This is a genomic window from Rhodopseudomonas sp. AAP120, from assembly GCF_001295845.1.
Lineage (GTDB): Bacteria > Pseudomonadota > Alphaproteobacteria > Rhizobiales > Xanthobacteraceae > Rhodopseudomonas.
Window position 1 is genome coordinate 1 of record NZ_LJIC01000053.1, and the last position, 46,733, is coordinate 46,733.

The window sequence follows — 46,733 nt, forward strand, 5'->3', positions numbered from 1 at the left end:
CTTCCACAAGGCAAAGAGTCAGCGACTCGCGTCGCCCTCACCCCAGCCCTCTCCCGCAAGCGGGAGAGGGAGCGCGCGGTGCTCGGGGTGGCGCCGAATTTCGATACTAACGTGCTGCTACGCGCCGCCGATCAGAATCCCCACCGCCAGCACGATGACGCCGCCGAGCACGATCTGGAAGACGGCGTGCAGGAATGGCGTGTCCATGTACTTGGCGCGGATGTAGGCGATGGCCCAGAGCTCGATGAACACCACGAATGCCGCGATGCCGGTGGCGATCCAGAAGGCGTTGGCCCAGTGGTCGGGGACCAGATAGGGCAGCGTGTGCCCGAGGCCGCCGAGCGTCGTCATCAGGCCGCAGATGCCGCCGCGCAGCCAGGGCGAGCCGCGGCCGGTCATCGAGCCATCGTCGGACAGCGCTTCGGCAAAGCCCATCGAGATGCCGGCGCCGATCGACGCCGCAAGCCCGACCAGAAACGTCGGCCAGTTCTGATGCGTGGCGAACGCCGCGGCGAACAGCGGCGCCAGCGTCGATACCGAGCCGTCCATCAGCCCGGCGAGGCCGGGCTGGACGTATTGCAGCACGAACATGCGCCGCGCGGTGTGATCCTCGGCGCTGCGAGCGTCGGCGGTGAGGATGCGGTCGGTCAGCTGGGTGGCGCGCTGTTCGTGGCGCTTCTCGAACTCGGCGAGATCGGTCAGCAGCTTGCGGATATGGACATCGGTGGCGCGTTCGGCGGCGCGCTCGTAGAAGCGCTGCGCCTCGAACTCCATGGTCTCGGCTTCCTTGCGGATGCGGTCGAGCGGCAGATTGCGGGTCAGCCAGATCGGGCGGCGGCGGATGAAGCCCTTGACGTCCTCGCGGCGGATCGGCGGCAGGTCCGGCCCGAACCGCTCCTCGTACATCCGCAGCAGCATATGGCGGTGGCCCTTCTCCTGCTGGGCCATCTCGGTGAACACCCGGGCGGAATCGGGATAGCGCTCGGCGAGGTCCTCGGCGAAGGCGAGATAGATCCGGCTGTCCTCTTCCTCCCCGGAAATCGCCACGGCCAGGATTTCGCGCTCGCTCAGCTCGGAAAACGCCTTCATCTGCAGCCGTCCAGGGTAAATTAGAACTGTTCTAATCTCTACGCTCGCCGCCCGGCCGAGTCAAAGCCGCCTGCCCGGCCGGCATTTCGCCGCAGGGACGGTCATCAGCCCTTCACCGAACCGTCAGCCGCGTGTGATCCGGCGCCGCCACAAGTCCGCCATCGAACAAACAGGAGGCTTCCCATGCGAAAATTGCTGCTCGGTTCCGTCGCGGTGCTGGCGCTGGCGTCGTCCGGCGCGCTGGCGCAATCCGAAGGTGAATTCCCGGCGACGCTGGCCGGCCACGCCGTGCTGCCCGCCGCCAGCTTCGTCGACGCCCCGGCGGATGCGCCGGCCGACCTCAAGACCTCCGGCAAGTACACCACCGGCAAGCGCGTCACCGAGATCGGCAGCGTCGAGGGCAAGTCCAACGGCCGTCCGACCGGCCTGTCGACCCCGTTCAAGGGCCAGCCGCTGCAGGGCCATTCCGGCATCAAGACGATGCCCGACGGCAGCTTCTGGGTGCTGACCGACAACGGCTTCGGCTCGCGCTACAACTCGGCCGACTCGATGCTGTATCTCGACAACTACAAGATCGACTGGCAGAGCGGCGCGGTCGACCGCAAGCAGACCGTGTTTCTGCACGACCCGGACAAGAAGGTGCCGTTCCGCATCGTTCACGAGGACACCGACAAGCGCTACCTGACCGGTGCCGACTTCGACACCGAAGGCTTCCAGATCATCGGCGACAATTTCTGGATCGGCGATGAATTCGGTCCCTACATCCTGAAGACCGACCTCGACGGCAAGGTGCTGGCGGTTTTCGAATCGCAGGCCGATGGCAAGCCGATCAAGTCGCCCGACCATTGGTCGGTGCAGTCGCCGGGTGCGCCGGGCGCGAGCTACACCGGCGTCAACCTCAAGCGGTCCAAGGGCTATGAGGGCTTCGCCGCCTCCAAGGATGGCAAATTCCTGTACGGCCTGCTCGAAGGCCCGCTGTGGGATGCCGACAAGAAGGACTGGGAGAAGGTCGACGGCAAGGAAGCCTCGCGCATCCTCGAATTCGACGTCAAGGCCGAGAAGTTCACCGGCCGCTCCTGGAAATACGTGTTCGAGCAGAACGGCAACGCGATCGGCGACTTCAACATGATCGACGACCGCTTCGGCCTGGTGATCGAGCGCGACAACGGCGAAGGCACCAAGGACAAGGCCTGCCCCGAGGGCAAGACCGGCACCGATTGCTTCGGCGACCTCGCCAAGTTCAAGCGGGTGGTCAAGATCGAGCTCAGCGACGCCAATGTCGGCCAGCCGGTCCGCAAGGTCGGCTATATCGACCTGATGAAGATCCGCGATCCGAACAAGAAGGCCCGCAAGCCGCTGACCGACGGCGCGCTGGCGTTCCCGTTCTTCACCATCGAGAACGTCGACAAGGTCGACGATACGCACATCATCGTCGGCAACGACAACAACCTGCCGTTCTCGTCGAGCCGCGATCCGAACAAGGCCGACGACAACGAGTTCGTGCTGCTCGAAGTCGCGGACTTCCTGAAGGCGAAGTAAGCGGCGACAAAATCAGCTCCGTCATTGCGAGCACCCGGATCGGCGCTTTGCGCCGTCCGGGCACAGGCTCCGCGAAGCAATCCAGAGGCTCAGTGCACCGAGCTGGATTGCTTCGTCGCTTCGCTCCTCGCAATGACGGGTTCGCTCAAACCGCCGGCGACATCCAGCGGGACAGACGGGCGAACATGCCCGGCTGGACGAGGGGCGGCACATCGTCGGACGCGTCGCCGATGTGGCCGAGGAACTGTTCGAGGAAACGCTGGTCGCCGGTTTCGGTGACGGCGAAGTCGTCGCCACCGCTGAAAACGACGTAGTCGTAAGCCATCGGCCCGATGAACGGCAGCGTCGGCGCGCTGGCGATGTCCTTGCTGATCACGAACTCATCGGGATCGAGCCCGCGCGCGATCATCGTGCGGGTCAGCATGTTCAGGTTGCCGACGAACTCCGGTTCGAACGCAACGGTCCCTTGCAGCGATATCGGCATGCACTCCCTCTCGCTTGGCAGGCACGCCCCCAACATCGAATAGTCGCTCGGTTACCACCTCAGGTTCAAGTGTGCGCGCCTGCACGCAGGGTCACGTCTGCGCGAAGTCGGCAATGCTGCGTCGCAGCACTGCCGATCACACGCGGTTCAGGCCGCACGGACTTTCTGCAGAAACTCGTCGACCGCGGATTGCAGCGCACCCGATTGGCTGTCCAGCGCGCCGGCATGCGCCAGCAGCTGCGAGGCGGCGTCCCCGGTCGCCGAGGCGGCGGCGCTGACGCCGCTGATGTGGCCGCTGATCTCGCTCGACCCCGCCGCGACCGACTGGATGTTGCGGGCGATATCGCGCGTCGCCGCGCCCTGCTGTTCGACCGCCGACGAGATCGCCATGGTGATCTCGCTCATCTGCCCGATGGTCGAGGTGATGCCGCTGATCGATTGCACCGCGTTGGAGGTCGACGACTGCATCGCCGAGACCTGCGCCGAGATCTCCTCGGTTGCCTTGGCGGTCTGGCTGGCCAGCGCCTTCACTTCGCTCGCCACCACGGCGAAGCCGCGGCCCGACTCCCCTGCCCGCGCCGCCTCGATGGTGGCGTTGAGCGCCAGCAGATTGGTCTGCGACGCGATCGAATGGATCAGCTGCACGACCTCGCCGATCTTCTCGGCGCTGACCGACAGCTGCCGCACGGTGTCGTTGGTATGCTCGGCATCGCTGACCGCCTTGCCGGCGATGGCGCGGGACTGTTCGACCTGGCGGGAAATCTCCTGCACCGAGGCTGATAGTTCTTCCGACGCCGACGCCACGGTGCCGACCATGCCGGCCGAGGCATCCGAGGCGGCGCCGACCGCCGACGCGCGCGAACTGGCGTCCGACGCGGTCGTGGTCATCGACTGCGCGGTCGCCTGCAGCTGGTGCGTCGCGTCGGCGACGCTGTGCACCACGCCCTTGACGCTGCGCTCGAAATCGTCGGCGATGCTCTGCATCAGCGCCCGCCGCTCCGCCGCCGTGCGCTGCTGGAGCTCATGCTCCTGCTGCTCGAGGCCGCGGATGCGCAGTGCATTGTCCTTGAACACCTGGACGGTCTTGGCCATTTCGCCGACTTCGTCGCCGCGTTCGATGCCGGGAATCGGCTCGTCGAGCTGGCCGCCGGCGAGCGACTGCATCCGGGCGCCGAGCCGGCCGAGCGGACGAGTGATGCTGCGCGAGATCAGCAGCGCGAACAGGCCGGCGATCAGTGCGATCGCCAGCACCGAGACGCCGAGCGTCCAGAAGATCGGCCGCAGCTTGGCGTCGATATCGTCGAGGTAAGCGCCGGTGCCGACGAACATGTTCCAGCCCGGGATCGCCACGCCGTAGGAGATCTTGCGGATGTTCTCGTCGGTGCCGGGTCGGCGGAAGTCGTAATGCAGCGTCACGTCGCCCTTGGCGGCGACGCCGTCGCGCAGCTCGCGCACCAGATAGCGGTCGCCGGTCGGCGTGTTCATGCGGTTGGTGCCGATCGCCTTCTTGTCCGGCGTCGCGATGGTCAGGCCGTCCATGGTATAGGCGAACAGATAGCCCTGGCCGTTGTCGTAGGTCAGCATGCTGGCGTCGCGCGCGAACTGGGCGAGCGCCGCCTCCCTGGTAAGCTCTCCCGCATCGACCTGCTTCTGCAGCCCGAGCGCCAGATTGCGGCCCATCTCGGCGATCGCCTTGGTCTGCTCGAACCGCGCGGTCAGCATTTCGCGCTTCATCATGTAGCCGGCGAACAGGCCGGCGATGCATAGGCCGAGCAGCGTCCCGCCGATCAGCAGGCCGAGCTTGGGGGTGATGCGGAGATTGGAGAATTTCAACGAAGCCTCCCGAAGGTACCAGCATGCGCCACAGACCGGGGCGCGAATTGAGCGCTCTGTACAACTACGGGGAAAATGTTCCCGGACCGTTACTGCAGCGCAGCGACCTGTCGGGACATGACCGGACAGACGGCACAAAAAAATCCCTCCCCGGATGGGGAGGGATCTGGACGTTCGGTGGCACGGCTGCTGTGGAAGCAGGTCGCCGGCGCAGATTAGAATACCAGCGCCTTGGCCTGCTTCACCTGCGGCAGCGCCTGGACCTTGGCGATGACGTCGTCCGGAGCCGGACCGTCGATCTCGACCAGCGCGATGGCGTCGCCGCCCTGGCTGTGACGACCGAGGTTGAAGGTCGCGATGTTGACCTTGGCGTCGCCGAGCAGGCTGGCGAACTTGCCGATGAAGCCCGGCTTGTCCTCGTTGGTGACGTAGATCATCGACTTGCCGAACTCGGCGTCGACGCGGATGCCCTTGATGTCGACCAGGCGCGGCTTGCCGTCGGCATAGACGGTGCCGGAGACCGAGCGTTCCTGCTTCTCGGTGGTCACCGTCAGGGTGATCAGGCTCTCGTAGTCGCTCTCGGCGGCGCGGACGACTTCGTCCACCACCATGCCGCGCTCCTTGGCGATCACCGGCGCCGACACGACGTTGATGTCGCCCAGCATCGGACGCAGCAGACCCGACAGCACCGCCGAGGTCAGCGCCTTGATCTTCATCTCGGCGACCTGGCCCTCGTAGGTAATCGTGACCTTGGTGATGCCGGTCTCGGTGAGCTGGCCGGCGAAGGAGCCGAGCTTCTCGGCGAGCTCGATGAACGGCTTCAGCTTCGGCGCTTCCTCGGCGGTGATCGACGGGAAGTTGACGGCGTTGGTGATGGCGCCGCTGAGTAGGTAGTCGCTCATCTGCTCGGCGACCTGCAGCGCGACATTCTCCTGCGCTTCGGTGGTCGAGGCGCCGAGATGCGGGGTGCAGATCACGTTGGGCAGGCCGAACAGCACGTTCGAGGTCGCCGGCTCCTCGGAGAACACGTCGAACGCCGCGCCGGCAACCTGGCCGGACTTCAGGGCCTCAGCGAGCGCATTCTCGTCGACCAGACCGCCGCGGGCGCAATTGATGATGCGCACGCCCTTCTTCATCTTGGCGATCGCGGCCGCGTCGATGATGTTCTTGGTCTTGTCGGTGAGCGGGGTGTGCAGCGTGATGAAGTCGGCGCGCTTGAAGATGTCCTCGAGCTCGACCTTCTCGACGCCGATGTCCTTGGCGCGCTCCGGCGACAGGAACGGATCGAACGCGATCACCTTCATCTTCAGGCCGAGGGCGCGGTCGGCGACGATCGAGCCGATGTTGCCGCAGCCGATCACGCCGAGCGTCTTGGCGGTGATCTCGACGCCCATGAAGCGGTTCTTCTCCCACTTGCCGGCCTGGGTCGAGGCGTCGGCGGCGGGGATCTCGCGGGCCAGCGACAGCATCATGGTGATGGCGTGCTCGGCGGTGGTGATCGAATTGCCGAACGGCGTGTTCATCACGATGATGCCCTTGGCGGTCGCCGCGGGAATCTCGACGTTGTCGACGCCGATGCCGGCACGGCCGATCACCTTGAGCTTGGCGGCCTTCTCGAGAATCTTCGCGGTCGCCTTGGTGGCGGAGCGGATCGCGAGGCCGTCGTAATTGCCGATGATCTCGGCGAGCTTCTCTTTGTCTTTGCCCAGCGCCGGCTGGAAATCGACGTCGATGCCGCGATCCTTGAAGATCTGCACGGCGGCTTCCGACAGCGCGTCGGAAATGAGGACTTTGGGAGCGGTCATGGGATGTGATCCTGATGATCTTGGAAAAGGGAAAGCGGTCCAACGAGTCGCGGCGCGCTCCCTCGCCGCGCTCTTGCGGGGAGAGGGTTGGGGTGAGGGGCTGCTGAGTCCGCGTTGTGCGGAAGCGCCCCCTCACCCGACCCAGCTACGCTGCGCTCCGCCGGGTCGACCTCTCCCCGCAAGCGGGGAGAGGTTGGGAGGCGATCAAGCCGCCTGAGACAGCGAGGCCTTGGTGGTCTCGAACGCGTAGTCCAGCCACTGCGTCAGGGTGGCGACGTCGGCGGCTTCGACCGTGGCGCCGCACCAGATGCGCAGGCCAGCGGGGGCGTCGCGATAAGCGCCGAGGTCGTAGCCGGCGCCTTCCTTCTCGACCACCGCGACCAGCTTCTTGGCGAAGTCGGCCTGGGCTTCGGCGGAGAGCGACGTAATCGCCGGATCGACCACCTTGAGGCAGACCGAGGTGTTCGAGCGGATCGCCGGATCGGCGGCCAGGAAGTCGGCCCACTTGGCCTTCGCCTGCCAGTCGCTCAGCACCTTGGTGTTGGCGTCGGCACGGGCGATCAGGCCCTTGAGGCCGCCCACCGACTTCGCCCAGTTCAGCGCGTCGATGTAGTCCTCGACGCACAGCATCGACGGGGTGTTGATGGTCTCGCCTTGGAAAATGCCCTCGATCAGCTTGCCGCCCTTGGTGAGGCGGAAGATTTTTGGCATCGGCCAGGTCGGCGTGTAGCTCTCGAGGCGAGCAACGGCGCGCGGGCTGAGGATCAGCATGCCGTGTGCGGCTTCGCCGCCGAGCGCCTTCTGCCAGGAGAAGGTGACGACATCGAGCTTCGGCCAGTCGAGCGGCTGCGCGAAGGCGGCCGAGGTGGCGTCGCAGATGGTCAGACCTTCACGGTCGGCCGCGATCCAGTCGGCGTTCGGAACGCGCACGCCGGAGGTGGTGCCGTTCCAGGTGAACACGACGTCGGTGTTGCAATCGACCTTGGAGAGGTCGGGAATTTCGCCGTAACCAGCCTTGAGCTTGGTGACGTTGGGGAGCTTCAGCTCCTTGGTGACGTCGCCGACCCAGCCGTCGCCGAACGATTCCCAGGCGAGCGTGGTGACGGGACGCGGCCCGAGCAGCGACCACAGCGCCATCTCGACGGCGCCGGTATCTGAAGCGGGGACAATGCCGATCTTGTAGTCGGCGGGGACCTCAAGCACTTCGCGGGTCAGATCGATCGCGAGCTTGAGCTTGGCCTTGCCGACCTTCGCGCGATGCGAGCGGCCGAGCGGGGCGTCCTTGAGATTTTCGGGGGACCAGCCGGGGCGCTTCGCGCAGGGGCCGGAGGAGAATTGCGGCGCATTCGGCCGCGAAGCGGGCTTCGCTACAGTCATAGTCTATCCTTCCAGATAGCTGCCTCTCGGTGGGGAGAGGTTTCCCGCCGCTGGGGATAGTCCTTTGGGCTCGAAAGTCAAGGAGATCGAACTCCGGAAGATGCCGGACACGGGCATGCCTCGCCCTAGCCGATTGCTGGATCCGGATCGCCCTCTTCCGGGCTGAGAAGCGCGGGCGGACTGTGACAAATACGTGGCAGCCAATTGCTCAGCAGCACCACCCGCATGACCTCATCACTCAAGATCGCGACGCGTCATGCAAAACGGGCGGTGATTTCTCACCGCCCGTTTTGCCGCGTTGTTAGTTGTTACCGGCTAGAGCCGGTTCCGCTCGGGGCGCCGGCGGCACCCGAGCCGGTGGTCGCGCCCGAGGCGGCGCCGCCGCTGGCAGACGATCCGGGGGGTGCCGTAACCGAGCCGGCGTTCGATGCGCCGCCGGGCGTCGCGCCTTGCGACGCGGACTCGCCGCCCGCCTTGCTGGGTGAATTCAACGTCGACGTGCCGTTGCTGTTTTGCGCCGATGCGACGGCGGTGGAAGCCAGTAGCGCGGCTGCGATGACGGCGGACATTCCGAGCTTGGATGACATTCGATACTCCTTCGAGTTGCATGCGATACTAATCCGGCAGCAAGAGCACCGTTCCGTACGGGGAGGCGGCAATGCGTCACGCAGCGAGACTTGAATTATTGCGCCGCAACGCGCGCAGCAAAACGGCCGCTCAGGCGGCCGTCTGCTTATTAGTTCCGACGAGCTTGTTACTTGCCGACCGGCCCCGGAAAGCCGGGTGAAGCCGGATTATCTCCGGGCAGCCCGCTCGGCGACGCACCGGTGCCGATGCTGCCTGGCGATGTGGTGTTCGGAACGCCGGGCTGATTGATGCCGGGGCTGTTGAGGTTAGAACCCGTGGTGGTTCCGGTGACGCCGGTTCCGGTCGCGGTGGTGCTGGAGCCGCCGGGCGCGGCGCTGATCCCGGCGCTGCCGGGGCTTTGCGCGCCGGTGGTCGGATCGACCGCGACTCCCGATGAGCCGGGGGTCGCCGTCTGTGCGTGAGCCGCGGACGCCGCGAGCAGCGTCGCGGCAATCAACGTCGTGCTGGATAGCAGGCGCATGGTGCATCTCTCGTGTGTTGCACGGGACCAACCAAAGCCCGTCGCAGCCGTTCCGCTCGGCAGCGTCACGGAATGTCGCGGCGCGCAGCCAGCGCGGCGCGCCACGCCGGGGCCGGGCCGATCACGCGACCTTGGCGATGAACTGCCGGACTTCGCTGCGGAGGGTCTCGACCTCGTGAGCGATCTTGCCCGACGCGTCGTTGACGCGCGAGGCGATGCGGCCGGTGTCGTCCGCGGCCTGGCTGATCCCGGAGATGTTGCTCGACACCTCACTGGTTCCGCTCGACGCCTGCTGGACGTTGCGGGCGATCTCCCGCGTCGCAGCGCCCTGCTGTTCCATCGCCGCCGCGATCGTGTTCGAGACGTCGCTGATCTCGCTGATGCGGCGACTGATCGCCTCCACCGCCTGCACCGATTGCTCGGTGATCTGCTGAACGTCGGAAATCGCCGCGGCGATCTCGTCGGTCGCCTTGGCGGTCTGGCTCGCCAGCGTCTTGACCTCGGAGGCCACCACCGCAAATCCCTTGCCGGACTCGCCGGCGCGGGCCGCTTCGATCGTGGCGTTGAGCGCCAGCAGATTGGTCTGCGCCGCGACCGCGTTGATGAGTTTGATCACGTCGCCGATCCGCTGCGCGGCATCGGCGAGGTTGCGGATCTTCTCGTTGGTCTGCTGCGCCTCCTCGACCGCATGATGCGTCGCGGTCGACGACAGCGTCACCTGCCGGGTGATCTCGACGATGGAGGCGGTGAGCTCCTCGGTCGCGCTCGCGACGCTTTGCACGTTGGCGGAGGCTTCCGACGACCCTGCGGCGACGCCGCTCGATTGCCGGCTAGTTTCTTCGGCGGCCGCGGCCATCGCGGAGGAGTCCGACCTCAGCTCCACCGCGGCGTCGGCGAGCGCCCCGGCGACGCGATCCATGCTCGACGCGAAGCTTTGCGCCTGCGCGGCGGTTTCGCGCACGCGCCGATCCATCGAGTCGGTGCCGCCGTTGATGACGTCGGCAGCGATGCGGAACGAGCCCGGCAGGCCGCGCGTCAGCACCTTGCGGAAACACTTGCCGTGAGACGCATATTCCATCGACGCGGAGGCTTCGCGGACGAAAGCGTCGACGATGTCGAGCGCATCGTTGATGCCGGCCTGCGCCCGCCCGATTTCACCACCGTCGCGGCGGCCCATGACGCGGGCTTCGAGCTCGCCGCGCTTCGCGCTCTCGCAGACCTCCGCGGTTTCGCGGATCGCGGCCGACGCCCGCGCCGTCAGCCAGATCGCGACGCCGACCAACAGCACGGCCGGCAGCATCGCCAGCGCTTCCGAAACCAGCCCGATCGGCCCCAGCGCAAGCCGCAGCGCACCGACCGCGACGATCGCCGCCAGTGCGCCGAACAGGGCGAACAGAGCCTTAGACAGCGAAGATGAATTCGTCATAACCCTGGCCCTGCTGCTTCAGCATATCGGTCAACATCGCGTAGCCGCTCATCATGCCGTCCTTGGCATTGCGGTGGCGGTTCTCCTCCTCGCGGATCTGCGCGTAGAGCGGCTGGATCTTCGCGAGCTGAGCCCCCGTCGGCTTGCGGCGATTGGAATGGAAGCCGACGATGTTGCGCTGTGCATCCAGCGTCGGGGTGACGTGCGCGAACACCCAGTAATGATCGCCGTCGCGCGCCATGTTCACCACATAGGCGAAGATTTCCTTCTTCTCCTGGATGGTGTCCCACAGCAGCTTGAAGATGGTGCGCGGCATGTCCGGGTGGCGGATCATGCTGTGCGGCGCACCGATCACCTCGTCGCGCGGATATTTCGAAAGCCTGATGAAAACGTCGTTGGCGTAAGTGATGTGCCCTTTGAGATTGGTCTTCGAAACGATCAGTTCTTCCTCGCCGAACGGGCATTCGACCCCCGTCGGCCTGATCTGCGGCCTGGCCATATAGAATTTCCTCAGGCAGGAGCGAGAGCGGGGAGCTCTCGACGTGGGTGATATTCTCCAGTCCATTCAATGCGACGAATATGAACGCTGTGAATTACTGCGGTCTTAAGGACGCGCTCCGTAACTCTACCAGTATTGATCGAAATAATTCCTTCTGCAGCCTGCAGCCCCGCGGAGCATCGCAAGCCCGCACCCCACGCGTTGCGGCGGTGATGTTTCCCTTGCGGCGCAATCGCTCTGCACGACGCGACGCCTGATCAGCCGCGGGCCGCATGGAGCAAGACGTCGGCAGTCGAACCGCCCGCGCGAAATCGCGGTTATTCGAATCGAATCGTCATCCCAACATGACTCGGCGCAAAGCCGAGCCGCGCGTAGAAGCGCTGAGCGTCGACGCGGCTGTTGTGGGTGAACAACTCGACCAGCCGGCATCCCTGCTGCCGGGCCTCCGCCAGCGCCCAGCGCACCAGCAATTCGCCGATGCCGCGGCTGCGACAGTCGGCGGCGACGCGCACGTCTTCGATCACGCCGCGCGAAGCGCCCTGCGAACTCAGGCCCGGCAACACCGCGAGCTGCAGACAGCCGACCACGCGGCCGGATCTGGTCTCGGCCACCATTATCTGGATCGGGGACGCGGCGGCCATCGCGTCGAACGCCACGTAGTAGGATTCCGGCAGCGGGTCCTCGACCCGCTCGCGGCCGCGGCCGAGATGATCGTCCGCCAGCATCGCGACGATGACCGGAACATCCTCACGCCGCGCCGGGCGGAGCGAGATCTCGCGCTCGCCGACCACGGTCACGCGCCGCCGACCGGCGGCAGGCCGAGCGCGTGCTCTGCGCTTCCGATCCAGCGTCGCACCGCCGGATAGTCCTGAAGCGAGAAGCCACCTTCGGGAGCGAGCCGCGTATAGGCCAGCAATGCGACGTCCGCCAGCGTGCAGCGCTCGCCGACCAGAAACGTCGAGCCCGCCAGATGCCGCTGCATCAGCGCCAGCGCAGCGTGACCGCGCTTGACGCGGTCGGCGTCGAGCGCCGAGGCCGGCTTGCCGAGATACACCATCTGATAGCGACACACGGCGATATAGGGTTCGTGGCTGTACTGCTCCCAGAACAACCACTCGTCCATCTTGGCCGCCAGATAGGGATCAGCCGGGATCAGATCGCTGTCCCGCGCCAGGTAGCGGATGATCGCATTGGACTGCGCCAGCGCGCGGCCGTCGCTCAGCACCACGACCGGGACCTGCCCGGCCGGATTGAGGGCGAGAAATTGCGGCGTCCGGGTCTCGCCCTTGAGCGTGTCGACGGCGATCCACTCATAGGGCAGCGACAGCGCATCGCACACCCACTTCACCTTCAGGCAATTGCCCGAATTGAGATCACCGTAAATCCGCATTGCCCTGCCCCATCATCGATGCGGACAGTCGATCAGGCGGCGGTCGCGACGTCAATCGACGCGGCGATCAGCGGCGCTCAGAATTTGTAGCCGACGCCGCCGCGCACCGTGGAGACCGCCGTGTTGATCGGCGCCGCGAACTTCTGGTACTCCCACTCGGCGCGCAGGAACAGCCCGCGATACAGCATCATGTCCATGCCGAGGCCGGCCGAATAGCCGTAGATGAAGTGGCTGTTCATCTGCTCTGTCTTGTTGTAGGCGAAGTTGATGGTCTGGAAGCCGGGTGCAGCGTTGGCATTGACCGCGGTGCCGGAGATCGATGCCGACCTGATGATGTCCGCCTGCCCGAGCGCGATGCCGCCGAAGGCATAAGGCAGGAAGCTGCCGATCGCCCAGCCGGCGCGAGCGCGGACCGAGCCGACATCCTTCACCTGCATATTGGCGCTCGCCCTGTAGGTCACGCCGTTGGTGTAGCCGTCGGAGGTGGTGAAGCTGCGTCCCATCGAGCCGGAATCCGAGCCGCCGAAATTGCCGTGCATGTAATTGGCTTCGAGGCCGAGGATCACATCGTCCCATTGCCAGTTGTAGCCGACGAAGCCGCCGTAACCGCTGCCCTGCGCCGAGCGCTTGCCGAGCACCGGCCACTGCGACACCTGGTATTCGTTCTCGATCGTGGTCAGCGCCATCATGCGCGAGGCGATATTGGACGTCGAATTGGTGAAATCCATGTCGGACGTGCCGTAGCCGCCCTGACCGCCGACGTAGAAGCCCTGCCAATTGACGACCCCGGGCGGCGTCTCGACCATCGCGCCGCGTAGCGCGCCGAATTCCGGCATGTCGGCCGCGTGCGCGCCGTGCGCCGCCACCACCATCACCGCTGCTACCAGAATTCCACGCATCGCAACGCTCCTCGACCAAACCGGTACGCCGCAATCATCGCGTGTTAACCTTAATCAATCCTTGTCGCCGCCCTCGCCGAGCAAAACAAAACGGCGCGGGAAGCTCCCGCGCCGTTAGGATAGGTAAACGTCGTGAGGGCGATCAGCCCTTGCGCATCAGCGGCGGCGGCGCCGCGTAGACCGGGCCGGAGTCGATATTCCAACGCACGCCGAGCTTCACGTCGTGCGAGGTGATATCCTTGAACTTGAAGGTGTTGTTAGTCGTCGCGCCGGTGAAGTCGGAGAGCACGCCGGTGTAGCCGTCGCCGAGATTGAGGTAGCTGTAGGCCAGTTCCAGCGTCAGGTTCGGATTGACCTTGTAGGCGAGACCTGTGTGCAGCGCCCAGGCCAGATTCCACTTCGAGGCCGTCGGCGCGCTGGCGAAGCTGGTGGTCGAGAACGGCAGGTTGTTGATGCCGGTGTCGGTGAAGTTCGCCATCGTCACCCGCGCGGCGCCGACGCCGGCGCCGATGAACGGCGTCACGCACCACCAGGTGCCGAGATCGACGTAGCCGTTGGCCATCACCAGCCATTCGGACTTGCTGGCCCCGTAATTGTCGATGCCGTTGTAGGGCGTGCCGAAGGACGTGCCGGTGAACCGGTCGGTGCCCTTGAAGTTGGAGTTGCCGCGATACTGGCCGACGAGGTCGGCGCGGAACCAGCTGTTGAACTGATAGCCGACGCCGAGACCGTAGATGCCGGCCGCATCGAACGAGGTCTGCTGATCGAACGAGGTGAGCTGCGAATAGGCCGAGTCGCGACCGTAGCGCAGATCCTTGACCTTCTGGTTGCTGAACCCGATGTCGCCGCGCAGGTACCAGCCGCCGAAATCCTCAGCCGGGGGCGGCGCATAGGCGGGCGGCGGGGCAATCGGCATATCGGCCGCCATCGCGGTCGAGGCAATCAGCGAAGCCGCGCCGGCGGCCATCATCATCTTCACGCTACGCATTGGCTTCGTCCTTTGGTCCAATGATCAATTACGAAGGCCCCTTACCCGGAAACCTATGAGAACGAACGATGCCAGCAATTCCTTAAGCCTGACTTAACCCTAATTTTTAAGGTTGATATTTGGTGAGGAGACAATCCGGGGCTGCTAACAACTGCGCGCGGACGCGGCGCCGCAGGGGGTGTTTGCTAACAAATCGTTGACGGAGGATCGCTCGGCTTGCCGGAACAACGCCAAAGTAAACGGCCCCGGTTCCATCACGGAACCGGGGCCGTCTGGTGTTCCGCCGGGATCGCTCGTCCCCGCGCCTACCCTAATGCGCGTGGCGCGGCATCTTTGGCAGCAGCACGGCGAGCAGGCCCAAGATCGGCAGGAACGAACAGACCTGGTACACGAAGTCGATGCCGTAATGATCCGCGACCTCGCCCAGCGCCGCGGCGCCGAGGCCACCGATACCGAACGCGAAGCCGAAGAACACGCCCGAGATCATGCCGAAGCGATGCGGCATCAGCTCCTGCGCGAACACGATGATCGCCGGCGTCGCCGAAGCGAGAATGAAGCCGATGAACACGGTCAGCACCGCGCTGGCGTACAGCCCCGCATAGGGCAGCGCCAGGGTGAACGGCAGGATGCCGAGGATCGAGAACCAGATCACGTAGCGGCGGCCGAAGCGGTCGCCGAGCGGGCCGCCGAAGAACACGCCGGCCGCGGTGGCGGCGAGGAAGATGAACAGGAAGATCTGCGCGGTCTGGGTCGAGACGTGGAATTTCTCCATCAGGTAGAACGTGTAGTAGCTCGACAGGCTCGACAGATAGAGCTGCTTGGAGAACAGCAGCGCCACCAGCACCACCAGTGCGACCATCACCCGCCGCCGGCCCGGCGCATGCGGGTGCGGGCTCACCACCATCTTCTTCTTGCCGGCGACCTGCGGCTTGTACCAGACGCCGATCCGCCACAGCACGACGATCGCGACGAAAGCGATCGACGAGAACCAGGCGATCGACGGCTGGCCGAACGGCACCACGATCAGCGCCGCCAGCACCGGGCCGAGCGCGGTGCCGGCGTTGCCGCCGACCTGAAACACCGACTGCGCCATGCCGTGGCGGCCGCCGGAGGCGAGCCGCGCGATCCGCGCCGACTCCGGATGAAACACCGCGGAGCCGAGGCCGATCATCGCCGCGGCCACCAGGATCACCGCGTAGGAATGCGCGACGCTGAGCAGCAGCAGGCCCAGGAAGGTCGAGCCCATGCCGATCGCCAGCGAGAACGGCTGCGCCTTCTTGTCGGTCATGTGGCCGACCACCGGCTGCAGCAGCGAGGCGGTGAACTGGAACGCCAGGGTGATCATGCCGATCTGGCCGAAATCCAGCGCGTAGTTCGCCTTCAGGATCGGATACACCGACGGAATCAGCGACTGCATCGTGTCGTTGAGGAAATGCGAGAAGCTGATGCCGCCGAGCACGACGTAGGCCGGCCCCGCGGCCGACGGCGCTGCCGGCTTGGTGAGCTCGGGCAGCGGCGGCTCGGCGGGAGTGACCGGAGCGGCGATATCCGCGTCGACGACAGGCTTGTTCACGGCGTTTCCTGAAAGATTCTTGCCGCGCCGGTCGGTCCCGGGGCAGCCACAACGAAAGACGGCCGGCATCGGTGCCGGCCGTCTTCAAATTAGTCCGTATCGCCGTGGGTTGGTAGCGACAAATCGCGATGGCTGCGATGCGCGCTGCGGCGCAACTACGCGCCGCAGACTACGCGGCTGCTGCGGCGGCGCTGCCGACCGCGTCGACGATGCTGTCGACGACGTCCTCGACCAGTTCGCGGTCGTCGCCCTCGCCCATCACCCGGATCACCGGCTCGGTGCCCGACGCCCGGATCAGCAGCCGACCATGGCCGTTGAGCCGCTTCTCGGCGTCGCTGATGGTCGCCTGGACGCGCGCGTCGTCGAGCGGCCGGCCGGCGTGATAGCGCACGTTCTTGAGGATCTGCGGCAGCGGATCGAAGCGGTGGCAGACCTCCGACACCGGGCGGCGCAGCTTCTGCACCACCGCGAGCACCTGCAGCGCCGCGACGAAGCCGTCGCCCGTGGTGTTGTAGTCGGACAGGATGATGTGGCCGGAGGCTTCGCCGCCGACGTTGTAACCGTCCTTCAGCATCGCCTCGAGCACGTAGCGGTCACCCACCGCGGTGCGCACCAGCTCGATGCCCTCGGCCGCCAGGAAGCGCTCGAGGCCGAGATTCGACATCACCGTGGCGGCGATGCCGGGCTTAGCGAGCCGGCCGTCTTCCTTCCAGCTGTGCGCGATCACCGCCAGCAGCTGATCGCCGTCGACGACGTGGCCGCGCTCGTCAACCATGATGACGCGGTCGGCGTCACCGTCGAGCGCGATGCCGATGTCGGCGCGCATCTCGCGGACCTTGCGGCACAGCGCCTCCGGCGAGGTCGAGCCGCATTCCTTGTTGATGTTGAAGCCGTCGGGCTCGACACCGATCGAGATCACGTCGGCGCCGAGTTCCCACAGCGCCTCCGGGACGACCTTGTAGGCGGCGCCGTTGGCGCAATCGACCACCACGCGCAGCCCGTCGAGCGACAGGTCGCGCGGCAGCGTCCGCTTGGCGAATTCGATGTAGCGGTCGCGGACGCCGTCGATGCGGCGGGCGCGGCCGAGGCCGGCGCTCTCCGACAGCTTCTTGTCGAGCGACTCGTCGAGCAGCTGTTCGATCTGCTTTTCGACGTCGTCGCTGAGCTTGAAGCCGAGCGGGCCGAACAGCTTGATGCCGTTGTCCTCGAACATGTTGTGCGATGCGGAAATCATCACGCCGAGATCGGCGCGCATCGATTTGGTCAGCATCGCCACCGCCGGCGTCGGCATCGGGCCGACCAGCATCACGTCCATGCCCACCGAGGTGAAGCCGGCCACCATGGCGTTCTCGATCATGTAGCCGGACAGCCGCGTGTCCTTGCCGATCACCACACGGTGGCGATGGTCGCCGCGCTGAAACACCAGTCCGGCCGCCTGGCCGACCTTGAGCGCGAGCTCCGGCGTGATCAGGCCATTGGCGCGGCCACGTATCCCGTCCGTCCCAAAATATCTGCGGCTCATCAAAATCCCCCGCCCGGCCACGCTCCGGCGTCCGAAGACCAGGTGTCCGGTCAGCGCCGCGTGGCGAAACCCCGCTTATAGGACCAATTTAGCGCTCGGCCCTTCAAAAAATATAAAGAAAAATTACGCGCCGCGGACCCGGGGACCGCGGCGCAAGCTGTTGAAAACCATGGATTTCGTGCCTCGGCAAAGCACGAGGCCGGGCTCCCTAGCCCTTGCGCTTGCTGTCGCCATCCGGCTTCGAGGGCGCCGGCTGGGTCACGCTCACGGGGTCCGAGCCCGGAAAGGAATCCTCCAACCCCTCGTCGAGCTGCTTATCAAGGTCCTTGTCCTTGGACTTGTTGGCGGAGTGATCCGTCTTCTCAGTCATCGCCTGCTCCTGAATGTGTTGCTCGTTCGGTGCAACGCATGGGAACCGGGGCTGTTCCCGCGACCGCCCGGCGCACGCCCAGGCCACGCGCGGAGACATGTCGCACCTCGCTGCGGCGTGCTACAGGACGCCACGCGCCGAAAAAACCGACCGGGGACGGGCAACGTTCATGAAATACATCACCTGCATCGAGGACCTTCGCCAGATTCACAAGCGCAAGGTGCCGAAGATGTTCTTCGACTACGTCGATCACGGCTCCTATGCGGAGGAGACGCTCCGCGCCAATGTCGACGACCTCAAGCGCATCAAATTCCGCCAGCGCATCCTGGTCGACATCTCCAAGCGTGACCTGTCGACCACCATCCTGGGCGACAAATACGCGATGCCGCTGATCCTGGCGCCCGTCGGCTCGACCGGCATGCAGTACGGCGACGGCGAGATCCACGCCTGCCGCGCCGCGCACGCCGCCGGCATTCCCTACACGCTGTCGACGATGTCGATCTGCTCGATCGAGGACGTGGCTGCCAATGTCGAGAAGCCGTTCTGGTTTCAGCTCTACGTGATGCGCGACCGCGGCTTCGTCAAAGCGCTGATCGAGCGCGCGATCGCCGCCAAGTGCAGCGCGCTGGTGCTCACCGTCGATCTGCAGGTGATCGGACAGCGGCATCAGGACATCAAGAACGGCATGACCGTGCCACCGGAGATCTTCCGGCCGAAGAACCTGATCGACATCGCCACCAAGCCCGGCTGGGTGAAGGGCATCCTCGGCGCCAAGCAGCGCAACTTCGGCAACATCGCCGGCCACCTGCCCGGGTCGAAGGATCTGGAATCGGTCTCCGCCTGGGTCGCCTCGCAGTTCGATGCCTCGCTGAACTGGAAGGACATCGACTGGATCCGCTCGATCTGGCCGGGCAAGCTGATCATCAAGGGCATCCTCGATGTCGAGGACGCGCGCGAGGCCGTGAAGGTCGGCGCCGAGGCGCTGGTGGTGTCGAACCATGGCGGCCGCCAGCTCGACGGCGCGCCGTCGTCGATCGAGGTGCTGCCGGAGATCGTCCACACCGTCGGCTCGCACATCGAAGTGATGTTCGACGGCGGCATCCGCTCCGGCCAGGACGTGATGCGCGCGCTGGCGCTCGGCGCCAAGAGCTGCATGATCGGCCGCGCCTATATCTACGGCCTCGGCGCGTTCGGCGGCCCCGGCGTCGCCAAGGCGATCGACATCATCGGCCGCGAGCTGTCGACCACCATGGGCCTGTGCGGCGTCAACGCCATCAACCAGATCGACGAGAAGGTGCTGGCGGAGTAATCGCACTAACGTCTCCCCGCGTCATTGCGAGCGCAGCGAAGCAATCCAGAAGCCGCGCAGTGTGGCATGGATTGCTTCGTCGCTTCGCTCCTCGCAATGACGGGGTGAGGCCAACAACTAACAACAAAAACAACAACAATCAGGAGGGAAACCGATGACCAATATGCAGACCAGCGCGCAGCCCGCCGCCAGCGAAGTGCTCTACGCCGTCGAGGACCACATCGCCACCATCACGCTGAACGCGCCGCAGCGGATGAATACGATCTCCGGGCCGATGCTCAACGAGCTGGCGGCGCTGCTGATCAAGGCCAATCAGGATCCGGACGTCCGCTGCGTCATCCTCACCGGCAATGGCCGGGCGTTCTGCGCCGGGCTCGACCTCACCAAGGAGCGCGGTGACGAGGGGCTCAGCGCAGCGTCGTCGCCGACCACGCTGGATTTGCGCAACACCCCGCCGACCGTGCTGCAGGGCATGGACAAGCCGACGATCTGCGCCGTCAACGGCGGCGCGGCCGGCTACGGCATGGACACCGCGCTCGGCTGCGACATCCGCATCATGGCGGAGTCGGCCAAGCTGGCCGCCGCGTTCGTCAAGCGCGGCGTGGTGCCGGAGAGCGGCGGCACCTGGTTTCTGCCGCGGATGATCGGCTGGGCCAAGGCATCCGAGCTGATCTTCACCGGCCGCACGCTGTCCGCGCAGGAGAGTCTCGCATGGGGCCTCGCCAATGAGGTGGTGCCCGACGTCGAGCTGATGGGCCGCGCCCGCGCGGTGGCCAAGGAGATCGCCGGCAACGCGCCGCTCGCGGTGCAGGCCGCCAAGCGGATGATGCGGATCGGCCTCAACGAGACTTTCCCCGATCACGTTCACCACGTGTACTTGCAGCTATTGCCGCTGTTCAAGACGCACGACATGAAGGAAGGCATCGCGGCCTTCATGGAGAAGCGCGAGGCGAAGTTCGAAGGCCGTTAGTTCGGCCCACGCGGAGAGCACGATGTTCGAGACCGTCACGACGTTGCTCGATTGGCTGGGCATCGTCGTGTTTGCCGTCACCGGCGCGCTGGTGGCGTCGCGCAAGGAGATGGACATCGTCGGCTTCGCCCTGCTCGGCACCGCCACCGGTATCGGCGGCGGCACGCTGCGCGACGTGCTGCTCGGGCTGCCGGTGTTCTGGGTGCACGAGCCGGCCTATCTCGTCACCTGCGTGGTGGTCGCCGGTGTGGCGTTCTTCACCGCGCACATCCCGCATTCGCGCTACAAGGCGCTGCTCTGGCTGGACGCCGTCGGGATGGCGCTGTTCGCGGTGAGCGGCGCCGAGAAGGCTGCGCTCGCCGGCGCGAACGGCATCGTCGCGGTGGCGATGGGGATCGTCACCGCGACGTTCGGCGGCATTATTCGCGATCTGCTCGGCGGCGAAATCCCGGTGATCCTGCGCCGCGAGATCTACGTCACGGCAGCCCTGCTCGGCGCCGCCACATTCGTCGCGCTGATGAGCGTCGGAACGCCGCGCGAGCTCAGCCTCGTCGCCGGTTTCGCGCTCGCGCTGCTGATCCGCGCGGCGGCGCTGTGGCGCGGCTGGTCGCTGCCACGCTACCGGCCGCGGCCGGGCGTGCAGGACGAGCGTTAGAGCGCTTCGGATCGAGCGATCGGGACGCTCGCTACAAGCTGAGCCTCATGGTGAGGAGGCGCGTAGCGCCGTCTCGAACCATGCGCCACGGGTGCTGCGTGGCCCCATCCTTCGAAACGCCCGGCGTCGCCGGGCTCCTCAGGATGAGGACTCAGTGCCTTGTGGACAGGACCTTGCAGCTCCCGTCACATCGGCGGGGTGATGCCGCCCTGGCCGACCGCGATGCGGCTGGTCTGGAACGAGCCGTCGGGCAAGGTCTTGCCGAATGCGATGATCTTGGCGCCCGGCTTGAGGTCGGACTTCTCGGCCGGCACGTAGGTGACGATCTGCGTCTTCGGCGTGATGCTGATGACCTTCTCGCCGCCCTTGTACTTCACCTTGACGGTGTTGCCGTCGGTGCTGGTGACTGACTGATCCACGGTGGCGTTGGTCATCGTGCTGTTGGGGCCGAGGTCCCACGCGCGCGAGCCTTCACCGGTGCCGCGCATCGATTCCGGGAAAATGTGGATCTCGACCGCGTTGTGCGCACCATTTGGGCCGGGCACGGTGGTGGCGCCGACGAACGCGCCGGGCTTCACCTCCGCCAAGGTGCTCGATGCGATGCCGGCGACGCGCAGATCCGGCTGCAATTGCAGTTTAACGTCCTGACCGCTGCGCGACTTCACAGCCAGGCTGTCGCCATCGACGCGCTCGATCTCGCCGCGCACTTTGGTGGGCGTCGGCGATTGCTGAGCGGTGGCCACGGAAACGAACAGGCCGAGCACGGCCACGGCGAGCAGCGGACGGGTGACGGAAAGACGAAACGACATCGACGAGTTCTCCAGCAAGCCCCGTGATGGAAATGCTGTCGATCGCCGGTTATTCCAGTCACGTATGCGCGAGCAGATCGGCCTCGACCAATTCGCGCAGCTCGGCGGTGACGTGCGGCCTTGCGCCGAACCACAATTCGAAGCCGCGCACCGCCTGATGCAGCAGCATGCCGAGACCGTCGGCGGTGCGCAGGCCACGGCCGCGCGCCTCGGCCAGCAGCTCGGTTTGCAGCGGCACATAGACGAGATCGGCGACGACCGCGCCGGCCGGCAGCGGTTCGAGGTCGAGATCGAGCGACGGCTGGCCCTTCATGCCGAGTGAGGTGGTGTTGACCAAGAGCCCGGCGCCCGGCAGCGCCGCCGGCGCTTCGGTCCAGGCGATCGGCACGACGCGGTCGCCGAACAGATCCGCCAGCGCCTGCGCACGCTCGAGCGACCGGTTGGCGAGCGCGATGCGCTGAATGCCGCGCTCCAGCAGGCCGAACAGCACAGCGCGCGACGAGCCGCCGGCGCCGAGCACCAGTGCCTGCTCGGCGCGGTCCCAGCCCGGCGCGCTGGCGTCGAGATTGGCAATGAAGCCCTCAACGTCGGTGTTGGTCGAGCGCAGTACGTCGCCGTCGTAATACAGCGTGTTGGCGGCGCCGACCGCGCGGGCGCGCTCATCCGGCTGCGTCAGCTGCAGCGCGCGCTCCTTGTGCGGGATGGTGACGTTGGCGCCGCTGTAGCCGTGGGCACGCAGATTGAGCACGAATTCGGCGAAGCCTTCCGGCGGCACCGCCTCGATCGAATAGCCGCCCGGAATGCCGAGCGTGCGCAGCCAGTAGTGATGGATCAGCGGCGAGCGGGAATGCGCAGCCGGCCAGCCGATCAGGCAGGCGGCGGTGTGGCCGTCGCCGGGATGCACCACCGCGCTCACGGCTCGTCCCTCCCCGGCTGCGGCGCCGCCTGACGCAGCCGCACGCCGCGGCCGCCGTCCTCGCTGCGAGCATGCTCGCCGATCAGCTCGACGCCGGCGCGGTTGAGGGCGTCGACCACCCGGGTCAGCGACTCGACGATGCCGCGGACATTGCCGCCGCTGGCCTCCATCCGCTGGATGGTCGGCACCGACACGCCGGCGAGCTTGGCCAGCTCGCGCTGGTCGATCCCGAGCAGCGCCCGCGCCGCACGCATTTGAGCCGAAGTGATCAAGCGAGCCTTCCAATGCCGGTCCGCCTATCGGCTACAGCAAATATGAAACGGCTTCAATGATGCTTGGCACATCATTGAAGCCGTTTCGTCTCTAACGCGGGTCGATCAGGCGGCGACCTGACGGTGCGCCGCGATGATCTGGTCGGCGGTGCGCCCGGAGACCTCGGCCATGTGGTCGAAGCTGCGGGTGAAGCTGCCGGCGCCGGCGGTGGCCGAACGCAGCTCGACGATCAGGTCGCCGATCTCGGCCTCCGGCATGGTGGCGCGCACCACGTCCCAGCCGGCCCAGCCGTCGCGGGTGTCGAAGCCGAGGATCTGGCCCCGCCGCCCGGACAGGATGGCGTTGACCTTGGCGGTGGCGTCGGTCGGGCAGACGATCTCGACGGTGTGAATCGGCTCCAGCAGCACCGGCTGGCACTGCGGCAGCGCCTCGGTGATGCCGATCCGCGCCGCGGTGCGGAACGCCTGATCGGAGGAGTCGACGCTGTGATACGAGCCGTCGGTCAGCGTCACGTGGACGTCGACCACCGGGAAGCCGAGCGGCCCCATCCGCAGGCCGTCAGCAGCGCCCTCCTCGACCGCGCCGATATAGTTGCGCGGCACCGCGCCGCCCACCACCGTCTCGGCGAACACGAAGCCTTCGCCGCGCGGCAGCGGCTTGATGTCGAGCACGACGTCGCCGAACTGGCCGTGGCCGCCGGACTGTTTCTTGTGCCGGCCGCGCTGGGTGGCGGCTTTGCGGATGGTCTCGCGATAGCCGATCGCTGGTGGATGCGATTTGACGCTGACGCCGTAACGCTCCTTGAGCCGCTCCAGCGCGACGCGCAGATGCATCTCGCCCTGGCCCCACAGCACGATGTCGTGGGTCTGCGGATCGTGGATCACGGTGAGCGACGGGTCCTCTTCCGCGAGCCGCTGCAGCGACTGGCCGAGCTTGACGTCGTCCTTGCGGTCGGCTGCGGCGAGCGCCATCGCCAGCACCGGCGGCGCCGCGGTGATCTCGACCAGTGCCGCCGGGGCGGCCTTGCCGTTGCCGAAGGTGTCGCCGGTCTTGATCGCATCGAGCTTGCCGAGCGCGACCACGTCGCCGGCGCCGGCAGACGAGCGCTTGCCGTCGTGCCCGCCACCCACCGCCTGTATGCCCGAGACCCGCGCCGACTCGCCGGCCGAGGACAGCACCGTGTCGCCGTCGTTGAGCGTGCCGGCAAACACGCGGGCGAGCGACAGCTTGCCGCCGTGCTGCAGGTGATTGGTCTTGAAGACGTAGCCGATCGCCTCCTTGGTCGAGGCGACGCCGAGCCGCGCCGCTGTTTCGGCGATATCGGGCGCTTCGTGGCGCAGCGCCTTGAGCAGCCGCATCACGCCGTTCTCGCGCAGTGCAGAACCGAGCAGCACCGGGCAGATCAGGCCTTCGCGCAACTCGCGTGCGAGATCGTCGAACACCGCGTCGCGCGGCGGCGGGATATCTTCGAGCAACTGCTCCATCAGCGAGTCGTCGTGATCGGCGAGCTTCTCCAGCATCGAGAAGCGGGCTTCCTTCTCGCGATCGAGATCGCCGCCTTCGAGCGCGATCACTTCGGACGGCTTGTGCTCGCGATAAACGAAGGCGCGCTCCAACGCGAGGTCGACATAGCCGGCGATCAGTTCGCCGTTCCAGATCGGGATCTGGCGCAGCACCAGCGGGATGCGCGAGGCCGGCTGCAGGCTGTCGAGCACTTCGCGAATACGCTTGTTGGCGCGATCGATCTTGTTGAGAAACAGGAAGCGCGGAATGCCGAGATCTTCGAGTTCGCGCAGGATCAACTGCAACTGCGGCAGCTTACGCTCGTCGGCCTCACACACCACGATCGCGGCGTCGACGGCGGGCAGCGCCGCGCGCATGTCGTGCGCGAATTCGACGGAGCCGGGACAATCGAGGAACGTGTAGGTCTCTCCCATGAACTGCGTCGTCACCGCAGTGAGACCGAGCCCCATCTTGTGATGTCGCGCCTCCGGGCTGGCATCGCCGACCGAAGTGCCGGCGTCGACCGAACCGGCACGCGGCACCGCGCCGGTGCGGGCCAGGATCGCTTCGAGTAGTGTGGTTTTTCCGCTTTGGAATGGGCCCACCAGTGCGATGCACCGGGGACCACGGGGACTTCTGACGTCTTGTCCCATCGCCGCCTCCTTCTTCTGGAGCTCGGCCCATGATTGGGTCGGCAAGACGGGATGCTTCCGCAATGAACGACGCTTGGCAAGCGCGAAAAATTACGATGCGGTGACGTTCCCCTTGAGCAAAATCAAGGACAGCAAGCAAATCGCTGCGGCGCACGCAGGGTGCGCCGCAGCGACGAAACGAGTTAGCGGCCCGGACGCAGCTCGAGCTCCTGCAGGCCGACCGCGACGTTGACGCCGGTCTGGCCCTGCAGGCTGAGCGGCTGCAGGGCGATCGAATTCGACGAGCCGCCGACCAGCACGTTGGCGCCGGCGCCGACGCCGATCGCGGCCGAGCCCTGCGCGCCCGCGTAGTTGCCGGCGAGATCGCCGGGGCCGAAGCGCTCGACCGGCGCGAACACGCCCCAGGCCAGCGCGGTCTGCTCGGTGAGGCCGATATCGAGGCCGACCTTGCGGACAGTGGCGACATAAGGCGTATCGGGGCGGCCGTTGACGTGCAGCACGCAACCGAGATTGGTGACAGAGCCGACGATGAAGCCCATGCTGGCGCCGCCGCGGCATTCGAGCACGCCGACCTGCACGCGGTTCTGGGCGTGAGCGGCGCTGGCGATCAGGGTGGCGGCGGCACCGAGCAGAAGCGATAAGCGGCGCATATGGTTTTCTCCGGTTCGACGTGATGCTGATAGTTTGCGGATAGTTCGCAGATATTCGAGCTCCGACGGATGCCACAGATCGTCGCGATCCAGCCGGTGCGCCCGCCGCATGCGAAGCAGCTCGCATCTAGTCACAGCGACGGCGAATCTTCAATGACAGTTCCCGATCGTCCAAACGCGCAGCGCCAAAACAAAAGGGCCCGCGCGAGGCGGGCCCTTCGTCACATCGCTGTCGTGCAGCGATGATCAGCGGTGGTGGCGATGGTGCCGCTTGTGCTTGCGGTACTTGCGCGGCATCTCGACGGCGCGCAGCTGCACGTCGACGATACCGGCGGTCGCGTTGAGGCCGGTCTGGCCCTGCAGGCTGAGCGGCTGCAGCGCGTAGGCGTTGCCCGAGCCACCGATCAGCAGGTTGCCGCCGAAGCCGACGCCGAACGAGGCGTTGGCGCCGACGCCGCCGAAGCTGCCGGCGAGGTCACCGCGACCGACCTGGCGGGTCGGCGCGTAGACGGCCCAGGCGAGGCCGGTGTTCTGGGTGAAGCCGAGGTCGACGCCGATGCGCTGCACCGTGGCGACGTACGGCTCCGGACGACGGCCGTCGGTCTTGAACACGCATTCGAGCTGAGTGGTCGAGCCGACGACGTAGCCGACGTTCGGGCCACCGGCGCATTCGATCACGCCGACCTGCAGCCGCTCCTGCGCGCTTGCGCTGGCGACGGTTGCGACGAGCGCGACTGCAGCAACACCGAACAGTCTTGAGATGGACATTGAACAGAACTCCGCATTTCGGGGATTGAATTGTACGGCGGCGACAAGAAGGAACTGTCTTGGCCAAAACAAGGCAGTTCCGCGACACCAGAATAAATCTAGTGGATCTTGCCGCTTTTTAATGAACGCGCGGTTGAGCGATCAGCGCAGATTTCCACAGAAGCGCTGGATGCGTTTGCAGGCGTCCTCGAGGTCGGACGTTTTGGTGGCGTAGGAGATGCGGAACGCCGGGCCGAGGCCGAACGCCGAACCCTGCACAACCGCAACGCCTTCGGCTTCGAGCAGCTCGGTGACGAAGTCCTGATCGGTCTCGATGGTCTTGCCCGACGGCGCGGTCTTGCCGATCGTGCCGGCGCAGGACGGATACACGTAGAACGCGCCTTCCGGCCGCGGACACTCGATTCCGGAGGCTTGGTTCAGCATCGACACCACGAGGTCGCGGCGCTCCTTGAACACCTTGTTGTGAGCGGCGATGAAGTCCTGCGGACCATTGAGCGCTTCGACCGCGGCCCATTGGGCGATCGAGGACGGGTTCGAGGTCGACTGCGACTGAATGGTCGCCATCGCCTTGATCAGCGACGCCGGGCCGCCCGCATAGCCGATGCGCCAGCCGGTCATGCAATACGACTTCGATACGCCGTTCACCGTCAGCGTGCGATCGAACAGCTTGGGCTCGATCTGCGCCGGGGTGGTGAACTTGAAGTCGTCATAGACGAGATGCTCGTACATGTCGTCGGTCATCACCCAGACATGCGGGTGCTTGACCAGCACGTCGGTCAGCGCCTTGAGCTCGTCGCGCGAATAGGCCGCGCCGGTCGGGTTCGACGGCGAGTTGAGGATGATCCACTTGGTCTTCGGCGTGATCGCCGCTTCCAGCGCCGCGGCCTGCAGCTTGAAGCCGTGCTCGGCGGTGCAGACCACCGGCACGCTCTCGCCGCCGGCGAGCGCCACCATCTCCGGATAGCTGACCCAATACGGCGCCGGGATGATCACCTCGTCGCCCGGATTGATGGTCGCCATCAGCGCGTTGTACAGCACCTGCTTGCCGCCGGTGCCGACGATGATCTGGTTCGGCTTGTAGGCCAGGCCGTTCTCGCGCTGAAACTTGTCGATGATCGCCTGCTTCAGCTCGGGAATGCCGTCGACCGCGGTGTACTTGGTCTTGCCCGCCTCGATAGCGTGGATCGCCGCCAGCTTGATGTTCGCCGGGGTATCGAAATCCGGCTCGCCGGAGCCGAGCCCGATGACATTGCGGCCCGCCGCTTTCAGCTCGCGTGCCTTGTCCGTGACCGCGATAGTCGCGGACGGCTTCACACGATCGAGCGAGGCGGACAGGAACGACATCGTTATCTCCTTGCAGCCGTCATGAGCCGGCGGAAGGCGCGACTCTTCAAGTTCTGACGGGGAATGCTCATACACTAGGCGGGGGCTCGTTGCATCGCAAGAAGCTTGGTGCGGCGGCGATCAAAGCCCGAGCGGTTCAGGAAGCCTTAAAAGGCCGCCGCTAAGGTGCCCTTCGCCCCCTCCCTGCGCGAGCGCAAATGTCTCGATTCTGGCAACAATTTGCGACCGGCGGCTGGCTGACCCGGGAGCGGGTGCGGATCTACAGCCTGCTGATGGGTGGCATCTGCGCAGCCGCGATGATTGGCTGGGTTGCGCTGTCCGACGGGCTGATCGATCGCAACGGCAAGCCGATCGGCACCGACTTTTCCAGCTTCTACGCGGCCGGTTCGCTGGTGCTGGAAGGCAAAGCCGACGACGTCTACAGCCCCGCCGCCCACTACGCCCGCGAGCAGCAGCTGTTCGGCCCCGACACCCCCTACTACAGCTGGCTGTACCCGCCGTTCTTCCTGCTGGTCGCGACGCCGCTGGCGCTGCTGCCGTATTGGCTCGCCCTGGCTGTCTGGCAGGCCGCGGGCTTCGCGCTGTATCTCGCGGTGATCGGCGCGATCCTGCGACGCGCCCGCGCCACCGATGCGGTGGCGGCGCTATGGCTGCCGGTGGCGGCGGCGTTTCCGGCGGTGTTCGTCAATCTCGGCCATGGCCAGAACGGATTTCTCACCGCCGGACTGCTCGGCGCGGCGCTGTGCCTGCTGCGGCCACAGCCTGTCCTCGCCGGCATCCTGTTCGCCCTGCTGGCCTACAAGCCGCAATTCGCCCTGGTGATCCCATTGGCGCTGGTGGCGGCGGGACGATGGCGAAGCTTCGCGGCCGCCGCCGTCACCGTCGTGGCGCTGGTGGCGGCCGCGACCTTCGCTTTCGGCCTGGATATCTGGTCGGGCTTCGCGGCCTCGGCCGAGATGTCACGCAAGCTGTTGCTGGAGCAGGGCAACGTCGGCTTCGAGAAGCTGCAGAGCGCGTTCGCCTCGGTACGGATGTTGGGCGGCAGCATCCCGCTCGCCTACGGCCTGCAGGCCGCCCTGTCCGTCGCCATCATCGGCGGCACGGTGTGGGCATGGCGCAAGCCTGGCGACGACGCGGTCAGGAACGCCCTCCTGGTGCTGGCGACATTGCTGGCTTCGCCGCATACGCTCGACTACGACCTGATGCTGCTCGGTCCGGCCATCGCCTTCATGGTGAGCGCCGGCGTCGCCGGCGGTTTTCGCCGCTATGAGATCTCGGCGCTGGCCGCAGCCTGGGTCATCCCATTGCTGACGCGCAGCATCGCGGGCATGACGGCCGTGTCGCTCGGCCTGCTGATCTCGCTCGCGTTGTACGGGCTGGTCTTCGCCAGGGCGCTTCACCATCGCGACGCTGCGAGCGCGGCGGACGGACGCATCGCGCAAGTGTGACCAGGGACGATCCAAGGTGCTCCGGACGCGTGCGATGCAGCACGCATTCGACTTTTTCCAGGCCCGGGGCCTTGCGACCTGCCGCCATCGGCATCATTGTTTGACCGCTTTCCACAGCGACAAGCGCCGACGCTCCGGCGCGACGGCAAACGATCGACGGCGATGTAGATGTACAAGCTCTATTCGATGCAGCGCTCCGGCAACAGCTACAAGGCCCGCTTGGCCCTGGCGTTCCTCGACGCGCCGTATCGTTGCATCGAGGTCGATATCCTGCGCGGCGAGAGCCGCACGCCGGATTTCCTCGCCAAGAATCCGAGCGGCCAGGTGCCGCTGCTGGAAGTCGCGCAGGGCCGCTACCTCGCCGAGTCCAACGCCATCCTCTGGTATCTGGCCGTCGGCACCTCGCTGGCGCCGGATACACGGATGGACCGCGCCGAGGCGCTGCAGTGGATGTTCTTCGAACAGCACGCGCTCGAGCCGAATATCGGATCCGCGTATTTCTGGCTGTGCCTGGTCAAGGGTGGCCGCGACCTGCAGACGCACGCGCTGGAAGACTGGCTGGAGCGCGGCTACGCGGCGCTGCAGGTGATGGAAAATCACCTCAAGACCCACGATTACTTCGCGGCCGGCCAGCTCACCATCGCCGACATCGCGCTGTACGGCTACACCCACGTCGCCGACCAATGCGACTTCGATCTGTCGACCTTCCCGTCGGTCAATGCCTGGCTGCGACGGGTCGAGCAGACGCCGGGATTCGTGACGATGGACTGGACCCCGCTCGCCGCACCGCACGACCATGCGGATTTCGCCGCTGAAGCCTGACCGAATTCGCCATTTCTCAGCGATTTTGCCGCGAATTCGACACGATTGCGCCTGTAGCGCCCTATAAATGCCTGGGATCACAGGAAAATCTCGTTTGCGCGGTGATTCGCCGGCGCTTGCGAGGATTTGGTCATGACTCGGTCGCCCGGCCCGGAGGCCGGATTCGTCCCGCGTTCGAAGCCTTTCGGCTCACTCCGGCTGATGCGCGCCGTCGCCGCATCGCTGGCGGTGGCCGTCGTCTTGCTCAGCGTGATCCTGCTGCTGGCCGTCGCCTCGACACAGTCGAGCATGGCGATGCCGTTTGCCAACTGAACTCCGCTCCCGATTGATTACGCCGCCGCCGCTGAGCGGCGAAGTCCGGCTGCGGCCGCTGTGATGTCGCGTGGAGGCCCTGCGATGAAGGCACTGCTGGTCTGGGTCTCCGGTTCGCTCACCGCCGCCACGGTGATCATCGCCTCGTTCCTGATCGCCACCAAGAGCAGCGGCGAGCCGACGTCGTTCAGATCCTCCGCCGGAGCGCTGGCGGTGAAGACATTCGCCGACAACCTCGCCTATCCGTGGGGTTTGGCGTTTCTGCCGGAGGGCCGTGCGCTGGTCACCGAGCGGCCGGGCCGGCTGCGGGTGGTGTCGCCGCAGGGGGCGCTGTCGCCCCCTGTCACAGGCGTGCCCGATGTGTGGGCGGTCGGCCAAGGCGGCCTGCTCGACGTCGTCACCGACCGGGAGTTCAGCGCCAACCGCACGATCTATTTCTGCTATTCCGAGCGCGCCAATGACGGCGGACGGAGCGGCGGCCGCACCGCAGTGGCGCGCGCGGCACTGGAGGATGGCGATGATCCGTCGCTGAGTTCGGTCAGAATTATCTTCCGCCAGGATGGGCCGCTGTCGAGCGGCAACCACTATGGCTGCCGGATCGCGCAAGGCGCGGACGGCCATCTGCTCGTCACGCTGGGCGAACACTTCAGCAGCCGCGACGAGGCGCAGAACCTCGGCAATCATCTCGGCAAGATCGTTCGGATCGCGCCGGACGGCAGCGTTCCCAAGGACAATCCGTTCGTCGGCCGCGACGGCGCCAGGCCGGAGATCTGGAGCTGGGGTCACCGCAACGCGCAGGCGCTCGCTTTCAACCCGGCCGACGGCAGACTGTGGGAGATCGAGCACGGCCCGCGCGGCGGCGACGAGGTCAACATCATCGCGCCCGGCAAGAACTACGGCTGGCCCGTGATCGGCTACGGCGTCGATTACTCCGGCGCCAAGATCCACGAGGCCACGGCCAAGCCCGGCATGGAGCAGCCAGTCAAATACTGGGTGCCGTCGATCGCACCCTCCGGCATGGCGTTCTACACCGGCAAGCTGTTTCCGAAGTGGAACGGCAGCCTGTTCGTCGGCGCGCTGGCCGGCAAGATGCTGGTGCGACTGTCGCTGTCCGGCGACAAGGTGACGGCCGAGGAGCGGCTGCTGCAGCCGCTCAACGAGCGCATCCGCGACGTCCGCCAGGGCCCCGACGGCGCGCTCTGGCTGCTCACCGACAACGCCGCCGGCCGCATCCTGCGCGTCACGCCGGCGAACGAATAGCTTTTCCGGGCGAACGCTCGGGCGATCAGCGCGGCATCCCGAAGAACAGGTTCGGGAAGAACAGCGCGATCTGCGGCAGCATGATCACGATCAGCACGCCGAGGAACGTCACCAGCGCATAGGGGATGACCGACCAGTAGATGTCGCCCATGCTGACGTCCGGCGGTGCCACGGCCTTCAGGTAGAACAGATTGAAGCCGAATGGCGGCGTCATGTAGCCGATCTCCATCATCATGATGAAGATCACGCCGAACCACACCGGATCCCAGCCATAGAGCTGCACCACCGGCATGAACACCGGCAGCGTGATCAGCATGATGCCGACCGGATCGAGCACCATGCCGAGCAGCAGCAGCACCGCCAGGATGAACACCAGCGCACCCCATTCGCCGCCGGGCACCTGCGACACCAGATGGTTCATCAGCTCGTTGGCGCCGAGCGTGGTGTAGGCGGTCGAGAAGGCGTGCGCGGCGAACAGAATCCACATGATCAGCGCGGTCAGCCGCAGCGTCTGCATCGCCGAATCCGACAGCACCGCATACGACAGCTTGCGATGCACCGCGGAGGCAATCAGCGCGCCGAACACGCCGAGCGCCGCGGCCTCGGTCGGCGTCGCGAAGCCGCCGAAGATCGAGCCGAGCACCAGCAGCACGATCAGGATCGGCAATGCCACCGCCTTCAGCGTGCTCAGCTTCAGCCGCCAGTCGCCGCGTTCTTCCGGCGGCAGCGCCGGGGCCAGCGACGGCTGCAGCCAGGCGCGCACGATGATGTAGACCGTCACCAGCACGACGAGCAGGATGCCGGGGCCGATGCCCGAGGCGAACAGCCGGCCGACCGACACTTCGGTCAGCATCGCGTACAGCACCATCAGGATCGACGGCGGCACCAGTACGCCCCAACCGCCGCCGGCATTGATGGCGCCGATCGCCAGCCGCTTGTCGTAGCCGCGCTCCAGCATGCGTGGCAGCGCGATCGCCCCCATCGTCACCACCGCGGCGCCGCTGATGCCGCTCATCGCCGCGAAGATCGCACAGATCATCACGGTGCCGATCGCCAGTCCGCCGCGCATCGCGCCGAACCAGACATGCATCATCCGGTAGAGATTCTGCGCGACGCCGGACTTTTCCAGCAGCATCGCCATGTAGACGTACATCGGGATGGCGATCAGCGTGAAGTTCGTCATCGAGTCCCAGAATTTGGACGCGACGATGTAGAAGCCGACCGGCCCCATGGCGAAATACAGGAAGATCACCGAGATGCCGCCGAGCGTGAACACCAGCGGCGTGCCGATGAACAGGAACACCAGCAGCGAACCGAAGAACAGGAAGGTCAGAAGCTCGACAGACACCGGATCGTCCTAGTGAGAGGAAGCGTCGCCGGCCTGCTTGCCGAACGTAGCGGGGTCGTTGTCGAGACCGGCGAGCGTGCGAATATCGGACGCGATCCGCACCAGGCCCTGCAGCAGCAGCAGCACGCCGGCGACCGGGATCGCCAGCTTCACCGGCCAGATGTACGGATTCCAGATGCTCGACGAAGTCTCGAGCTTGGCGGCCGACTCCCACGCCATATCGGCGCTCTGCCAGATCAGCACACCGATAAACAGGAAGAACAGGAACGAGGTGGCGAGGTCCACCCTCGCCTTCTGCACGCGGCTGAACTTGCCGTAGAAAATATCGACGTTGACGTGCGCCCGCTCCGCCAGCAAATAGCCGCCCGCCACCACGGCGTAGACGCCGAAGATCAACTGCGCGAACTCCGACGTCCAGATCGCCGCGCTGCCGACGACGTAGCGCATGATCACATCGGCCATCAGCAGTACGAAGATCGGCACGATCAGCCATGCGGCAACGCGCGCAACCCAGGAGTTGAGCTGGGTGATAGCGGCGGCGACCTTCAACATGCGGGGACTTTCATGGCTCGGCAGATGCGAAGCGGGACGTCAACGGCGCCCCGGCTGGCATACGTCTGGACGGCTCGGATGGAGAGCTGCGCCGAGATGGGCGGCGGGCTCAAGAGGCGATCGTCGCGGCCTCAGCCGTAGCCGAGATCCGCCATCAGCTTCGACAGCGCGGCGCCGCCCTTGGCGGCGTGCTCGCCCTTCGCAGTTTCCTTCTGCAGGATCGTCTTCGACGCCTGGGCGAATTTCGCCAGCACCTCATCCGGAAACTGCACGACCTCGACATTCATCTTGGCGCGCCCGGTGGCGAGCGCCATCGCTTCCTGATGCTGATACTCGACCGAGCGCAGGAAATAGCGCTCCTCGATCAACGACAGGAACTGCAGCCGCAGATCGGGCGGCAGCTTGTCGAGCGCCGCGGTGTTGACGATCCAGGCGTCGTTGGTGATGCCGAGCGCCGGCTTCATGTGGAACGGCGCGACTTCCCAGAATTTCATCGACAGCGCACCGACCGCCGCGCCCCAATGCGCGCCATCGACCACGCCCGTCGAAATCGCCTGATAGATCTCGGGACCCGCGACCTGCTGCGGTGACGCGCCGGCGGCGGCGAAATACTCGAGCATCGCGCCCGCCGAGCGGATCTTGAGCGAGCCGAGTTCGGCGGCCGAGTTGATCTTGCGCTTGAGCACCACTTCGGTCGGGTACGCCTTCTCGGCCATGATCACCACGCCCTTCGGCCGCAGTTCGTCATTAACCAGCTTTTCAACGCCGAGATTCTTGGTGAAGTGCATCATCTCCCACGGCTCGCGCAGCGTGCCGGGAACGCCGTAGAGCAGCCCCATCGCCTGCGCTTCGCCGAGAATATAGGCCGGCGAGATCGTGCCCATCTGCACGACGCCGCGGCGCACGACGTTGTAGATCTCGCGGTCCTTGGCGATTTCGCCGGCGCCGTACGTCTCCAGCGTAAAGCGGCCGTCGGTGCGCGCGGCAAGTTCCTTGGCGAGCGCGCCGAGGCTGTCGTTGAACGAGCCGGACGCCTTCGGCCAATGCGCCTGGACTTTCCAACTCACCTTCTGTTGCGCCAGAGCAGGACCGATCAGCGCCGGAGCCGCGGCGGCAGCGAGCGCGCCCTTGAGAATGCTGCGACGGTTCGTCTTGCTGATCGTTTCTGCCACGCGCTTCTCCCTCGCCGGATTGTTTCGACGAATTGACCATGGCGTAAACGCGCCAGTCAACGCATCGACTTCGTTCGAGAGAAGCGATGATGTCGCAGCCCACGACCTGTTAGTTCGCCACCGAACACGCAGTCGCGAACACCACCGGGGTGAGAGCGGGACGGCGCGACAAATCAGCGCCCCCGCGCTAACGATAGGAACCGACCTAAGCGTCCACCGACGAATCCAACGTAGCGATCATCTCGGAGACACGGACGAACTTGTCTCGCGGCCGTCCACCCACGGCCCCTCGCCGTTTCTCTTCGGCGTCGATCGTCCCCCAATCCTGATAGCTTATCAGACGCGGCACACGCGTCCGAAGCAGCCCCAGCAACGCGTCGGGACGATTGCCGAAGCGGGGCGCGCCGGTCGCGAGATCGGCCAGCACCGCGTCGGCGGTGGCCATTCCGCAGGCCCGATTAGTTCCGATCGTGCCGCTCGGGCCGCGCTTGCTCCAGCCGCAGACGTAGAGCCCCTGCACCACCTGATCGCCGCGCGTGATGCGGCCGTCGACATTGGCGTGCACGCCGCGCACGGCATCGTAAGGCACGCCGTCCAGCGGCGCCGTGCGGCGGCCGATGCTGCTGAAGACGGCGCCGCAGGCGATCTGCTCTGCCGTGCGATCCTGGCCCGCGAAACGGATGGCTTCGACACGTTGCTCGCCCTGGATCTCGACCGGCGCCAGGCCAAAGCGGAACAGGCAGCGCCGCGGCTTGGCCGGCGCTTGCTGCGCGAAGCTGCGCAGCAGCGACAGCTTCTCGTCCTGCTCCGGATCGCCGGCCGCGTCGGGCACGGTCGCGAGTTCGCGCGGATCGACCACGGCGTCGCATTGCGCGAGGCTGAGGAAGTCGCGCAGCTCCTTGGCGCCGAACTTGGCCTGCGTTGGCCCGCCGCGGCCGACGACATGGACTTCGCGCACCCGGCTCTCGGCCAGCACGTCGAGCGCATGGGTCGCGATGTCGGTATGTCGCAACTCGTCCACGGTCTTCGACAGAATGCGCGCAACGTCGAGCGCGACGTTGCCGTGGCCGATGACGGTCGCGACCTCGTGGCTGAGATCGAAACTGCGGTCGCGATGATTGGGATGGCCGTTGTACCAGGCGACGAACTCGCCGGCAGAGTAACATCCAGGCAGTGCCTCGCCGGGGATGCCGAGCGGCCGGCTGAGATCGGCGCCGGTCGCGAGCACGACGGCGTCATAGGCCGAGCGCATTTCGTCGATCGTCACGTCCTCGCCGACGGCGACCCCACCGATGAAGTTGAAGCCCGGCAGCGCCGCGATCTTGTCGAAGGTCAGACTGACCAGCTTGAGCTTGGGGTGATCGGGCGCAACGCCAAACCGCACCAGACCATAAGGCACCGGCAGTCGTTCGAACATATCCACCGCGATCGCCGCGCCGGATCGCAGCAACGCCTCGGCCGCATAGAAGCCGCTCGGGCCGCTGCCGACCACGGCGACGTGAAACGGCGAACTCATCGGCCGAGCGCCTGCCGGCGTTCGTCGGCGCCGGGCAGCGGCGGCAGCCGCGCGGTGATCACCGGCGTCTCGGCGACGCGCTTGCGGTTGACGCCGATCCAGAACTTCTTGTCGGCGGCGAGCCGATAGTCCGGCTCGATCGCGCCGACCGGGCACGCCGGCACGCAGCCGCCACAATCGATGCAGTTCTCGGGATCGATATAGGTCATCGTGCCGTCGAGGTGAAAGCACTCGACCGGGCACACCGTCACACATTCAGTGTAGCGGCAGCCCTTGCAATTATCAGTCACGACGTGAGTCATCGTCGGAACTCCGATGTTGGTAAGAGGAAAGGGCCGACGCCGCGCGGCGCCGGCCTGACGATGTGCGCCCGTTTACAGCCGCCCGACCTGCACCAGCACGTCGGAGAAGGTCGGCGCGCGGCCGAGATCGGCGAAGGCCGGCGGCGTCAGCGCATGCACGGTCGCGCCCTTACGGTTCGAGCGCTGCCAATAGCCGGATGGCGCCACCACGACGCCGGCCATCACGTCGGCCGACACCGTCGCATAGGCCTCGAACGACCCGCGATCGTTGAACACGCGGATCGGCGCTCCCGCTTCGATGCCGCGCGTCGCCGCATCGTCCGGATTGAGGATCACCGCCTGCTCTTCGCCGGCCTGCGCGGTCTGCGCCGGCAGGTTGCCGTAGTTCGAGTTGAGGAAGGCGTGGCTCTTCGGCGAGATCAGGCTGAGTGGATAGCGCTCGGCCAGTTGCGGCGCCGTACGTGCGCTCTCGTTCGGCGAGATGTAGTGCGGCAAGGGATCGATCGGGCTGCCATCCTGATCGCCATTGTAGCCCTGCCGGAACAGCGGCGCGACGAAGTTGCCGCCCTCCGCGATGGTCGACTTGAACTCGACCTTGCCGGTCGCGGTCGGGAAATTGCCGTCGCGATGCGGCGCCCAGTCGGCCGGCGCCGGCATGTTGAGCCGCGAATAGCCCTTGGCCTTGACGTCGTCCAGGGTGATCCCTTGCAGCACCGGATTGGTCCAATCCAGCGCGGCCTCGATCATCTCGTCGTCCGTGCGGAAGAAGCTCGGGTCGGTGATGCCCATCGCTTTGGCGAGGCGGCGGAACAGCTCGGTGTTCGGCACCGCTTCGCCGAGCGGCTCGATCGCCTGATTGTTGTAGGACAGATAGAGATGCCCCCAGGAGAACATGATGTCCTTCTGTTCGAGCTGCGTGGTCGCGGGCAGCACGATGTCGGCGTACTTGGCCGTATCGGTGATGAAATGTTCGCTGACGACGGTGAACAGGTCCTCGCGCTCGAGCCCCTTCTCGATCTTGTCCTGCTCGGTGACCATCGCCATCGGATTGGCGTTGTAGACGAACAACGCCTTGATCGGCGGATCGAAGCCGAGCTCGCCGGTCAGCGCTGCGCCGAGCCGCCAGGAGTTGAGTACGCGCATGTTCTCCGGCGCGAGCTCGGGCCGCATCAAGACTTCCCACTTCACCGGGAAGGCCCAGATCGGCAGCTGCAGCAGGCCGCCGCCGACGTGCTTCCAGGCGCCGATCAGCGCCGGCAGACAGGCGATCGCCCGCACCGTCTGACCGCCGCCGGCATGGCGCTCGACCGCGACGCCGATGCGCACCACCGCGGGCGGAGTCGTGGCGTATTCACGCGCCAGCTTCAGGATGTCCTCGACCGGAATGCCGGTCTCCTGCGCGGCAAATTCCGGCGTGTAGGTTGTGGCGCGCTCGACCAGCTCGTCGTAACCGACCGTGTATTTGTCGATGTAATCGCGATCGACCAAATTCTCCTTGATGATCACGTGGATCATCGCCAGCGCCAGCGCCGCATCGGTGCCGGGGCGGATCGGGATGTGCCAGTCGGCCAGCCGCGCGGTGCGTGTCTTCACCGGATCGATCACCACCAGCTTGGCGCCGTTCTTCTTGGCCTGCTCGATGAACGGCCAGTGGTGCGAATTGGTGCTGAGCGTGTTGCAGGCCCACAGGATGATGTACTTCGAGTGCACGAAGCTTTCCGGATCGACGCCCGGCGTATGGCCGATCGTCAGCAGATAGGCGGTGCACGAGCCGGAATCGCAGAACGTCCGCTCCAGCACGGTGGCGCCGAGCGAGTTGAACAGCGGATCTCCGACGTTCAGTCCGTTGATCACGCCCTGCGTGCCCAAATAGCTGTAGGGCAGGATCGCCTGCGCGCCGTGCTCGGCGATAATCGATTTCCACTTGGACGCAATGGTGTCGATCGCTTCGTCCCAGGAAATGCGCTGAAACTGCTTGGTGCCCTTCGGCCCGACACGCTTCATCGGATACAGCACGCGCTTATCGCTGTAGACGCGCTCCTCGTAGTTGTTGACCTTCACGCAAAGCCGCCCGCGCGTGAACGGGTGGTCGGGATTGCCGCGCACCGCGATCGCCTTGCCGTCCTCGACGGTGGTGATCATGGAACACGTATCGGGGCAATCGTGGGGGCAGGCGCCTACGACGGTGGTCCGGGCCATCAGCTTCCTCCATGGGCACGTTCAAAAACCTGCGCAAGGATGAGGCACCCGGGGCCGCGTGGCTTTCCTAACCTGCTTGGTTGTTTTCCAAATCTGCCGTGGACGGAAGGCACCGTCCGTGGCATGGTAATTGCTTGCCTGGACTGCTCTTGCCTGCACTCGCGTCAATCTGTGGAGATTCACGATGGGGATGCTCGGCAATTCTGTCGATAAATATGTTACCGGCAGAATGCTCCAGACTTCGAACGACCGGCGCTGGTCCCACCTGCTCGCGGAGCGGTGGAGTCACGAGTCCGGCGACCTGCCGTCGCTGCTGCCGCGGGACACCGAGATCGCCGTGCTATTGCGCGGCAGTTCGGTGGTCGATCGGGAAGGCGCCGGGATGCGGCAGCGGACCTACGGCCGGCGCGGCACGGTCTGGCTGTGCCCCGCCGGAATCCGCGAGGATTTCATCCGGGTCGAGAGCCAGATCCACGAATGCCTGCACATCTTCCTGCCCGGGCGGCCGTTCGAGGACACGATGCTGCGGGACATGGATATCGACCCGGCCGGGATCGCGATCCGCTACGAGGCGATCGACCACGACATCTTCATCGAGCACGTCGCCGACCGGATCCTCGCGGAGCTTGCGGAGGAGACGTCGACCGGCCGCCTGCTGGTCGAGAGCCTCGGCCGCGCCCTGTCGGCGCATCTGGTGCACACGTATGCGGACACGGCGGTCCGGCTGAGGCAGACGCAGGCGGCGAACCGGCCGCTCGATGCGCGGCGGCTGGCGCGCGTCACGGACTTCATCAGCGCATCGTCGGAGCGCGACTTCACCGTCAACGATCTTGCCTCGATCGCCTGCATGAGCCCGGCGCATTTTTCGCGCAGCTTCAAGGCGGCGACGGGCTGCGCGCCGCACGAGTATGTCAGCCGGCAGCGGCTCGATCTCGCCAAGCGGCTGCTGGCGACGGATCGCCAGTCGCTCGCGGAGATCGCCTATGCGACCGGATTCTCGTCACAGGCGAATTTCAACCGGGCGTTCCGAAAAGCGGTCGGCACCACGCCGCGGCTGTATCGCGCGCAGCACCGCACGACCACGATCGCGTGATTATCAACCCCATTTGTGGAAGATGAAGTAAGCGCCGAGCGCGATGAAGGCGAAGCCGAGCGCGTGATTCCAGCCGAGCGGCTCCTTCAGGTACAACACCGAGAAGCCGGCGAACACGACCAGCGTGATCACTTCCTGCATGGTCTTGAGCTGCGCCGGCGAATACACCTCGCTGCCCCAGCGATTCGCCGGCACCGCCAGCCAGTATTCGAAGAAAGCGATGCCCCAGCTCACCATGATCACCAGGGGGAGCGACGCGGACTTGTGCTTGAGATGGCCGTACCAGGCGAAGGTCATGAAGATGTTGGAGCCGAGCAGCATCAGGATCGGCAGCAGATTCGGCGGGATGAAGCTGGGGGGCATTGCGAGCCTTTCAGAAAACCGAGTGGTAACACCGTTCGCGCAAGGCGGTTCCCGCACGGAACGGCAGGTGGGAGTATCCCGATGCCGAAGCGGCGGGACGAGTGATGCAATTGCACGGCGAGGCCGCGGGAGTGGGCCGGCGCCGGCGCGCCGCCGCCTTGATACGTCACCTCCATGTAACAATGTACCGCTAAGTTATGCACGCGTTTGATCGTGACCCCCGTCGCCGATCAGCGTCCCCCAGCGGTCCCCGTCAGTCGCCGCGTCTGACCGGGGCCGCACCTTTTTGAGCTGGCGATATTGCAATGATCCGTTTTGTCCTGGTGATTGCCTGCGTGGTGCCGCTGACGCTGGCGCTGCTTCCCGTTCATCTGCTGGCGCTGCGTTACGGGTGGCGCATTCAACGTACCATCCCTCAGTTGTATCACCGCATCGTGTGCCGGCTGATCGGCGTGCGGATCCGCCAGGTCGGCCGCCGCCACGGCAGCGGCCCAGTGCTGATCCTCGCCAATCACGTCTCCTGGCTCGACATCTGTGTGATTTCGGCGATGGCGCCGGTGTCGTTCGTCGCCAAGAGCGAGGTCGCCGGCTGGCCGGTGTTCGGCGCGCTGGCGAAGTGGCAGCGCACCGTGTTCATCGACCGGCAGGCCCGGCAGCGCACCCGCGAGGCCACCGCCGAAATCGGCGCGCGGCTGGCCGATGGCGAAGCCATCGTGCTGTTCGCCGAGGGCACCTCCAGCGACGGCAGCCGCGTGCTGCCGTTCCGCTCGGCGCTGATCGGCGCCGTGCATCACGCGCTCGGCGACGAGACGACCAGCGCGATCGGCGTGCAGCCGATGGCCGTCACCTACACCGGCTTCGGCGGCCTGCCGATCGGCCGCGAGCTGCGCGAGCGCGTGGCTTGGTACGGCGACGCCGACCTGATCCCGCACTTCATCGGCCTGTTGTCGGCCGGCGCGATCGACGTCACCGTGAGCTGGGGCGAGCCGATTGCGCACAGCGCCGACCGCAAGGCGATCGCGCGCGACGCCGAACTGTCGGTGCGGCGGATGTGCGAGGCGGCGCGCCGCGCCGGCGTGCAGGGCGAGATCGCCACCCGTCCGGCCGCCGCCGCTGCGCCGCAGGGCGAGGCACAGCTCGAACCGGCCTGAGCCGCGCAGAGCTGCGGCGCGTTCGGCGCCTTGCTCCGCCGCGACGCGCGGGCCACAATCGAGGCTCCCGCGTTCCGTACAGGACTCATCATGCAACTTCGTAATCTCGGCGGCAGCGGCCTGCGCGTGTCGCTGGTCGGCCTCGGCTGCAACAATTTCGGCCAGCGCACCGATCCCGACACCTCGCGCAAGGTGATCTACAAGGCGATCGATCTCGGCGTCACGCTGTTCGACACCGCCGACATCTATGCGGGCCAGGGCGGCTCCGAGACCGTGCTGGGCAACGTGCTCGGCGACCGCCGCAAGGACATCGTGCTGGCGACCAAGTTTTCGAAGCCGATGGCCGCCGACGGCACCAAGCAGGGCGCGTCGCGGCGCTACATCGTGGCCGCCGTCGAGGCCAGCCTGACGCGGCTGAAGACCGATTACATCGACCTGTATCAGCAGCACGATTACGATCCGCTGACGCCGATCGACGAGACCCTGCGCGCGCTCGACGACCTGATCCGCGCCGGCAAGGTGCGCTACATCGGCAATTCCAACTTCCCGGCCTGGCGCATCGCCGAAGCCGAATACGTCGCCCGCGCGCTCGGCACTCATCGCTACGTGTCGTGCCAGGACGAATACAGCCTCGTGGTCCGCGACATCGAGAAAGACCTGCTGCCGGCCGCGCAGGAGTACAAGCTCGGCCTGCTGCCGTTCTTCCCGCTGGCCAGCGGCCTCCTGACCGGCAAGTATCAGCGCGGCGCCGAGATCGCCGCCAACACCCGCTTCGCCAAGATGCCGGCGATCCGCGATCGTTACTTCACCGAGGCCAACCTCGACATCGTCGACAAGCTCAAGGCCTTTGCCGAGGCGCGCGGCCATTCGCTGCTCGACCTCGCCTTCTCCTGGCTCGCCTGCCGCCCGCAAGTCTCCAGCGTGATCGCCGGCGCCACCACGCCCGAACAGATCGAGCAGAACGTCAAGGCCGCGAGCTGGCAACTCAGCGCCGAGGAGATGGCGGAGATCGATACGATCACCAAGGGGTAGCATCGCCGCAAGCACCGTCATTCCGGGGCGCTCGCGCAAGCGAGCGAACCCGGAATCCCGGTCAGGAACGTCGTTGGCCTCGCGGATCATCGCAACGTGTCGACGCCGCGTTCGGCATCACGACGGGCCTCCTGCAGTTCGCGATAGATCTCGTCGCACAGAGTCCGCTCGACGTCCGCCGGGATGCCGATCCGGAGCTGCGCACAACACGCCGGCCCGTCGCCGACGCAGCGCCGCGCGCGTCGACATTTTGCGCTCGGGCAGGTGACGAAGCCGGCGAACGTATCGGACAATTCCTGAAACAGCTGCCGCCTCGCCTGCCGCCAGTCGGCATCGCTCAGCGCATCCAGCGCTTCGTTGCGGTCGCTCTCCTCGCATTGCTTGAGAAACGCGTCGTCCCATGCGGCCGTCTTCGCCATGATGCGATCTCCTTCGATGTGTCGTTCTGAGATGAAATTGCAGCGGGCATGCGCGATCGGCGCCCGCGATGTGGATCGCGAGAGCGGCCGGCCCGGAGGACCTCCGCGCCGGCCGCCAGGCCGAGGGAGGCGGAGCGCCGAAAGGCGCGACCTTGTGTAGTGCCGCAGCATGCTCGCCGGATCGCCGGCGATCAGAGGCCGCGGAAACGCCTTTCGACGCTCCACCGTGGCGATTTTTAACCCCGGGGCCGTTCTTCCGGGCGCAGCATCGGACCCGAAGGTCCGCCTCCGGCGGGATTTCCCCGCCTTCACCTGCGCCGCGTCCAGCCGGCATCAGCGGCAGAGCCCCGTAGTGGGCCCGGACGGCGACCCGGGGCTCCCGAGTGCGCAGGGCAACGTCTGCCCCGCGCCCGCAGGCGCCACCGCCTCACCCCACATCTCCAAGCGTCCCAGGAAACGCCCCTCGATGGGATGAGGTAATGGGAATATAATCCAAAATCGAAGTTTGTCAAGAGCCAGCAGTTGCCGTCATTCCGGGGCGCGCGCTCTTCGCGCGCGAACCCGGAATCTCGCAGTGTTCTGCGGCACCAGCCCTCATCCCAACACCGTCATTCCGGGTTCGCGCTGCGCGCGCACCGGAATGACGGTGTGTGTGGCGGGGCAAACTCGACTCTGCTGCTAGAAGTAATCGCGTCGCTTAGTTCACCTCAGCGAATTTGATTTCTCCGGCATGGAGGAAGCACGTCTTCGAGAATAGCTTCAGATCGAGGTCGTTGATCAAGCGCACGTCGGCGAGATCCGGGCAGCTCTTCGCCTTCGGATCAAACGAGCGGTGGATCTGCGAGATGACGACGAACACGATCCCCCGGGCGCGGGCAAAGGCGTGCAATGCGCGAACCTGCGTGGCGAGGTCCGGTGTATCGCGGCGCCGGTCGAGCAGCTGCAGATAATCGATCACCGCCAGCGTGCCGCGCGGCGCCGTCGCTAGACGTGCCACGATGTGATCGGCGCAGATCGCTTCCGACGTATCGAGATCGAGCAGGCCGGTGAATACCCACGGATCGATGCCAACCGCCCTGAAACGGTCGAGCGTCTCGGCCTCGGTGTATTCGAGCGTGAAGAACGCGGCGCGCTGCCCCGCTTTCATCGCCTCAACAGCAAGTTCGACGCTGAGCACCGTCTTGCCCTGCCCCGGCCGCGCGCCGACCAGCACCATGTCGCCGGGCTTCAATTGCGCAAGCAGCCGCGCGGCGCGACCGTGCGCGTGGCTGCTCGCCAGCAGACTCCAGCGAGCGAAGCCCTGCTGCGCGGCGACGCGGTCGAGCGCGGCGTGCAGCGGAATGTTCTGATCGCGCGACAGCAATTTGGCGTCGCGCTTCAGACGATAAAGAGGAGCAGACAGTCGCATATCGAGAACCTCCTGGTGCGGGCCATGTCTGCAATCCCTCCTTATGCTCGCGCCCGACAGTCGGTTCGATGATCATCCGGCCCGGTATGACAGATACTTTCCCGTTGGAGGGGGGAGGCGTGGGCCGCGCCACAGGCGATGATAACGTGAGTCGGCCTCCGCCGTCATTCCGAGGCGCTCGCGCCAGCGAGCGAACCCGGAATCCCGCGGCGTTCTGCTGCACCGGCCTTTACCCAAATATCGGGATTCCGGGTTCGCGCTGCACGCGCCCCGGAATGACGGTGTGTGTGTGGCTGGGCGAGGCGGCTCTTTCGTGAGTCGATTGCGCGAGACCCTTACACATCCCGGTGCCCGGCGCTAAACTGCCATGATGACCGCGCTGTCCTCCTCCCTTCCCCAGCCCCGCCGCCTGATCTGCGCCGGATGCGGGGCGGAGTTCGGCTGTACGATGGATGCGCAGTGCTGGTGCGCGGCGGAGGCGGTGACGCTGCCGATGCCGGCGGATGCGGCGGATTGTTTGTGCCCGGACTGCATGCGCGAGCTGGCGACGGCGAGCCGGCGTTCGGGAGACGAGGTGTGAGCGCGTGACGGATTGGATCATCGAGGCGGTGCTGCTCGACATGGACGGCACGCTGGTCGACACCGAGCGCGTCTATCTCGACAGCCTCAGCGAAACGCTGGACGAATTCGGCCTGCCCGACGCGATCGCCACCTGCCACAGCATGATCGGCCTGCCCGGCCCGGAATGCCAGGCGCTGCTGGTCGCGCGCTACGGCGACGCCCTGCCGCTCGCCGACATCAATCGCGCCTTCGTGCGCAAGCGCGACGCGCGGTTCGCCACCGGCCTGCCGGTGAAGCCCGGCACGCTGGAACTGCTCGACACGCTGCAGGGCGCGCGCTGCCGGATGGCGGTGGTGACGTCGTCGTCGCGCAAGACCGCCGACCAGCATCTGACGCTGGCGGGCATCCGCGCGCGGTTCGACATGGTGCTGACGCGCGACGACGTCGCGCACGGCAAGCCGGCGCCGGACCTGTATCTGCTGGCGGCACAGCGCATCGGCAGCGCGCCGCGGAACTGCGTCGCGGTGGAGGATTCCAGCGTCGGCGTCGCCGCGGCCGCCAGCGCCGGCGCCATCACCCTGATGGTGCCCGACATGCTGCAGCCCGACGCCGCCACCCGCGGCAAATGCGCCGCGGTGCTGCCCGACCTGCACGCCGTGCTGACGACGATGCAGCAGCGCGGCCGCTTCGTCGCCGCGCCCGCGCTCATCTGACACACCGCTCCGGCGCCGCGATACGCAGGCTGGAAACTGCGGCGCGTCTTTGGTATGACAAACGTCATTCAAAGGGAGAGACGTCATGGACGCGAGTAATACGGCGAAAAACTACGGCGTGACTCCGGTGGAGGTGATGGCGTCGATGTCGGGGCTCGACTTCATCCGCCGCATGTTCGCCGGCGAATTGCCGGCGCCGCCGATCATGCAGACCATCGAGCCGTTCGACCAGACCGCCGAGCCGGGACTGATCGTTCTGCATTCGGTGCCGGGCCTGCGCCACTACAATCCGATCGGCTCGGTGCACGGCGGCTACGCGGCGACGCTGCTCGACTCGGCGATGGGGCTCGCCGTGCAGAGCATGCTGAAGCCGGGCCAGGGCTACACCACGCTGGAGTTCAAGATCAGCTTCATTCGCGGCATGAGCGAGACCAGCGGAGCGGTGCGCACCGAGGGACGTACGCTGAATGTCGGCCGACGCGCCGCCACCGCCGAAGCGCGTATCACCGACCGCAACGGACGGTTGCTGGCGCACGCGACCACGACCTGCTTGGTGTTCGACCTGCCGACCGGAACCGCCGCGGCGTCGTGACGTTGTCTCCGGCATATCACAACAATCGCCGGAGTGATCATGTCGCTCGTCCGCGACCAGACGATGCCGCACGCCTATCGGTTCGACGACGACGGGCTGGTGCCGAACAATCCGCTGCCGCTGCTGATCTACAAGCAGGCGGTGGATGTCTCACGGCCGGACCCGGCCGCGGCGATCGAGCAGCTGTTCGAGCGCAACGGCTGGGGCCAGCAGATGTGGCGCAACGGCATCTTCGACTACACGCATTACCACGCCACGGTGCACGAGGCGCTCGGCGTCGCGCGTGGCCATGCGCTGGTGCTGTTCGGCGGCGAACAGGGCGAGGCGATCGAGCTGAAGCCCGGCGACGTTGCGGTGCTGCCGGCCGGCACCGGCCACAAGCGGCTGTTCGCAACGCATGACTTTCAGGTCGTCGGCGGCTATCCACCCGGCGCGGAGATGCAGGTGACAAGGCCGACGCCGGGCAATTATCAGCGGGCGCTGAAGAGCATTCCGCAGGTCGCGCTACCGGACAGCGATCCGGTCGGCGGCAGGGATGGGGCGCTGATCAGGTTGTGGACGTAAGCGGGCGCCGTGCTCGGCGCGCCCTCACCCCGCCCTCTCCCGCAGGCGGGAGAGGGCGCGCGCAGCGGTCGGGGATGGGCGGCGTTGCCACAAGCGCTGCCTAACCTCTCCCCGCGCGCGGGGAGAGGTCGGATTGCGTAGCAATCCGGGTGAG

General features: G+C 66.2%; 47 protein-coding genes. 15 read left to right on the plus strand and 32 right to left on the minus strand.

What is annotated here, in order from left to right; all coding sequences use genetic code 11:
• Positions 1–117 precede the first annotated feature (117 nt).
• On the minus strand, positions 118–1,089 hold the full coding sequence (gene mbfA / locus IP86_RS09270; protein ID WP_054162235.1) for an iron exporter MbfA: 972 nt from the start codon (positions 1,087–1,089) through the stop codon (positions 118–120).
• 183 nt (positions 1,090–1,272) lie between these two features.
• Here mbfA and IP86_RS09275 point away from each other — a divergent pair, with 183 nt between their 5' ends.
• Complete coding sequence (locus IP86_RS09275) at positions 1,273–2,628, plus strand: esterase-like activity of phytase family protein (RefSeq protein ID WP_054162236.1); 1,356 nt, start codon at positions 1,273–1,275, stop codon at positions 2,626–2,628.
• A gap of 145 nt (positions 2,629–2,773) precedes the next feature.
• Here the strand turns inward: IP86_RS09275 and IP86_RS09280 are convergent, their stop codons facing one another.
• From IP86_RS09280 to IP86_RS09295, 4 genes are all read right to left on the minus strand, one after another.
• The gene (locus tag IP86_RS09280) at positions 2,774–3,148 is read right to left on the minus strand and encodes a hypothetical protein (protein WP_245290579.1); all 375 of its coding nucleotides are present in this window, start codon (positions 3,146–3,148) and stop codon (positions 2,774–2,776) included.
• A 111-nt stretch (positions 3,149–3,259) separates the two neighbouring features.
• The gene (locus tag IP86_RS09285; protein ID WP_054162238.1) at positions 3,260–4,945 is read right to left on the minus strand and encodes a methyl-accepting chemotaxis protein; all 1,686 of its coding nucleotides are present in this window, start codon (positions 4,943–4,945) and stop codon (positions 3,260–3,262) included.
• 215 nt (positions 4,946–5,160) lie between these two features.
• Positions 5,161–6,750, minus strand: coding sequence for a phosphoglycerate dehydrogenase (serA, locus tag IP86_RS09290; protein ID WP_054162239.1), 1,590 nt, complete (start codon positions 6,748–6,750; stop codon positions 5,161–5,163).
• A gap of 204 nt (positions 6,751–6,954) precedes the next feature.
• Positions 6,955–8,127: a phosphoserine transaminase gene (locus tag IP86_RS09295; protein ID WP_054162240.1), complete on the minus strand. Its 1,173-nt coding sequence runs from the start codon at positions 8,125–8,127 to the stop codon at positions 6,955–6,957.
• Positions 8,128–8,352: 225 nt separating this feature from the next.
• Between IP86_RS09295 and IP86_RS09300 the strand changes: the two genes are divergently transcribed.
• Entirely contained in the window at positions 8,353–8,808 is a 456-nt protein-coding gene (locus IP86_RS09300; RefSeq protein WP_156332450.1) for a hypothetical protein, read from the plus strand.
• Positions 8,809–8,881: 73 nt separating this feature from the next.
• Here the strand turns inward: IP86_RS09300 and IP86_RS09305 are convergent, their stop codons facing one another.
• The 10 genes from IP86_RS09305 to IP86_RS29040 all read right to left on the minus strand — a co-directional run bounded on the left by IP86_RS09305 (position 8,882) and on the right by IP86_RS29040 (position 17,902).
• Entirely contained in the window at positions 8,882–9,235 is a 354-nt protein-coding gene (locus tag IP86_RS09305) for a hypothetical protein (protein WP_054162242.1), read from the minus strand.
• A 121-nt stretch (positions 9,236–9,356) separates the two neighbouring features.
• Positions 9,357–10,661 carry a methyl-accepting chemotaxis protein gene (locus tag IP86_RS09310; RefSeq protein ID WP_054162243.1) on the minus strand — a complete coding sequence of 435 codons (1,305 nt, stop codon included), beginning with the start codon at positions 10,659–10,661 and terminating at the stop codon, positions 9,357–9,359.
• On the minus strand, positions 10,636–11,160 hold the full coding sequence (locus IP86_RS09315) for a PAS domain-containing protein (protein WP_054162244.1): 525 nt from the start codon (positions 11,158–11,160) through the stop codon (positions 10,636–10,638). The genes IP86_RS09310 and IP86_RS09315 overlap by 26 nt, the downstream gene beginning before the upstream one ends.
• 317 nt (positions 11,161–11,477) lie before the next feature.
• Positions 11,478–11,885, minus strand: coding sequence for a GNAT family N-acetyltransferase (locus IP86_RS09320; protein ID WP_082363907.1), 408 nt, complete (start codon positions 11,883–11,885; stop codon positions 11,478–11,480).
• Positions 11,886–11,953: 68 nt separating this feature from the next.
• Positions 11,954–12,550, minus strand: coding sequence for a glutathione S-transferase family protein (locus IP86_RS09325; RefSeq protein ID WP_054162245.1), 597 nt, complete (start codon positions 12,548–12,550; stop codon positions 11,954–11,956).
• 77 nt (positions 12,551–12,627) lie between these two features.
• A complete protein-coding gene (locus IP86_RS09330; RefSeq protein ID WP_054162246.1) occupies positions 12,628–13,449 on the minus strand; it encodes an outer membrane protein in 822 nt (273 codons plus the stop codon).
• 142 nt (positions 13,450–13,591) lie between these two features.
• The gene (locus tag IP86_RS09335; RefSeq protein ID WP_197279715.1) at positions 13,592–14,437 is read right to left on the minus strand and encodes an outer membrane protein; all 846 of its coding nucleotides are present in this window, start codon (positions 14,435–14,437) and stop codon (positions 13,592–13,594) included.
• Between the two features lie 310 nt (positions 14,438–14,747).
• Positions 14,748–16,010 carry an MFS transporter gene (locus IP86_RS09340; RefSeq protein ID WP_054162247.1) on the minus strand — a complete coding sequence of 421 codons (1,263 nt, stop codon included), beginning with the start codon at positions 16,008–16,010 and terminating at the stop codon, positions 14,748–14,750.
• Positions 16,011–16,179: 169 nt separating this feature from the next.
• Entirely contained in the window at positions 16,180–17,532 is a 1,353-nt protein-coding gene (gene glmM / locus IP86_RS09345) for a phosphoglucosamine mutase (protein WP_054162248.1), read from the minus strand.
• 208 nt (positions 17,533–17,740) lie between these two features.
• Complete coding sequence (locus tag IP86_RS29040; RefSeq protein WP_197279717.1) at positions 17,741–17,902, minus strand: hypothetical protein; 162 nt, start codon at positions 17,900–17,902, stop codon at positions 17,741–17,743.
• A gap of 169 nt (positions 17,903–18,071) precedes the next feature.
• Here IP86_RS29040 and IP86_RS09350 point away from each other — a divergent pair, with 169 nt between their 5' ends.
• The 3 genes from IP86_RS09350 (at position 18,072) to IP86_RS09360 (ending at position 20,836) form a co-directional block, all read left to right on the plus strand.
• The gene (locus IP86_RS09350) at positions 18,072–19,211 is read left to right on the plus strand and encodes an alpha-hydroxy acid oxidase (RefSeq protein ID WP_054162249.1); all 1,140 of its coding nucleotides are present in this window, start codon (positions 18,072–18,074) and stop codon (positions 19,209–19,211) included.
• A 154-nt stretch (positions 19,212–19,365) separates the two neighbouring features.
• Entirely contained in the window at positions 19,366–20,181 is an 816-nt protein-coding gene (locus IP86_RS09355) for an enoyl-CoA hydratase/isomerase family protein (RefSeq protein WP_054162250.1), read from the plus strand.
• Between the two features lie 22 nt (positions 20,182–20,203).
• The gene (locus IP86_RS09360; RefSeq protein WP_054162251.1) at positions 20,204–20,836 is read left to right on the plus strand and encodes a trimeric intracellular cation channel family protein; all 633 of its coding nucleotides are present in this window, start codon (positions 20,204–20,206) and stop codon (positions 20,834–20,836) included.
• Between the two features lie 185 nt (positions 20,837–21,021).
• Here the strand turns inward: IP86_RS09360 and IP86_RS09365 are convergent, their stop codons facing one another.
• The 7 genes from IP86_RS09365 to IP86_RS09395 all read right to left on the minus strand — a co-directional run bounded on the left by IP86_RS09365 (position 21,022) and on the right by IP86_RS09395 (position 27,752).
• Entirely contained in the window at positions 21,022–21,645 is a 624-nt protein-coding gene (locus IP86_RS09365; RefSeq protein WP_054162274.1) for a hypothetical protein, read from the minus strand.
• A 58-nt stretch (positions 21,646–21,703) separates the two neighbouring features.
• Complete coding sequence (locus tag IP86_RS09370; protein ID WP_054162275.1) at positions 21,704–22,549, minus strand: shikimate dehydrogenase; 846 nt, start codon at positions 22,547–22,549, stop codon at positions 21,704–21,706.
• 8 nt (positions 22,550–22,557) lie between these two features.
• A complete protein-coding gene (locus IP86_RS09375; RefSeq protein WP_054162252.1) occupies positions 22,558–22,833 on the minus strand; it encodes a helix-turn-helix domain-containing protein in 276 nt (91 codons plus the stop codon).
• Positions 22,834–22,938: 105 nt separating this feature from the next.
• Entirely contained in the window at positions 22,939–24,990 is a 2,052-nt protein-coding gene (locus IP86_RS09380; RefSeq protein WP_054162276.1) for an elongation factor G, read from the minus strand.
• A 182-nt stretch (positions 24,991–25,172) separates the two neighbouring features.
• Complete coding sequence (locus IP86_RS09385; protein ID WP_054162253.1) at positions 25,173–25,640, minus strand: DUF992 domain-containing protein; 468 nt, start codon at positions 25,638–25,640, stop codon at positions 25,173–25,175.
• A 246-nt stretch (positions 25,641–25,886) separates the two neighbouring features.
• Positions 25,887–26,408 carry a DUF992 domain-containing protein gene (locus IP86_RS09390; protein WP_054162254.1) on the minus strand — a complete coding sequence of 174 codons (522 nt, stop codon included), beginning with the start codon at positions 26,406–26,408 and terminating at the stop codon, positions 25,887–25,889.
• Between the two features lie 141 nt (positions 26,409–26,549).
• The gene (locus tag IP86_RS09395) at positions 26,550–27,752 is read right to left on the minus strand and encodes a pyridoxal phosphate-dependent aminotransferase (RefSeq protein WP_054162255.1); all 1,203 of its coding nucleotides are present in this window, start codon (positions 27,750–27,752) and stop codon (positions 26,550–26,552) included.
• Positions 27,753–27,949: 197 nt separating this feature from the next.
• Here IP86_RS09395 and IP86_RS09400 point away from each other — a divergent pair, with 197 nt between their 5' ends.
• Together IP86_RS09400 and IP86_RS09405 are read left to right on the plus strand one after the other, a co-directional pair.
• Positions 27,950–29,200, plus strand: a complete 1,251-nt coding sequence (locus IP86_RS09400; RefSeq protein WP_054162256.1) for a glycosyltransferase family 87 protein — start codon at positions 27,950–27,952, stop codon at positions 29,198–29,200.
• A 168-nt stretch (positions 29,201–29,368) separates the two neighbouring features.
• Complete coding sequence (locus IP86_RS09405) at positions 29,369–30,022, plus strand: glutathione S-transferase family protein (RefSeq protein WP_054162257.1); 654 nt, start codon at positions 29,369–29,371, stop codon at positions 30,020–30,022.
• A 77-nt stretch (positions 30,023–30,099) separates the two neighbouring features.
• Here the strand turns inward: IP86_RS09405 and IP86_RS09410 are convergent, their stop codons facing one another.
• Entirely contained in the window at positions 30,100–30,330 is a 231-nt protein-coding gene (locus IP86_RS09410; protein ID WP_054162258.1) for a hypothetical protein, read from the minus strand.
• A gap of 88 nt (positions 30,331–30,418) precedes the next feature.
• Here IP86_RS09410 and IP86_RS09415 point away from each other — a divergent pair, with 88 nt between their 5' ends.
• Complete coding sequence (locus IP86_RS09415; protein WP_054162259.1) at positions 30,419–31,594, plus strand: PQQ-dependent sugar dehydrogenase; 1,176 nt, start codon at positions 30,419–30,421, stop codon at positions 31,592–31,594.
• Positions 31,595–31,619: 25 nt separating this feature from the next.
• On the opposite strand, the gene IP86_RS09420 is transcribed toward IP86_RS09415, so the two are convergent.
• The 6 genes from IP86_RS09420 to IP86_RS09445 all read right to left on the minus strand — a co-directional run bounded on the left by IP86_RS09420 (position 31,620) and on the right by IP86_RS09445 (position 38,683).
• Positions 31,620–32,942 carry a TRAP transporter large permease gene (locus IP86_RS09420; RefSeq protein WP_054162260.1) on the minus strand — a complete coding sequence of 441 codons (1,323 nt, stop codon included), beginning with the start codon at positions 32,940–32,942 and terminating at the stop codon, positions 31,620–31,622.
• A 9-nt stretch (positions 32,943–32,951) separates the two neighbouring features.
• Positions 32,952–33,494, minus strand: coding sequence for a TRAP transporter small permease subunit (locus IP86_RS09425; protein ID WP_054162261.1), 543 nt, complete (start codon positions 33,492–33,494; stop codon positions 32,952–32,954).
• Between the two features lie 131 nt (positions 33,495–33,625).
• Positions 33,626–34,666, minus strand: a complete 1,041-nt coding sequence (gene dctP, locus IP86_RS09430; protein WP_082363903.1) for a TRAP transporter substrate-binding protein DctP — start codon at positions 34,664–34,666, stop codon at positions 33,626–33,628.
• Positions 34,667–34,871: 205 nt separating this feature from the next.
• Positions 34,872–36,182 carry an FAD-dependent oxidoreductase gene (locus IP86_RS09435; protein WP_054162262.1) on the minus strand — a complete coding sequence of 437 codons (1,311 nt, stop codon included), beginning with the start codon at positions 36,180–36,182 and terminating at the stop codon, positions 34,872–34,874.
• Complete coding sequence (locus tag IP86_RS09440) at positions 36,179–36,484, minus strand: ferredoxin family protein (protein ID WP_054162263.1); 306 nt, start codon at positions 36,482–36,484, stop codon at positions 36,179–36,181. Before IP86_RS09440 ends, IP86_RS09435 begins: the two co-directional genes overlap by 4 nt.
• A 72-nt stretch (positions 36,485–36,556) precedes the next feature.
• Entirely contained in the window at positions 36,557–38,683 is a 2,127-nt protein-coding gene (locus tag IP86_RS09445; RefSeq protein WP_054162264.1) for a molybdopterin-containing oxidoreductase family protein, read from the minus strand.
• Positions 38,684–38,912: 229 nt separating this feature from the next.
• Here IP86_RS09445 and IP86_RS09450 point away from each other — a divergent pair, with 229 nt between their 5' ends.
• Positions 38,913–39,776, plus strand: a complete 864-nt coding sequence (locus IP86_RS09450) for a helix-turn-helix domain-containing protein (RefSeq protein ID WP_245290580.1) — start codon at positions 38,913–38,915, stop codon at positions 39,774–39,776.
• A 3-nt stretch (positions 39,777–39,779) separates the two neighbouring features.
• Here IP86_RS09450 and IP86_RS09455 read toward each other — a convergent pair whose 3' ends face one another.
• Complete coding sequence (locus IP86_RS09455) at positions 39,780–40,139, minus strand: DMT family protein (protein WP_054162266.1); 360 nt, start codon at positions 40,137–40,139, stop codon at positions 39,780–39,782.
• Positions 40,140–40,444: 305 nt separating this feature from the next.
• Between IP86_RS09455 and olsA the strand changes: the two genes are divergently transcribed.
• Together olsA and IP86_RS09465 are read left to right on the plus strand one after the other, a co-directional pair.
• Complete coding sequence (olsA, locus tag IP86_RS09460) at positions 40,445–41,290, plus strand: lyso-ornithine lipid O-acyltransferase (protein WP_054162267.1); 846 nt, start codon at positions 40,445–40,447, stop codon at positions 41,288–41,290.
• A gap of 90 nt (positions 41,291–41,380) precedes the next feature.
• On the plus strand, positions 41,381–42,322 hold the full coding sequence (locus IP86_RS09465; protein WP_054162268.1) for an aldo/keto reductase: 942 nt from the start codon (positions 41,381–41,383) through the stop codon (positions 42,320–42,322).
• Positions 42,323–42,408: 86 nt separating this feature from the next.
• Here IP86_RS09465 and IP86_RS09470 read toward each other — a convergent pair whose 3' ends face one another.
• A complete protein-coding gene (locus IP86_RS09470) occupies positions 42,409–42,741 on the minus strand; it encodes a hypothetical protein (RefSeq protein WP_054162269.1) in 333 nt (110 codons plus the stop codon).
• Positions 42,742–43,438: 697 nt separating this feature from the next.
• Positions 43,439–44,149 carry a DNA helicase gene (locus tag IP86_RS09475; protein ID WP_054162270.1) on the minus strand — a complete coding sequence of 237 codons (711 nt, stop codon included), beginning with the start codon at positions 44,147–44,149 and terminating at the stop codon, positions 43,439–43,441.
• A 367-nt stretch (positions 44,150–44,516) separates the two neighbouring features.
• Here IP86_RS09475 and IP86_RS09480 point away from each other — a divergent pair, with 367 nt between their 5' ends.
• The 4 genes from IP86_RS09480 (at position 44,517) to IP86_RS09495 (ending at position 46,579) form a co-directional block, all read left to right on the plus strand.
• Entirely contained in the window at positions 44,517–44,729 is a 213-nt protein-coding gene (locus tag IP86_RS09480; RefSeq protein WP_156332451.1) for a hypothetical protein, read from the plus strand.
• Between the two features lie 4 nt (positions 44,730–44,733).
• A complete protein-coding gene (locus IP86_RS09485) occupies positions 44,734–45,423 on the plus strand; it encodes an HAD family hydrolase (RefSeq protein WP_283804773.1) in 690 nt (229 codons plus the stop codon).
• 85 nt (positions 45,424–45,508) lie between these two features.
• Positions 45,509–46,015, plus strand: a complete 507-nt coding sequence (locus IP86_RS09490) for a PaaI family thioesterase (RefSeq protein ID WP_054162271.1) — start codon at positions 45,509–45,511, stop codon at positions 46,013–46,015.
• Between the two features lie 39 nt (positions 46,016–46,054).
• Positions 46,055–46,579: a hypothetical protein gene (locus IP86_RS09495; RefSeq protein WP_054162280.1), complete on the plus strand. Its 525-nt coding sequence runs from the start codon at positions 46,055–46,057 to the stop codon at positions 46,577–46,579.
• Positions 46,580–46,733: the final 154 nt, after the last annotated feature.

Excerpts from the sequence above, each read along its gene's own strand:
- mbfA (WP_054162235.1), bottom strand. The coding sequence starts at position 1,089 with ATGAAGGCGTTTTCCGAGCTGAGCGAGCGCGAAATCCTGGCCGTGGCG.
- IP86_RS09275 (WP_054162236.1), top strand. The coding sequence starts at position 1,273 with ATGCGAAAATTGCTGCTCGGTTCCGTCGCGGTGCTGGCGCTGGCGTCG.
- IP86_RS09280 (WP_245290579.1), bottom strand. The coding sequence starts at position 3,148 with ATGTTGGGGGCGTGCCTGCCAAGCGAGAGGGAGTGCATGCCGATATCG.
- serA (WP_054162239.1), bottom strand. The coding sequence starts at position 6,750 with ATGACCGCTCCCAAAGTCCTCATTTCCGACGCGCTGTCGGAAGCCGCC.
- IP86_RS09295 (WP_054162240.1), bottom strand. The coding sequence starts at position 8,127 with ATGACTGTAGCGAAGCCCGCTTCGCGGCCGAATGCGCCGCAATTCTCC.
- IP86_RS09300 (WP_156332450.1), top strand. The coding sequence starts at position 8,353 with ATGACCTCATCACTCAAGATCGCGACGCGTCATGCAAAACGGGCGGTG.
- IP86_RS09305 (WP_054162242.1), bottom strand. The coding sequence starts at position 9,235 with ATGCGCCTGCTATCCAGCACGACGTTGATTGCCGCGACGCTGCTCGCG.
- IP86_RS09310 (WP_054162243.1), bottom strand. The coding sequence starts at position 10,661 with ATGACGAATTCATCTTCGCTGTCTAAGGCTCTGTTCGCCCTGTTCGGC.
- IP86_RS09315 (WP_054162244.1), bottom strand. The coding sequence starts at position 11,160 with ATGGCCAGGCCGCAGATCAGGCCGACGGGGGTCGAATGCCCGTTCGGC.
- IP86_RS09320 (WP_082363907.1), bottom strand. The coding sequence starts at position 11,885 with ATGCTGGCGGACGATCATCTCGGCCGCGGCCGCGAGCGGGTCGAGGAC.
- IP86_RS09325 (WP_054162245.1), bottom strand. The coding sequence starts at position 12,550 with ATGCGGATTTACGGTGATCTCAATTCGGGCAATTGCCTGAAGGTGAAG.
- IP86_RS09330 (WP_054162246.1), bottom strand. The coding sequence starts at position 13,449 with ATGCGTGGAATTCTGGTAGCAGCGGTGATGGTGGTGGCGGCGCACGGC.
- IP86_RS09335 (WP_197279715.1), bottom strand. The coding sequence starts at position 14,437 with ATGCGTAGCGTGAAGATGATGATGGCCGCCGGCGCGGCTTCGCTGATT.
- glmM (WP_054162248.1), bottom strand. The coding sequence starts at position 17,532 with ATGAGCCGCAGATATTTTGGGACGGACGGGATACGTGGCCGCGCCAAT.
- IP86_RS29040 (WP_197279717.1), bottom strand. The coding sequence starts at position 17,902 with ATGACTGAGAAGACGGATCACTCCGCCAACAAGTCCAAGGACAAGGAC.
- IP86_RS09350 (WP_054162249.1), top strand. The coding sequence starts at position 18,072 with ATGAAATACATCACCTGCATCGAGGACCTTCGCCAGATTCACAAGCGC.
- IP86_RS09355 (WP_054162250.1), top strand. The coding sequence starts at position 19,366 with ATGACCAATATGCAGACCAGCGCGCAGCCCGCCGCCAGCGAAGTGCTC.
- IP86_RS09360 (WP_054162251.1), top strand. The coding sequence starts at position 20,204 with ATGTTCGAGACCGTCACGACGTTGCTCGATTGGCTGGGCATCGTCGTG.
- IP86_RS09365 (WP_054162274.1), bottom strand. The coding sequence starts at position 21,645 with ATGTCGTTTCGTCTTTCCGTCACCCGTCCGCTGCTCGCCGTGGCCGTG.
- IP86_RS09380 (WP_054162276.1), bottom strand. The coding sequence starts at position 24,990 with ATGGGACAAGACGTCAGAAGTCCCCGTGGTCCCCGGTGCATCGCACTG.
- IP86_RS09385 (WP_054162253.1), bottom strand. The coding sequence starts at position 25,640 with ATGCGCCGCTTATCGCTTCTGCTCGGTGCCGCCGCCACCCTGATCGCC.
- IP86_RS09390 (WP_054162254.1), bottom strand. The coding sequence starts at position 26,408 with ATGTCCATCTCAAGACTGTTCGGTGTTGCTGCAGTCGCGCTCGTCGCA.
- IP86_RS09395 (WP_054162255.1), bottom strand. The coding sequence starts at position 27,752 with ATGTCGTTCCTGTCCGCCTCGCTCGATCGTGTGAAGCCGTCCGCGACT.
- IP86_RS09400 (WP_054162256.1), top strand. The coding sequence starts at position 27,950 with ATGTCTCGATTCTGGCAACAATTTGCGACCGGCGGCTGGCTGACCCGG.
- IP86_RS09405 (WP_054162257.1), top strand. The coding sequence starts at position 29,369 with ATGTACAAGCTCTATTCGATGCAGCGCTCCGGCAACAGCTACAAGGCC.
- IP86_RS09415 (WP_054162259.1), top strand. The coding sequence starts at position 30,419 with ATGAAGGCACTGCTGGTCTGGGTCTCCGGTTCGCTCACCGCCGCCACG.
- IP86_RS09425 (WP_054162261.1), bottom strand. The coding sequence starts at position 33,494 with ATGTTGAAGGTCGCCGCCGCTATCACCCAGCTCAACTCCTGGGTTGCG.
- IP86_RS09435 (WP_054162262.1), bottom strand. The coding sequence starts at position 36,182 with ATGAGTTCGCCGTTTCACGTCGCCGTGGTCGGCAGCGGCCCGAGCGGC.
- IP86_RS09440 (WP_054162263.1), bottom strand. The coding sequence starts at position 36,484 with ATGACTCACGTCGTGACTGATAATTGCAAGGGCTGCCGCTACACTGAA.
- IP86_RS09445 (WP_054162264.1), bottom strand. The coding sequence starts at position 38,683 with ATGGCCCGGACCACCGTCGTAGGCGCCTGCCCCCACGATTGCCCCGAT.
- IP86_RS09450 (WP_245290580.1), top strand. The coding sequence starts at position 38,913 with ATGCTCCAGACTTCGAACGACCGGCGCTGGTCCCACCTGCTCGCGGAG.
- IP86_RS09455 (WP_054162266.1), bottom strand. The coding sequence starts at position 40,139 with ATGCCCCCCAGCTTCATCCCGCCGAATCTGCTGCCGATCCTGATGCTG.
- olsA (WP_054162267.1), top strand. The coding sequence starts at position 40,445 with ATGATCCGTTTTGTCCTGGTGATTGCCTGCGTGGTGCCGCTGACGCTG.
- IP86_RS09465 (WP_054162268.1), top strand. The coding sequence starts at position 41,381 with ATGCAACTTCGTAATCTCGGCGGCAGCGGCCTGCGCGTGTCGCTGGTC.
- IP86_RS09470 (WP_054162269.1), bottom strand. The coding sequence starts at position 42,741 with ATGGCGAAGACGGCCGCATGGGACGACGCGTTTCTCAAGCAATGCGAG.
- IP86_RS09475 (WP_054162270.1), bottom strand. The coding sequence starts at position 44,149 with ATGCGACTGTCTGCTCCTCTTTATCGTCTGAAGCGCGACGCCAAATTG.
- IP86_RS09480 (WP_156332451.1), top strand. The coding sequence starts at position 44,517 with ATGATGACCGCGCTGTCCTCCTCCCTTCCCCAGCCCCGCCGCCTGATC.
- IP86_RS09490 (WP_054162271.1), top strand. The coding sequence starts at position 45,509 with ATGGACGCGAGTAATACGGCGAAAAACTACGGCGTGACTCCGGTGGAG.
- IP86_RS09495 (WP_054162280.1), top strand. The coding sequence starts at position 46,055 with ATGTCGCTCGTCCGCGACCAGACGATGCCGCACGCCTATCGGTTCGAC.